Source organism: Nitrospinaceae bacterium, from assembly GCA_018669005.1.
Lineage (GTDB): Bacteria > UBA8248 > UBA8248 > UBA8248 > UBA8248 > UBA8248.
On record JABJAL010000086.1, the window covers coordinates 57,672 to 115,342 of the forward strand.

Consider the following 57,671-nt stretch of genomic DNA (forward strand, 5'->3'; position numbering starts at 1 on the left):
AAGTTATCGTTCGCGATCCGCTTACACTGGAACCTGTCCCCGACGGAGAATATGGACTTCTTGAATTCATCACCCCCCTCCCGAACAGTTATCCGGGGGCGGCGCTGTTGCTCGACGACATTGGCCGTATCGTAACTCGGGAGCCAGGGCCCGACGGGAAACACGGAACATCCTTTGAGATTATCGGACGGGCTCCAGAATCAGAGGTTCGGGGCTGCGGCGATACGCTGCCCGATCACATCTACGAAATATCCTCAGACACAAACTAATTTTCGAGAAAATTACATCGTGAAAATCCATAACCTCTTCGAAGATGGGAAGAGTTTCATCCCGGTTACGGGAGATCCCCTCCAGGCACCGGCAACCGAAACGCTTCAGCCTACTGCCGAAAATATCCGGAGGGGCCAGCAGGAGCTAAAAAAACTCTCTATCGACGCGATCATCGGTATTATGGATGCTTTCGCCAGGGATTTAATGCGTGTGGATCATCCCCTGGCAAACGTAACCCGGGAAATGGGCACCGGCTATATTCCACTATGGATGCGCCGGGCCAACCTGGAGAAATTATGTGACCTTTCCGTCAACGGAAACCGCAAAAGCCTCGACCAATTTGAAATTCTGGGCAACATCGAATCCCGGAAATTTCGAGCCCAGCCCCGGGGCACCGTTGTCCACTGGATAGCGGGAAATGTTCCAGTACTGGGAATGCTATCCCTTTTGCAGGGTTTGTTGACCAAAAATGCCAATATCATCAAAGCGCCAAGTGAAAACGCCGGATTGTTACCGGCCATGCTGGAGTCATTGTCCCGGTTCGAGTGGAAAACTTCCGCTGGCGTTGGCGTGTCGGGAAAAATACTGACCGACGCTGTGGCCGTTATCTATGTGGACCGCGAAGACATCGAAGCAGAGCGGGCCCTCTCAGCCATCGCGGATGTGCGCATAGCGTGGGGCAACCGGACCGCCGTAGAAGCCATCATGAATCTACCTCGCCGATTCGGCACCGAAGATATTATTTTTGGACCGAAGATATCTTTTGCCGTCGTTGGTACCGAACATCTATCGAGCGAAGACGATGCCTCCAAAGTTGCCCACAACCTTGCGCGCGATGTTATCGCTTTCGACCAGCAAGGATGCAATTCGCCGCACAACGTTTTTGTGGAACGAGGCAGTTCGGTAACACCCGTAGGCTTTGCGAGAATTTTTGGAGATGCGTTGGGAGCAGCGGCTAACAGGCGTCCCCTGCGGGAGGTCACTCCTGCGGACACTATCCGAATCCTTTCGGTACGCGCTGAATATGATATCCGTGGAGAAGCCTATTACGGAAAAGATATCGGATGGACTGTAGCCTACAATGAGGATGAATCAAATCTCGCCGACCCGTGCTATCTTCGTACAGTTTTCGTCCGGCCGGTGGACGATATTTTCGACATACCTCCATTGTGCTCGGTCAACACCCAAACTGCCGGCCTGAGCGTGGGGGAACGGGGCATGAAGCTTGCCGAAGCCCTGACCGCACAAGGGGTAGAGCGATGCCCCGCTATCGGGAACATGAGCCTTTACGATGCGCCCTGGGACGGCATGTTTCCAATAGAACGCCTGGTACGGTGGACTTCCCTGGGCTAACCAGCAGAACAATCCTGTCCGAGGAACAAACTGACCGCATCTTTATCGATACATTGAGAGAAGAATGAAAATATTAATGGTGGGCCCTCTTAACGTATATCCCTGGAGTACGACAGATACCCGCTACAGGGCTTTTAACGCTCAGGGCCACGATGTGCATACACTCAATTCCTCGGAATCAACCCGCCTTGCCTCTCGTTTTATGTCGAGGGTCCAATCAAATTTTTTAATCGGGCCCGGATTAAGGAAATTCAATGCCGAGTTAATCCGCCGGACCGAGGAGACAAATCCGGATCTCATCTGGATTGAACAAGGCTTTTACGTATACCCTGAAGCTTTAGAAAAAGTTCGAAAGTCTACTAAATCGCTCATCGCTCACTACACAACGGATGATTTCCAAAGTAGCATCCGGAGAAACCAGACTCGCCATTATCGCAACTCGATCGATATGTACGATGTCCACATCACGACCAACGCCCTGAATATCCCGCCCCTGTACGAAATGGGTGCCAAGAAGGTCATCCGGGATGAATTCGGCTATGACCCCGAACTCCACAGCCCGCCGCAAATCTCCCGAGATGCCCCCAGCCGATTCAAGACCGATATCGTTTTTATCGGCCACTGGGAGGCCTCCACTGAAAAATCAATCCTCCGCCTGAAGCACGAAGGATTCGAGGTAAAGGTTTGGGGCGGCTCATGGGAGAGGGCAAAAGACAAATCCCTCACTTCGGATAAATCACAATTCCATTCGATATACAAGGAAGACTATATAAACGAATTGGCGAGCGCGAAAATATGCCTGGCCATCAATTCCAAATTCAATCGAAATCAATCATCCGGACGAACCTTCGAAATTCCGGCAGTTGGAAGATTCATGCTCGCAGAGCGGACGGAAGAAACACTCGGGTATTTCGAAGAAGGAAACGAGGCGGAATATTTTTTCTCCGACGATGAACTGGTGGAAAAATGTCGGTACTATCTATTAAACGAGATGGAAAGAGAGACGATTGCAACGTCGGGCCACGAGAGGTGCATGAACTCCTCCTACTCTTATCCGGATCGGGTTCGCAATGTTCTCCATGAACTTGGCAAGCTCATGTCAAAAACCGATACTTTGCCAACAGGGTCCCGGGCGAAAGCCTGAGCATACAAAGAATCTTTCGACCGAACACCGAAAAAGGGTAGAAGTTGAATACCTCCCCCCAAAAACCTATTCGCCTTGCTGTTCTTCACACGCATCCCATTCAATATCATGGACCCGTTTACAAGCAGATCGCCAAGCATGAAAAAATACAATTCAAAGCCTTTTTCTGTTGCTCAAAAGGGATAGACGAATATGTCGATCCCGGTTTCGGAACTACGGTCAAATGGGACATTCCCTTGCTGGAGGGCTACGAACATCAATTTCTAAAATACCCCGCGCTCGATATCATGAAGGAATTATATAAATACCGGCCCGATATATTGTGGATCAACAATTACAACTCTCTGCCCAGCTGGACGGCATACTTTGCTGCCCTCGCCCTTCGCATCCCGGTATTACTCAGGGGCGATTCCTACCTTCTCGATAACGCCGGGAAATCATGGGCCAGAAAATTGTTCAAAAATACAATTTTGCGGGGCTTTTTAAAAGGAATTTCAGGGATTCTGTACGTTGGTGCCTGCAATCGGGATTTTTTTAAAACATACGGGGCAGAGGATGACAAGTTATTTTTTGCCCCCCACTGCGTGAACAATGAATATTTCAGGAAGGAAAATGAACTCCGACTCCCCGAGCGAGCAGATATTCGCTCCAGGTTTGGTATTTCCGACAATCGGCCCATCATTCTATTTTGCGGGAAACTGGTTCCGAAAAAACAACCGCTCCTCCTTCTGGAAGCATACCGAAAAGTTCGAAGCTCCACTTCCTGCGCCCTACTTTTCGCTGGTGACGGACCTCTTCGAGGCGACATTCAAAAGGAGGTGGAAAAATCCGCCATCACCGATGTCCATATCACCGGATTCCTCAACCAGACCGAAATCCCCAATGTATACATCGCAGCAGATGTCATGGTATTGACCTCAGCCTGGGACGAGGTGTGGGGCCTGGCCCTCAATGAAGGCATGAATTTCGAGCTTCCCATCATTGCGACCGACATGGTGGGTGGCGCATTCGATCTGGTCAAAAACGGTGAGAATGGTTATATTGTGCCCACTGGAAACGTGGATATTTTAGCCTCCAAAATTCTCGAGGTTTTCCAAAGCAAGGACAAACTGGACTCATTCGGAAGGCGGTCCGCCGAAATTATTGACAGCTACAGTTACACCGAAATGGTGAACAATTTAATTAAAACTTGTGAACTTCTCGTAAATCAAAAAACATAAAACCCGTCACGACAATAAAAAGTTTTGGGAATACTATTACCTTTTCATTACGAACCCAGAACAGAGCAAACAGCCCTGAGTGACCAATTTATTCCACCTTCTACAGTTGATCCTGTCTCTTAGCTGGATGGCGTAGCGAGAATTGCTGGGGTTTTCCACCGAATTTCCAGCCTAAATCATTCGAAACTAGACCTTGTTTTTGGCGGCATAGAATAGGGCGCTTTGGGGCCGATTTTAGAGCTGAAGGATTCTCTGGAGAAAGCTTTTTCCCCACTAAAAACCCCCGGATACGCCCACAACCCAGGACCTTTTGAGGTTCCCGGGCTGCGGAAAATACTTGGTGAGACTCTTTGGTGGTGTGAGGAATCCTTCGGAACCATTCTCTCCCGAATTCCCGGTTTATCAGGAAATATACAGGGATTTTTTCTAGTTTTGAGGGAATATTTTCCTCCAACTTGCCCGGATACGCTTACCAACAAGAGATTTCGAGGGATCCAACCTCGAATTTGGAACAGGGAATTTCAAATATTTAACAGAGAACTTTATAGAATTTTCAGGGAATTAGAATTTATTTTCCCCCATCTCATTACATGAAAAAATTGTCATACAATTACGCAATTGCAGATAAGGAATCATTGTCCTATATTTCGTCAATAGGCGAAGTAACGAACCAACCAGAGGAGAGACATGAAAAATTTCCTGGCCATCACGAAGGCACTAAGCGACGTATCTCGCGTCCGGGCTTTGATGGCCCTTAAAGATGGCGAGCTTTGCTTGTGCCAGCTCATTGAACTTTTGGAGCTGTCCCCTTCCACGGTGTCAAAACACATGTCGCTACTGCTTCAGGCGGACCTGCTTGAGAAACGCAAGGAAGGCCGATGGCACTTTTATCGACTCGCAAGCAAAGACGCACCCATTGAAGTGAAAAACGCTTTAAAATGGATGATTCAATCTTTGGCCGAGACGGCAGTGCTTCAAGATGACTCCAAGAAGCTAGCAACTTTAAAGAAATTGGACTTAGAAGAGCTTTGTGCATGCTACCGAAACTAATTTTTTTCCCATTCGAAATATCGGTAACTTTTTGTGAAGACATTTTTTTATGCTCAGACAAGTCCACAAAAAAAGGCGAATAGATATGAATGAAAAAATCAACCGCACGCACCGGCCTGATGACAAAACAATGAGGGCCAGGAACAAACTTTCGTTTCTTGACCGCAATCTGACCTTGTGGATTTTTTTAGCCATGGGAGCCGGTGTAAGCATCGGCTACTCCATATCTGGCGTAGAAGGGTTCATAAACCGTTTTCAGGTGAGCACGACAAACATCCCAATCGCCATCGGGCTCATTCTCATGATGTATCCGCCGCTGGCTAAAGTTAAATACGAAGAACTGGGCGACGTGTTTCTCAACTGGAAGATCCTGGGTCTTTCTCTGGTCCAAAACTGGATAATCGGTCCGATCCTCATGTTCTTTTTGGCAATACTTTTCCTGTCGGATTATCCCGAGTACATGGTAGGCCTTATCATGATTGGTCTGGCTCGCTGCATCGCCATGGTGATCGTATGGAACGAGTTGGCCAAGGGCGATACGGAATACGCGGCGGGCCTGGTCGCTTTCAACAGTATCTTCCAAGTCCTATTTTATAGCGTTTACGCCTATTTTTTTATCACCGTTTTGCCCCCGTTATTTGGATTAACGGGAAGTGTCGTCTCTGTCAGCATGGGGCAAATTGCCGAAAGCGTCTTCATCTATCTCGGAATACCTTTCTTGATGGGGTTATCCACCCGGTTTATCCTCATCCGAGCCAAGGGGAAGACATGGTATGAACTGAAATTCATTCCCAGAATCAGCCCCATAACGCTAACAGCACTTCTATTTACAATCTTGGTCATGTTCAGTCTTAAGGGAAATCTGATCGTACAAATTCCGCTAGATGTCCTACGGATAGCGGCGCCCCTCCTCATTTACTTTGTAGTCATGTTCCTGGTCAGTTTCTACTTGGGGCGAAAAATTGGCGCTGACTACTCCAAGACAGCCACTTTATCGTTTACCGCTGCGAGTAATAATTTCGAATTGGCCATAGCTGTGGCGATTGCTGTGTTCGGAATCGACTCTGGCGCTGCATTTGCCGCCGTGATAGGTCCCCTGGTGGAAGTTCCCGTCTTAATTGGGTTGGTTAATGTTGCTCTTCGATTCCAGAAGATCTATTTCACCTCCCATGAGAATGAATAGGATTTCACCATGAACAATTGCTTTGAGAGACGTACGCATTCCGGCGAACAAAAAAATGCAAAGTAGCGATTAGCTACATAATCTCATCTATAGCTATTTACGGCCCTTGGAACTAAATTGAAGTTATCGGCCATTTCTTTTTGCGTAATTTAAATGGAGATCGGTTGATGGAAGATCGCGATTATCATAGTCGCTGGACGGTCGTCGCGGGTGGCCTGATCGTCCAAATCATACTGGGAACAGTTTACGCCTTCAGTGTATTTGTTAAGCCTCTTGAGATCGAGTTTGGCTGGGGCCGCACCACGACCCAATGGGCATTTTCATTTGCGCTTCTCTCATTCGCCATTGTGATGATCCCGGCGGGACGGCTTCAAGACCGTATTGGTCCCCGAAAGGTGGCCAGCATTGGCGGAATACTTCTCGGTCTTTCCTTTATTCTAAGCGCTTTCACCGTTCATCCCGGACATCCTTGGACCCTATACCTTACCTACGGTGTCCTCGGAGGGGCCGGAATCGGCTTCGCCTATGTCTGTCCAATTGCCGCAGCAACCAAATGGTATCCAGAGAAAAAAGGACTCATCGCGGGCCTATCAGTCGCGGGTTTTGGCGCAGGAGCGCTATTTTTCGCTGGCCCGGCCTCGTCACTGCTATTGCCTCCCACTTCCGACGGGGAGGCCTTCGGACTCTCGCAAATTCTCCTGATCGGGCTCGGCATCGCTAAGGGCGGCGGGTTCGGAATTGGCTGGAAGGCGTTTTTCATTCTTCATGGCGTTGTCTGCGCGGGAGCGGTTGTCGCAGGGGCAGCCCTATTGCGGAATCCGCCCGAGGGCTGGAGCCCGCCAGGCTGGCAAGCCCCAGAGCCTGCCAAGGAGTCGGCCAAGGAAACAGAGTGGCGCGACATGCTGAACACACCTCTGGCCTGCATGCTTTGGCTCACTTTCATCTTCGGCGCCACTTCGGGTCTCATGGCCATCGGCCAGTGGAAGCCAATGATGACCTCTATTCTAGAAGGAAGAACCTTCGCGCCCGAATGGATGGGTGGCTTCGGACGTTTTGTCGAACCCGTGGGAATCCTCGCAATATTCAACGCGTTGGGTCGTATTTTCTGGGGCAAAGTGAGTGACATCATCGACCGCCCCCGCGCCATGATGATGATGTTTCTAGCTCAAGGGATGGCGTTCATGCTCCTGGTGAGCGTCAATTCAGTATCGGCTATTTTCCTGGCCTCAGCCTGGGTGGGACTGAACTTCGGTGGTAATTTCGCGCTGTTCCCCTCGGCAACATCGGATTATTTTGGCGCGAAGAACTTCGGGAGCAATTATGGTTGGATTTTCACCGCCTACGGCGTGGCTGGAATCCTAGGCCCTGTAGTCGGCGGCGTATTGTTCGACTCGACCAAGGGATATCTAACAGCCTTTGTCTTCGCGGGAATTCTTTGCTTTGTTGCCGCAGGCACATCGGTCACGGTTTGGATGATGGGCAAGCAAAGGGAAAAAGAATTGGGGTTTTAGTGCGGGCTGGTGAGACTATTTCACCAATTCGTGGGTTCCACTTTTCCTTCTATGTGTTTGTTCATTCTTCTCAAGAACTCGTTTTTTTATCACCCGAGGACAACCCTTATCCCTTTTGGACTCGCGTCCAAGGGTTGTCCCTTCCTTGGAGTCGCAGCATAGGCTGTCAACCTTAGATAATTCCCTTTTTTTTCATCCCCAAGACGCACATGTCGGCAATCGATTCCACCGAATTTCGCATGTTGTTGATAACAATATCGTAATTTAACGGATCGGTGACATCAGTTCCCAAAAACTCCCGAACGAATGCTTCTCGTCTCTTTTCCTCATTAATTGTGATGGACTTGGCTTCGATGGTGGCGATTTCTCCTTCGCTGCCAATCTTTTCCGCACGCCACCGAAGGGGAGCCACCAGTCGAATATGAAACCCGCTATCGACCTCGCCACAGACACACGCGCCACCACGCCCCAGAAGAATGACGCGTCCAGCGCTGGCAAGCGATATGAGCGTTTCCGCCAGGGACTCATAAGCTCGAAGTTCCGTGGGGTGGCCGCTGATCAGCACCTCGACCGTTTGGCGAATAATTCCTCTTCTGCCACTGCTAAGCGCCTCGGCAAATTCTGCGGCCTTTCCTTCTTTCTTGTTAATGTTCTCAATCACCTCTTTTCCCATGACGACCCAAGGGGTTGGCTCAGAAGAGATTGCATTCAGCCGCTCCTCAAGTGCTCTAGCTAGGGGGTAGCCCTGACACCCATACTCGCGCGAAATGGTGACGAACGGCTCCGGCTTTTTAATTTTCTCCTCCGGCTGTAAATTTTTCCTTGCCTGCCATGTGAGAAAGTTCTGAATTTGTCTTGGGTATATATCGTTGTTCATCTCAAACCTCCTTTAGGCATCTAGGTAGGCTTATGCCCATGGATATAATTTTAGATGACAGTTCTATTAACAACACGAACACAGAAGTTTCTTCGGCTGCATTTTCGAGGCTAAGCTCATGGCGGTTAGCCTCACGATTGCTCTTTGCGCGAGAATGAGATTTAAGTATTCGAGAAGAAAAGCGAATACTGATGTCTTGAGGCACTCCAGGTCGTAGCGAGGAGAACTCTCGGCATCTATGACCAACAAAAACAAGTGGGTGTCCAGAATGCGGCTAAATATCTGTCCATCAAAACAATGAAGCCGAACCGGATACATGCACCCCTCCCTCCAACAAACAGGGTAGGCCGACCCCAGCCGCCATATAATCCTCACTATTAAATATAGGTTTATGCAACAATTTTTTCGATCTTTTTGGCGCTATTCATGGGAGACACCCCATTTAAAGTGGACACAGCCTCCTTAATTTCCTCTTTAAATCGCACCTTGCCCATAGGCATCTCCAGCCATTCATTCGTCGGCCTGTCTCTTTGGCCCACGCCAAAAGTGATCGCATCCGTCGGACAAATATCCATGCATGCTCCGCAGGTGTAGCAATCCGGAATTACCTTGTCGCGATACAGAATAGCGTCCATCGCGTTTGATGGGCAAACTTTTACACAGGCATTGCACTTCGGGCAGTTACCGTAATCAATCTTTATTTTGAAAACACTGATTTTCTCTCCGAGCCAACCCACTAGGCCAAAGGGGCAAAAAAAACTGCACCAGGGCCGATAAACAACCAGGCTCGCAGCCAGAACGAGGAGGACCGCAGCTCCTCCGATGATGCTTAGATGAGTGGGCTTGAAGACGCGGAAAGGATCTATGGGCTCAAGTAGATCAAAGGCCCAGAGGAAGGCACCTCCAGTCATCGCTGCGAAGGTGGCAATGCGAATTCCGTTTGAGAGCCAAAAGGGTGGCTTTATTTGAGGAATGATTCCCCGACGATCACGCTTTCCCCGATTGAGGCGATGGAGAAGATCCTGAAACACCCCGAGGTGACATCCCCATGAGCAAATGAACTTGTTGGCAAGAATTACAGACAGCAAGAAGACTGAAAGTGCAATGGCCCGGGGAGGAAAAATAACTCCCGATATTCCCAGAAGCGTGATGGTGTCTTTAATTGTCCCCATTGGATTGGGTTCTGAGCCGAGCAAAACGCCAAAGATGAGCAAAGAGCTGGCGAGCATACCTTTTCGGAGCTTAGGGGTCACTTTCTTTCGAAGAACCAAATAAAAAACAACGAGAAGAAAAACCAACCAAAGAGCGAACTTCGAGAAAATCTTTATCCAGTTCTTCGAACCATGCTGTTCGCTAAGAGCTTGTGCCTTTCGAAGGCTTACCTCCGCATTCGCTATATTAATTCCAAGGTCACCTAAGGTTTTGCCATGAACCTCGTCGGACCCAAGAGAAAAGGCTTTTTGAACAACTTTCCGGGATAAGCCATTCACCGCAGCCACCTCGCTAAGAGGCATTTCCATTCGAAGGGTCAATTCAGCAGGAAGTTCTATTTTTTCTGGTTTTCCGCCCCACATACGATTCGACACAACAGAGATGAAGAGAACCACCGCAACTAGGCTAATGGCTTGAAAAATCACCACCCCAATTTTTTTTAATTTTTCCACAACTTTATCCTCTCTATTCATTCTGTTTTCCCCTACAACTGCATCATTTCAGGGGCTTCCAAAATGATTTCTGGCTCCAATGAAATTTTTGTACTAATCGTATGTGCAATGAGGCAATCCTTTTCGGCAAACTCAAGACACCAGCGGGCCAAATCTTCATCACCATCAGATGGAAGGACAACCCTCGGCCTAAGGGTGGCGTGGGTAAAGAGAAATTCCTTATCCGGGCGAGCAAGCGTTCCCTCGACATCACACTCGAAAGAGAGAAACTCGAGCCCCTTCCATTCCGCCGTCCCGAGAAATGTCGTCATGAAGCAACTGCTAAGCGCTGCCACAAACAGGTCCTCGGGCGACCAGATGCCAGCGTGGCCTTTAAACTCGGGTGGCGTCGCAACTTTTATATCGGGCTTTCCGTTACATGAAAGTGTCCCTATTCTTGCTATGTCCCAATTGACCTGTGTGCGGTATTTGAAGGTCTTGCTTTGGACTGCCATGTTGAATTCCTCCATACGGTGCGAACTAAGTTTGCCCAGCGCTCACCATTGAACCCGTATTAAATCCTACCGATCATTTTCGACTTTTCTTTATATCCCTCACCACGATTCGAAAGACCTCCACTTCTTTGCCCATCGGCTGCACAATTTCCCTCAATTGTTTTTTCTCGGATACATCAAGAGAAAAACCGATTCTTTTCGCGAAAACTTCTTTCGAAACTGCACTTTTGAGAATCAGTTCATGAAGCGTCCAGTAGCCACGAATCTGCTCGGCCTTGAGGCCAGGCATTTTGGGGATATGTATCCCCTGCCGAACAACTTCTCGGAAGTGCTCGACGTGCTTCCCGAGTATTTGGGCTATGTCGCGAATTTTTTTCTCGCCCGATGTTTTCGTAGAAAAACCGACGGCCTCGGCAAATCGTTTCTTTGGAATGCCAGTTTTCGTGACGAGTTCATCGAGCGTCCAGGTACCGCGAATCTTGTCAGGGTCGAGAGGCTTTGCCGCAGCGACCTGAACCGGCGTCTGGGCACTCGTCTTTATTTGCCCGGACCCGACCGCGGAGACACCTTTTTCCTTGAGAAGAGCGGCCACGATATCGCGAAAAATGTGGGGGTCGAACTCAATGTCGTATTTTCCGGCGATCTGTTTGATGGACACCTTGGGGTCTACCCGATCCGAAAGACCGGCTTTTTTCTTGAGCAACGCGACTGGAAAGCCGTAGGCGCTGGAGATTTCCTCGACATTCATGAAGCCGCGAATACCGGCAGGATCGAGATTGCCGTACAAATCCGTCGCCCTCGCCTGCCCCACTGTGACCCAGAGGCCCGTCACCCGGCCCGCGCCTAACACACCGAAGAAAATAGCAATCAGAGCGACAGCGAACACCGCCGGGCGAACCGCTTTGCCGAACATACTGAACTTGAGCGTGTCAGGCTCGGGGCAAACGCTCACGCACTCAAGACACTGCAAGCATTCAGCCGAGGTGACCTTGTCCTGCATCATGGGCTCGGCTTTCACCGGACACACCTTGTCGCAAGCGTCGCAGAGTGTGCAGGTTGCGTCAGTACGAACGACTCCCATGCCGCCAGCCTTGCCGACGATGCCGATCACCGCGCCAAGAGGGCACAAGTATCGGCACCAGAAACGCTCGATCACCAGTGAACCAAGAAGAACGGCCAACAGGATCGTGTTGCCAATCCAGTGCTCGGCCGGGTCGATGCCGAAATGGAAAAAGGCCAGGAACGGATCGTATTCCCTGAACACCATCGTCCCGGTCGTCCAGGTGACAGCAACGATAAGGGCAAGCACGACGTATTTAAGATAACGAAGTCCGCGGTCCCAGCTTCCGGTCGGGTTATAGCGCTTGCCAAGAATCTTTTTGCCTGCCTTTCCGATCCACTCTTGAATCGTTCCGAACGGGCAAATCCAACTGCAAAACGCCTTGCGTGTGAAAATCGTCACACCAATTAACGCAGCGAGAACGACAAACGCGCTCGGGTGCACCCGCTGCATGAATGTCCCAGTAACAATCCATTGATAGAGACCCTCGACAGCCCCGAACGGACAATAGGCCTCTACCGAGGGGACACCTTTCGCGCCGCCTCCCACCCACTGATGGGCGATGGCGATCCAGGTGATGAAGAAAAGGACCAGTGCTTGGATTCCAAAGCGCCAGAGGCGGGCTTCTTTCGCCCAGGCCCTTCTAACCGGTGCCCATGCTCTTCTTTCCGATGTCTTAACCGATGTCTTAAGAGGAAGAGTTTCATTAGACATGACAGGCAGCTCCTATATTTCCAGAGGGAGGGCCATGTAAGTAATATAGGCATTCGCTTTCAAACGACCATTAATATTCGGGTGCCCGCCGGGAGGCGGCATTCGAATACCGCCTCCCGGAAATGCATCCATCCTAGGGGTTACTCACTCTGAGGGAGGATATTGGCAGGCCCGTATCCGCCGGGGCCCATCATTCCGCGCCCTCTGCCGGGGCCGCCGCGCATACCACCGCGCCCCCTGCCGCCGAAACTCGCCCCTGCGCCGCGCCAGGTCGGAAAACCAGCTTCATCACGAAGCGCCGTCGTTGTTCCGCCAACCGTGACGCTCTTGGCGATGTGCGTGACATCCCCCCGGTTAACGGTCTTAGAAGCGAGCACCACAGCCTCATCGCCCGCCTTCGGCGAGAATTTTTGGGCGGTAAGATAAAAATCTGGGCCCAGTAAAATACTCGTGGTTTTTCCCCCGGTCTCGATCTTGAGGGTATTCATCGGCCATCGTCCGTAACCACCAACAGTCTCAAGCGAAACCACCTTGCCCTTCAGCGTTTCGAGCGATGAGGAATCAAAATGCACGGGGCCTGTTCGTCCACAAGGAGCCCCGCCCCAACCGCGACCGCCACCGCGCCCCCAGCCGCCACCGGGCTGTGCCGACGATACCAGGGACATCGTCAACACGGCCACCGAAACCACTCCAGCCAAAACCAATAACTTTTTCATGGTTCTTCCCTCCAGGAAAAAATCATTCATTGTGGGAGGACCGAGGGTGCGTTTATCCAAGAGAATATTAGCCATCCTCAATCTGCCCGATTAGACGATTTTCTGGACCGAAAGTTCCAGTTCATGGCAAAAATTAACTTGCTGCGCCATGGAAAAATTCGCAGACGTGAATTAATACCGCGATTAGCAAATGTAACCAGAGGTTTATAAAACGATAAATAATCAATACTTCGGCTTGTTGGTTGAGCCATACAATTTTGAGACTTAATCTTTTTTTTGCATCGTCACCCGAAACAACTTTCGAGGCAGAGCTCCTTCTTCAAATTCATCTATTTCCAGAACTTCATATCCCCCGGCAAGATCCTGAACCTTCTTCCGACTGAAGAAATGAACAATAAATTTACCCATCTCATATATGTCCTCGCCATGATGAACACCCGCCTTATAATGCGCATCTCCCGTGTGCCGTACTGTATAGACGTGTATCCCGCCCGGACGGAGCACCCGACAAACCTCAGCGGCGATTCGCTCAATCTCCTCGTCTCTAAGCGCCATACAAAACAACATGTGGGAAAAACACGCATCGAACGAAGCATCGTCAAAAGGCATAGGCTGCCGAACATCGCGGCAAATCGCCCGGACCGCATGCGCGACCCCGAGCGCACCGGCCCTAGACCTAATCGCCTTGCTGGCGGTTTCCGAATAATCCATTGCTGTCACATTGAAGCCAGAATGAGCAAAATTAAAAGTATCGCGTCCTTGGCCACTTCCCAATTCAAGAATTTTTCGACAATTATTTCTCCTGAAAATTTTTACGGCCTCAATTGCCGCCCTACTAGGAGCCGCGCCGAACATTTCACGATTTTTCGAAAACATCAGTTCCCAGTGGAACTGTTGCGCATCCAGAGCGGCTTTTTCCTCAACAACATTCATGGTTGCCATGAAATACCTCAAATAAAAACAGAATCGTCTTGTTTCAACTCTTTCGCCGATCCCATTTTGGGGTCTTTTCCCCACGTTTGGCAGCAAAAAAAGTTTTTAAATTTTCGGGAACATCCGTTTCCGCAGGCGTCTTTTCGGTCGCTTGAGCAGAGCCCGCATAAATTTCCCGAAGAATGTGATCAACGAGCATCCCCTTGGGAGGGGTGATGTATTCGGTTCCTTTAAAATTCCAGACGCGACAATTCACAAACTCACCACTTATCTCAGAGCAAGATTCACACACCTTTTCCTTCAGATCCGGCTGAATATCGCGTCCGTTTAAACGAATGGTGGGAGAGCTTTTCAATCCGACTTTTCGGGCCTCCGCCTCAGTTTGAATATGTTTTTTTCGAACGCTGATATCGATTCCAGTTTCAAGCAACAAATTGCGCAGGCTCGAAACTACTTCCTCAAGTCTATTTCGCAGTTCCTGGCAGCGCTTACACTGCGTTATGTCGATATAGAGAAATTCGATCAAAATCGACCGTATCTCTTTCTCCGAGGATAATTCTTCAGCTACGTCGCTTTTTGATTCCCCGCAAAGTGGACAAACACATGGATCTTTTCCTGAGGTTTCGAATTCGCAACAAGCCCATTGCTCACTCTTAGTCATCACCCCATCCTCCAAAACCTCTGACCTCACACTCGATAATCGCAGGTGCACTCCCCCCTCAAGCACTAAAGAGGCAAAATTTGTGCCATTCCAAAATTGGAAATGCTTTGCTGTTCCTAAAATGGTGTTCCATCTGACTTTAAAAAAGATGTCACGCACGAATCACTCAAGGCCGGGCCGGGATGATGGCGCATTGATGTGACGGCATGCCCCCTCAAATGAGTCAAAAAGTCCCTAAACATAATTCCAAATACTCTTCGGCAAAGAAGGTGCCTTAAATGTTTCTGTATACAATGTTCATTTATTGGGACTTACTGTATTCGCAACCTTCAAATCAATACATTCCTACTTTAGGCATGTTTTTTGCTTTTTCAATGTACGTGGGGCGCAAAAGTTCGTCCTAACTTCAAGGTCGCTGCCTAAAGGAGAAACAAATGAAAAAACTACTGGTAACCGGGCTGGCAGTGATTTTCGCCCTAGCACTGACAGCTCCTACAGCAACTGCGGTCGAGAAATCTCCAGCCAGGGCCAAGCTCATAAAAATGATTAAGGACGCAAGAACCACGCACCCACAAATTAGCGTCACCGAGGCACAGATGCTCATGACCACCGATCCGGAACTGCTAGTCATTGATGTGCGTGAACCGGCCGAATTTAAGGCAGGCAATGTAGCGGGCGCCATCCATATCCCGCGTGGGCTTCTTGAGTTCAAGCTCATAAAGCGGGAGAAAAATCTAAATCGCCCAATTTTGATTTATTGCCGCTCGGGCGCGCGAGCTTCGTTCGCAGGAGAGAAGCTCACAGAACTTGGCTACACGAATGTGAAAAACATGACGGGCGGTTATCTGGCATATGCCAAGGCAATGAAAACAAACTAAATAAGCTGGCGGCCTGCGGCTCAAATCACCGAGCCACGGGCCGCCTGGGAAAATATAATCATGTCGGCCAAATTAAGTCGTCGTAAATTTTTAAAAATCGCAGCCGGGGGCACCGGTGTCGTCGCCGTAGCTGCTACGGGTAGCCCTGCGAGAGCATTTTCCCTTTCGGGAAAAAAACCCACACCGCGATTAGAGAGCGACAAAATTGTTCCCAGCACATGTGCCATGTGCTACTGGCAGTGCGGAATTCATGCGCATGTAAAAAATGGCCGGGTAAATCGCATCGAGGGCAACCCGGACGACCCCCTCAGCCGGGGAAAACTCTGCCCGCGCGGGGTTGCAGGAATCGGCCAGCTCTACGATCCGGACCGGCTCCGCACACCTCTGATTCGAGAGCGCTCCGGGGGAAAACAATTCTGGCGAGAGGCGAGTTGGGACGAAGCGCTCGATTTTGCAGCCGAGCGCCTGGACGCTGTTCGAAAAAAATACGGCCCTGAGGCAATAGCACTTTTCACCCATGGCCCCGGAAGCAGTCATTTTCGGCGTCTGCTCAAAGCCATTGGTTCGCCCAATGTTGCGGCGAGCTCGTTCGGACAATGCCGTGGGCCGCGCGACGTCGGATTCGAGTTGACCTTTGGCATGAGCCCCGGATCGCCTGAGAATATCGATGTCGCAAACGCGGAATGTCTCGTGCTCCTGGGCTCGCATCTGGGCGAGAACATGCACAACACCGCCGTGCAGGAATTCTCGGAATTTCTCGGCAACGGTGGGAACCTCATAGTCGTCGATCCGAGGTTTTCCGTCGCGGCCAGCAAGGCAAAACACTGGCTTCCGATACGCCCGGGAACAGATATGGCCCTGCTCCTTGCTTGGATTAATGTGATCCTGAACGAGAAGCTTTACGACAAGGATTATGTGAATAACTACTGCTCGGGCCTTAAAGATCTGTGGCGGGCCGTCTGGCAATACACGCCCGATTGGGCCTACGCGGAAACGGGCATAGAGGCGAGCGTGATCCATCAAACGGCAAGAGAACTCGCCAAGGCCTTGCCCCGGACTATCGTACACCCCGGTCGACATGTGACCTGGTACGGGGACGACACACAGCGCTCGCGAGCAATAGCGATTTTAAATGCGCTCTTAGGTAGCTGGGGCAGAAAAGGCGGATTTTATATGCGCGGCAGATGGCCGGTGCCGCCCTACCCCATTCCGAAATTTCCCAAACCTCAAAGACCCCGCGCCGACGGCGTGGGTCAGGATGTCCCGTTCGGCCACGAAGGACTCGTCAATCGCATGCGGGACGCTACCCGGACGGGCAAGCCCTATCCAATCAAGGCTTGGATGGTCTACGCGACGAATCTCATCCACAACACGCCCGGTGTTAAAGAAACTCGGGAGGCCATCGATAAGCTCGACTTCATGATGGCCGTGGACATCATGCCAAGCGACATCACCGGGTACGCAGATTTGATTCTGCCCGAGAGCACCTACCTTGAGCGCTATGACGACCTCCGCGCCGGGGCGACGGATGTAGATTTCATCCAGCTTCGCCAGCCCGTCATCCCTCCGCTCAAGGGAACGCGGCCCGGCTGGCAAATCGCCAAGGATATTGCCATGCGCCTAAGCCTTAAAAAGTATTTCCCATGGAAGGATTTTCCGGAATATCTGGACAAACGCCTCCAGCTCGCAAATCTCTCGTTGCGCGACGCCCGGGAAAAAGGCGTTTTCACCCGCGAACGCTCGCCACGCTTTTTCGAGGACGGGGCGCCTGTGCGCTTTAGGACCGAATCGGGAAAAATCGAGTTATTCTCGCTGGCGCTGCTACAAAAGGGGTTCGAGCCTGTGCCCCGCTTCACGCGGCATCCACAACCTCCCGTCGACCACTACCGCCTTATCTACGGGCGCTCGGCGAACCACACCTTCGCCTGGACACAGAATAATCGCTTGTTGCTCGACCACTACCCCGAGAACACTGTCTGGATGAATACCAATGAAGCCCGAGCGAAGGGACTAGGGGACGGAGAATATGTCCGCCTCTATAACGAGGATGGCGTGACGTCATTTCCAGTGAAACTGAAAGTTACCGAAGGCATCCGGCCCGACTGCGTATATATCGTTCACGGATTTGGACAAACCAACCAGAAGCTTAGCCTGGCATACGGGCGAGGGGCGAGCGACACGGCCCTGATGAACCGCTATGCCATCGATCCACTCTGTGGCGCGACGGGAATGCGTGTGACATTCGTTGGTGTCAAGAATGCCGCCGGCACCGGGCAGGAGGTCTGAGGCGATGGCTAGATACGCGATGATAATCGATTCCGAGCGCTGCACCGGTTGCATGGCTTGTGCCATCGCTTGCAAGACCGGCTATGAAACAATCGGCGGCGAGTCGCGAAACTGGGTCCGCTCAGAGGGAATCGAGGGCAAGTTTCCCAACCTTCGCCAACGCTTCGTGCCAGGCAACTGCATGCAGTGCGACACGCCATATTGTGTTTACAACTGCCCGACGGGCGCGAGCTTCAAGAGCGCTGGTGGCATTGTCCAAATTGACGCCGAGGCCTGCATCGGCTGTGGCTACTGCGTCGATGCCTGCCCCTATGGCGCTAGATTCATTGACCCCGATCGCGGGATCGCCGAGAAATGCAATTTCTGCAATGAGCGGCTTGTGGCAGGTAGGGAGCCCCTGTGCGTGGAGGTGTGCCCCTCTGGGGTACGGACTCTTGGTAACTTGCACGAGCCGAAATTCGCGAAACTCGTGAAAAATTCGGGCGCACGCCCACTCGTTGGCGGCGGCGTGAACCCCTTACCTGCAGTATTTTACAAGGGTCTAAGCGAAAATGATGAGATCGCCAACGCACCTCGCCCGCCCCGCGAGGCGACGGCCAGTATGTGGCTCCGGGCCTTGGTGAACCCCGCCGTTAAGTGGATGGTCGGGCTCGCCTTCATGGGCCAGGCGGTGGCTTATCTTCACCAACTCTGGCACGGGGAAAAACAATTCGAGGATGAAAAATGAGCCAGGCGACTCTTTCAAAAAAAATGACAACACCTGAACACCAGCTCTCCGTCGAGCAAATCAAGGAAATGCGAGAAAAACGGATTAAGAAGCATGATTCTGCCAGTGTGCTACTCCATTGGTTCAATGCAGCTTGTTGGCTGTTTCTAGTAGCAACCGGATTGGCGACAATCAGCAATCCGGCCTACGCCATCGTTCCCATCGAATGGACCAGACTCATGCGCACTGTATTCGGAGGCTCAAGCGGTGTGATTTTCTGGCATGTAGCAATCGGGCTCTTATGGGTGGGTGTCCTCTCTGTTCATATCCTCGCCGGGTGGAGGTCTTTGACCCTACCGTTTCTGAAAAATAATTTTCTGATGGACCGGGACGATGTAATGTGGCTCATCAACCGAGCCAAACGGATTCTCGGAAAGGATGTGAAGCTACCACCGCAGGGCCCTTATAACGCCGGACAGAAAATTTTTGGCATCGTGGTAACCGGCGGAAGCATAGTTATTCTCCTGAGCGGGTTGGCGCTGACCTTCCGTTCCTACTTGCCCGAAACTGCATGGGTGGCTTGGGCGCTACCGGTTCACCTTTTTGCCGTGGGAGCAGTCTGTGCTGGTCTATGCGTACATATATATATGGGCGGGGTTTTTCCTGAGGAAAAACAGGCTTTCTTCTCCATGTTTACAGGCGAGGTGAATGAATTGTATGCCTACCGACACCACAAAAAATGGTACGACGAAATCAAGGAGGAGGAAGCCGCCTGGGAGGAGCGCTTGAGAATTAGGCTGGGAGAAACTACCCCTCAAGCGCATTTGAATACGGGGGATGAGAAAATGGAAAATTCAGCCTTGGGTGAATCTGACCTCTCGGAAAAAGATCCTGTCAACGGCGAAGCCGCTCCGAGAGGAGAGTAAAGCTAAAATTTAGTTCCGGCGGCATGAATTTGAACGTCCCCGGATTTCATCCTTGACTAGCTCAGCACCCAACAGCCGTGACAACAAAGGAGGCAATAATCATGATAAGAAAAATTCCTCTCACAGCGGCAATATTGTGGATTTTCAGTTTCGCAGGAAACGCTCTGGCGGCTGATTACGAGCGTTCCGAGTTCATCGTTTCAACGGCAGAGCTTTCCACTCTCCTAGATAAGGACACCGTGAAAATCGTTGACGCCCGCAAACTGGATAAATACCAAGTGGGCCATATTCCTGGTGCGATATCGCTGCCAAGGAAAAAGACACAGTTTAAGTGGCGGGGAACATCCGGATTTATGGTCCCCCTCAAAGCGATGGAGAAAATTTTCAGCGACAGAGGGATCAAGCCGACCGACACCTTGATATTCTACGACGACCAGATGAAGCCGACCGTCACCCGGCTATTTTGGACGGCTCATGTATTGGGCCATCAAAAGGCTCGGGTCTTGAACGGCGGAATGGCCTTGTGGGTCAAGGAGGCTCGTCCCGTAAGCAAGGAAATTCCTTCAGTCATTACGAGTGACTATAAAGCCAAGCCCGATTGGTCCGTTCTGGCAGACTCGGCTTACGTTTTCTCGAAATTGAACAAGCCGGAAATAACCTTGATCGATACGCGCTCCCCGAAAGAGTGGTCGGGTCTTAAAGCCAGCCGAAAAGTGAAAAGAGCAGGCCGAATACCGGGCGCAAAACTTGTCGACTGGTCTTGGCACGTGACGAAGAAAGACGGCGTGACAACATTGAAAACCGCCGCCGAGCTGAAAAGGATGTTCGCTCGAACTGGCGCCACCAAGGAAAAGGAGATCATTTCTTACTGCCGGACGGGAATGAGATCTTCGCATTCCTACTGGGTATTGAAGCTGCTCGGATACCCGAATGTTAGGAACTTCGACGGCTCGATGATCGAATGGGGAAATCGCATGGAGCTTCCCCTTGAGAATTAGAGGCGAAGTTGGCTGAAAAAGAGCACATTGTGCGTATAAGGGCCGATGGCTCTGGAGAGTAACATCCTCTAGCCATCGGCCCGAATAATAAGAATCTCTATTCTTTCGGCCATACAATCCTTTCATAGGAGACTGATATGAATTTTTCGTTGTTCGGGCGTGTGGCAGTTGCCATCGCAATCTGCATTTCGTTTGCGGTATCTCCTACATGGGCAGAGCGCAAACTACAATTCTCACCGGACAAATATATCTCAGCCTCTCAGGTGGCCGACTCTTTGATCAAAGGCGAGGAGCGTGTTTTCCTTCTTGATGTCAGAAACGACTGGGAATACAGCGACTTCCACATTCCTGGCGCTAGCAACATCGCTGTTCAGGTATTAAAGGATCCGAACAATCTCGCGAAGATTCCCAAGGGCCGAAAGATTGTCCTTTACTGCAGAACAGGGGTTCGCTCAGAACGCGCGCTCGGCATATTACTAGCCAAGGGGTATGACGCATATTCCATGGAGGGCGGCGTGGCTTCGTGGTGGAGAAACATAATCGAGCCGCCGAGTATTACCATGGCTCCATTTGGAAAACAGGGTGCTCCATTTCGAAAACGGCAAGGAATTCGAAATTATTTCATGAAAATTCCCGGCGCTGGGCCTGCCTTGGCCACACCCCCTGGACCCGACATAAAGAAAAGCGCGAAGTCAGCACCCCAGGTCACGGATGCCCCGAAAGTGGCGAAACCTAAAATGGCCCCGCTGCAACCGTGCGCGGTTGGTGGTACGCCCGATATGGGCAACCCGTGCGGGTAAGTTTTAGTTGCGCACCTAATTCATAAGCCTGTGAATGAGATATTATGGTTTCTGCGCCCAAGGCGTAGGAGCCCTAAATCCAAAAAACGGCGGGAGCAAATCCGACCACGTGCTTATCAAGGCAGTAGCCCAGGCTTTTGAATGGAGAGAAGCACTGGAGAATGGAGAGGTTGAATCCGTTTCGGATTTGGCCCGAAAATCAGGCTGCACCTACCATTACGTGAAGCGGATATTAAAGCTCAGTTTCCTCTCGCCGGGGATTGTGGAAAAAACCCTCCAGGGAAGGCAGCCCAATGGGCTCAATCTCTCCCATATTCTTCGACTTGATCTGCCCCTTTCATGGAAATCTCAGCGGGAAGTCCTCGGTTTTACCCCCGAAAAATCAGGATAATCCTTCCAAACTGGACCTTGTTTTTGAGCCTCAGAGAATCCGGCTCTTTGGGGCCAAATTTAAGGCTGAAGGATTCATGAATTTCACACTCAAAAACGTAACAGGGTATTTCAGGGAAATAACAGGGAACTACAAAGAATTATCAGGGAATTCGAATTGTTCAGATCCTATAAATTCACAATTAGAAATTCGCCATGCATACCAAGATATTCCTACCGAACCCGCAGACGGGGGTCGAGTACATTACGCAGCCAGTCGCCCACCAAATTCGCCCCCAATGCCGTCAGCGTAATTGCAAGACACGGAAATGCCGCGATCCACCACGAAACGTACAAATATGAACGGCCCTCGGCCATCAATCCCCCCCATGTCGGAGTAGGAGGGGGGACTCCCAGGCCCAGAAAACTCAATCCCGCCTCGATGATGATCATCCGCCCTAGGTAGAGCGAGCCAATTATTATCACCGGAGCCAACACGTTTGGAAGGATGTGGCGGAACAACACCCGCATATGGCTGCCCCCGATCCCCACCGCTGCCACCACGAACTCCATCTCGCGCAGCGAAAGAACCGCCCCGCGTACCACACGCGCGTACACCGTCCAGAGCCGCAGTGAGATCATCACGATGATCAATTCAAGACTCGGCCCCAGGATTGCAATAGTAGAAAGCGCCAACAAGATAAACGGGAACGAAAGGACAAAGTCCACCAGGCGCATGAGCAGATAGTCGACCTTACCCCCGAAATAGCCCGCCATAAGACCCACAAACAAACCGATCGCACCCGAGAATACAACTGAAAAAAATCCTACGATCAGCGAGACTTGAGTTCCATAGATTATCCGGCTCAAGAGATCGCGCCCCAAATGGTCCGTCCCCAAGATGAAAACGTGACCCTCGCCCTCCCACATTGGCGGCTTCAATACCCGCGAGAGCGAATTCGCCGTCGGACTCATCGGCGATATTATCGGCGCCGTTATTGCTGTCAGCGTCACGACTACTAAGATCGCCAAACCTACTATGGCTGATTTTTGCCTACGCAACGAACGCGCCAACCCCGTCAAGAGATTTTGCTCAGGAAGCTCTCCATCTAATTCCTGTGCACGTCTCTCCGTGGCAAGCCCTTCATGACTCATTGATATTTAATCCTCGGGTCAAGGTATGTGTAGATAATGTCCACCAACATGTTGATTATCACGAACGTTGACGCCATCAAGAACACCGCAGACTGCACAACGGGAAAGTCGCGGTTGTGAATCGCCTGAACCGTTAGACGCCCCACCCCCGGCCAGGCAAAAACAGTCTCGATGATTACCGTGCCACCCAACGTCAATGCCAAATCAATCCCTAGAACAGTCACAATAGGAATCGAGGCGTTCTTAAGCGCATGGCGGAAGATTACGGATTTATTAGCCACACCCTTCGAGTGCGCCGTCGTGATGTAATCCTGGCGAATAACCTCGAGCATCTCCGAGCGCATCAAACGTGCCAGTCGTGCAGTGTGATACAGAGAAGCCGCTACTGCTGGCATCACCAAATTGCTCCAATCCCCTCTCCCAAATGGGGGCAACCAGCCCAAAAAGACCGAAAACAGCAATATCATCATCAGGCCCATCCCAAAATCCGGTACCGCCTGGCCTAAAACGGCCCCGAACATCATGCCCTGGTCGTAAGCCGTGTTCTCCCGGAAGGCTGCCAAACAACCCAGCGGAATACCAAGCATTATCGAAATCAAAAATGCCGAGAACGCCAACTCTACTGTTGCTGGAAGATGCTCGATCACTATTTTCATCGCGGATTCGCCATGTTCGAACGAAACCCCGAAGTCGCCCCGAATTGCCCCTCGGAAGAAAATCCCGTACTGGGTCAAAAGGGGCTTGTCCAAACCCATCTCATGACGCATTTGCTCAATATCCTGCTCAGTTGCGCCATCAGGCGCCATCACACGAACCGGATCTCCTGTCAGGTGCAACAACAGAAACACGAACACCAATACGAATTTGATCAGGACAATGGATTGGATCAAGCGTCGGAATATGTAGCCCGTCATCTAAGATCGCTCCGGCGGTGTCGGGGCGGAGCTTCCTCTACCAGATTCCTGGACAGTCGGGAAAGGTTCCAAGGGAAGTCTCACACCGGTACCGGTAATACGCACTTTTTAATTAGATAAGGCTTAACCATTCCGAACATGGGAAAAGAAAAGCCGTATTCTGTACACCACCAAAACGTTTTGAAAAACAAATACCCATCACGATAAAAGAATGAAGTCATCGCTCTGGCGGCCATGCAATCATCATCAACCTATACGCCTGGGGTGGAGCCCCCATCTACGTAAATCACCGTACCGGTGATGAAACTGGCGCGGGCGGAGGCGGCGAATGCAACGACATCGCCAATCTCCTCCGGTCGGGCGGCACGGCCAAGCGGAACATCGACAAGCCGAAGCTTGCGGGCTTCCTCCACCGAAATGCCCAAGGCCTTCGCACGTTTCTCCATAGCCCTGTTTTGTCGTCGAGTTACAACGGGTGCAGGGCTAACGCCCACCACACGAATATTATTAGGTGCCTCATCCTGGCCAAGCGCCACTGTAAAATTCGCAAGTGCGGCGTTGGCTGCACCTACTGTCAAAGAATCGCCGGCCGGATGTTTTCCTCGGTTTCCAATGACATTTACAATGCAGCCGCCCCCCCGAGAGCGCATGAGCGGAACCGCCTCCTTGCAGCAGCGGACCTGGGTCTGAAGCTTCGAGCCCATACTCAGCTGCCAATCCTCCTCAGAGAGATCCATTAGATGGCCTCCCCTCGTCTCCCCGGTGGAATTGATAAGAATGTCGAGGCCGCCAAGAGCGTCAGCGGCTTTTTGAAACATTCGGGTTACTTCCTCAAAGTTAGTGCAATCTGCTTGAAATATCAGAGGTCGATGGCCCGTCTTTTTTTCAATATCAGCAGCACCTTCCTCAAGACCATCCAGGTTCCGCGCTACAATCGCCACCCGTGCGCCATCATCGGCCAGGGAAATGGCCGAGGCACGTCCAATCCCGTGGCTGCCACCTGTCACCAGTGCTGTCTTGTCCTTCAATCCTAAATCCATTTCTTACATTTCCCCTCAAGCGTCAGTTGTACATCTATTTACGCGGCCCAGAGAGTCTTCACTTTCTCCGGTGCCGTTATCGGTAAAACGTCCCCCTCCCCGGCGAAAATCACCGGGGAGGAAGAAGTCTTCTTCATACCTATTACTTGCGGCCAACCTCGTTGAGCAAAACAAGGCCGTTTGTGCGAAGCCTCCAATCGACGTTCTTCTTCTTCGCATGAATCTGATTCACGCGATAAAGGAAAATCAGCGGCACTTTGTCATCATGTAGGATGCGGTTGATATTGTGATACATCTTCACCCGCTTGGCCTCATTCGGCTCACCCCGCGCTTCTCCGAGGAGTTTGTCCACGCCCGCGTCTCGGAATCCGCCCCAGGTAGCCTTGCCGTGTATGAATCCGGCATACATGCCGTCGGCATGCAGTTGAAGATCCATCCGGGCGCTATACCACATGTAAGGTTTCGTGCCGGGCTTCCAGCGGGCCCGTGATTTCCGCACGAAGGCGCCCCACTCCATCGAAAGCATCTTCACCTTGATACCCACGGCATCCAGATAACTGGCAACAGCCTCGGCCGCCTGCTTGCCCATGAGGTAGCGCCCGTGAGGAACGAACATATCGGCCTGGAAACCGTTGGGAAAACCCGCCTCGGCAAGCAGTTTCTTGGCCTTCGCGGGATTGTAGGGATAGGGCTTGAGATTAGGATTCTGCCCGAAGCTGCCTGGCCCCTGGAGAACATTAATCTTCTCTGCATTTCCCTGGAAGATGTTCTTAATGATGCTGTCCTTGTCCACGGCGTAGTTCATCGCCATGCGAACCTTGGGGTTTGCCCAAGGAGAGCCCTTCTTGATCGTCATCATGACGAGATGAGCACGCGGAGAAGGACCCGACATGATCTGCGTTTTAGAATTATTCTTGACCAGGCTGGCCAGCTGCGGCGGAACGTTGTCGATGATGTCCACCGTTCCCGACACCAACGCTGCCACCCGCGTTGTGGCCTCGGTAACGAGCTTGAGAACCACCGTCTTCGCCTTGGGCACACCCGGTTTCCAATAGTTGGGGTTTGCCTCGTAGACTATTTCCTGGTTCTTCACCCATTTCGCCATCCGGAAAGGACCACTTCCCACCGGCTTGCGAGCAAGAATTTTCGGATCTGTCTTCGAGTAATACTTCGGGGGCACGATCTGTCCGTAGCCTGAAAGGATGTTCGGAAGCATCATGTCCGGCTTTTTGGTGTGAACCCGAGCGGTGTATTTGTCCACCACCTCCACACGGGCAACGCTCCGGAAATAGCTGATCTGACGAGTCTTCATGCCGGGAGCGATAATGCGCTCTATGCTGAATTTCACCGCGTTCGCATCCATCGTCTCACCGTTGGAGAACTTAACCCCCTTGCGCAGTTTAAACTCCCACACCTTCGGCGTCACCAGCTTCCACGACACGGCAAGATGGGGAATAAGTTTTCCATCCGGGCTACGGTAAAGCAGTGTGTCGAAAATGTTCGGATACTGGAACGCGATGGGAAGCCCTGTAATCTTATGTGGATCAAAGGTCGAAGGCTGCCCCGTGAAGGCGGCGGTAATCTTCCCCATCGGCGCCGCAGCTACACCACCAGCTGTCCATATAAAAACCACTGCCACCAACAACGAAAAGAGCCATCTTTTTTCATCTTCTCTCCCCTCTTTATTAAAAGAATATACATCGGAGAAACTACGAGCTTTTCGTACGATGATTCAACAATTCAGAATCCTCTAAAATCTCCAAGCTAGTCTCGCCAATCGAGAATTCACAATAAAGAAATCGGTAACGTAGCTACCTCTATAGCAAGTTTAAATTTCTGTATGAAGTTAGTTTTGATCGGTGCGAAATGGAAAAGGAGACTAACAACGGGTTCACAAACACAGCCGGAACCTTGGATGGCTTTCTATCAGAGCGTCGCAACAACATGGAATATTCGTTGGTCACACCCATTTCTCCTCCATTTAAAAACCAGAAAGAGAGCAAACCACCGATAGCCATTTATTTAAGGAAGACCTATATAAAATACCATAATAGCGAGTCCAGTTAAAGTTGGATCTTTGTCCTGGTCCACCGAACTTGCGGTGACGCCGTCTGGCTATAATTTCTTGGATATCCAGCATTTATGGTAGCCTCCGAGGTCCAATAGCAGTGGTACTTTTCGGAGGCTATTATGCGAGTAAAATAGGTTCGCCCTTGGGTGCTTCCCAGATCCTAACCTGACCCGTCCCATCTCCTGCTCCTACTCTATCTCGGTGCGAAATCCTCACCGCACAACACACCTGCACCGACCGCATACTGCCCCCTCAAACGCGTTTTCAGATCTCACTGGGCAGTGAATTAACAATTCATCACGCACAGCGTTTCTTGCTCATCTACATCCCCCCAAAATTGAGCGGTCTAAAAAGAGCAAAAAATATACGCTAATTTAGCCTGGGCCGACGTGAGGGGGGGGGGCACGTCAACTTGTTCTCGAAGTATCAGTACTCACCATCGAGCATTAAACGCTTGGCCCACATCTGTTAATTGCAAAAGCATCGGCCAAGTAAAGAATTTCACCCGTCGTCATTTTTCCGCTCGCGACATTGAGCAATTCATCGTATACGCGACGGCCGGCATCTTGGATGGGTAAGCCTTCAAAAATATCCGAGACATCCACATCAGTAGTGTCCAGATTCATGCTTGCTGATGCCGGGTTTCCTGTAACACGGATTGTGGACATGAGAGGATGATTAATCGTAAGCCCTCCGCTCGTTGAAAAAAGAAGCACCTGAGCCCCTCCCGCACAAATCCCTGTAAGGGATTCACCGCTATGGCCCGGAGTATCCATGATGTGAACGCCGCTTTTCCGGCCGGCCCGCTCGGCCCAAGGGATTACGTCCACGATAGGTGCCGTTCCAGCTTTTTGAATAGCTCCCAAGGATTTTTCTTCTATGGTGGTGAGTCCACCCGCTATGTTGTCACTTGTTGGTTGACTACCGCGCAAGTCCACACCATATGCAAGAACATTATTTTCAGTCTCCTTCACCATTTTCCAGATGCGATCACCCAGTGAAGAGCGTACACATTTGGCCGCCAGGACATCCTCGGCTCCCATCAACTCGGTAGTTTCGGCGAGGATAGCTCGACCACCGAGCTGAACCACTTGGTCGGTTACCCAACCTAGTGCTTTATTATGAGAGAGGCCCGAGATAGTGTCTGATCGCCCACAATTGAGACCGACCAGAAGCTTACTCACGGGGACCTCTTGGCGCTGCTCTTTCGTTAGCTCCCGCACCATTTCCATCCCGATGCGTGTCGCCTTAGCCGTTGCATCTGCAATACCACTTCCTTTTCTAATGTTCACCAATCCAACACGTTTGCCGCTCTTGGCGATCCGGTGGGCAAGCTCTTCACCTGAGCGTTCATTTTCGTGGTAGTGATCAATAACAAGAACAGCTCCTGCATTTGCGTTTAAACCTTGGCCTACTAGGGTATTTAGAGTGTGTTCTAGATCTGGAGCAATTTGGCATCGGCCGAGAGGATGGGTGAGTGGAATGGAATGACGTAGGGTGTGAGCTACACGCTCGCAGACAGAATTAGCGCTAAAAAGACCGCTCAACACGAGGAGGTAATTTCGTGAGCCAACGTCGCCATTTTCTCTACGATAACCCCACCAGGTGGAACGCAATCGTAGCAAGTTTTTCGCTCGGCGAGATACTCGCGCCTGTTTTATATTAATCTTCGTCATAACCAATATTTTCCTATTATGCTCTAGGTAGGACTATTTTATAGGAAAGAGTCATTTAGCGGAACTCAGGAAAGAGTCTTAAACAGTATTCGAATACCTCTCGGACTTAGTTTACAACCTCCCCTTGAATTCGCCTCAATGAAAACTATTTGTAAATCTCAATGTGTTACATCTGTATTGATTTACAAATATAGATTTAAAATCACAGTTTGGTTTGATTACCCAATGCAAACAATAATAAACATATCCTAGAAATGGAGATATCGGTATTATTAAAAGGAGAAAAGCACTAAATGTTTTTTGAAAAGTAACGCATTGTTACTTGAAAGGGGATTAGGTATGGAAATGAAATCAACATTAGAGGTGGTCAACGAAAAAGAAATTGATTCACATGCTGGCGTGACCGACGATCAAACGATCCAACCTCTTGTTGGACATCCGGAACGACCGACAGATAGGCTCCGAATCGTATTGGCCACTTTCGAGCCTAATACTCTCGAAAAACTTCACTGGCACCCGATCGAGGCTTTCTACTATGTAATTTCAGGGCGGGCCAATGTTCGGGATTTCGAAGGAAAAGAATACGACGTCGGGCCCGGAACGTCGATATATGCTCCTCCTGGAATCGCCAGCGCACATGAATGGGAGGTCAAAGAAACGTTGCAGCTTATTGCCGTCCGCGGGACCAACGACCCAACCAAGAATATGCCGTTCACTGTCGAGAAGGACACCAAACGCTCTTACATCAACCTTGATGAGCTAATGAGGCGTGAGGGAGGACGATTTAAGTCCCATTACTAAAACATACTAATGGAAACCTGAACATGATGAGTTACTAGTTCGCCAGCCTCACCAATTGCCATTTAATTTAAAATTAACCATGCACAGTTTATTCAAAGATTTTTTTGTGAAAAAAAATCGATGGATCTGAATACCAACTTTTTCCACCTAGTCTCCAGTTAATTTCACCCTACATAACTTCATAGAATCGAGTTTCATGGTTCTCTATCATTTTAATTATATGAACATCTATTTAAAATTCTCTCGTATCATTTTTCAATCGCATCGGCGAGAAATTCGACGAGGTGGCGGGCCTGGCGACCTGTACCGTGGTCAATCTGCTGGCGACATGAGACCCCATTGGCAATGACATAAGTATCCTCGTTGCTTTCCTTTATCGCCGGGAAAAGTTTCATCCCCCCGATGGCGAGGGAAATGTCGTAGTGCTCTTTTTGATAGCCGAACGCTCCCGCCATCCCGCAGCAGCCCGAGGGTATTTCCTCGACCTCAAGGCCTGGAATGAGTTTCAGCACCTCGAGCGAAGGGCCTGAGCCCACAAGAGATTTTTGGTGGCAATGGCCGTGAAATAGGGCCCGGCCCGGCAACTTCCGTAGAGGAAGGTCGAGTTTTCCCTTTTCTTTTAAGTGAACAAGAAACTCCTCAAGGAGAAAAACTGAATCAGCAAGGTGGCGGGATTCTTCGCCCACCATGAGATCAGGGTATTCATCTCGTAGCGTGAGCAGACAACTCGGCTCCACCCCTACGATATAAGTCCCCTCGCGAAGTGCGCTAGAGAGGCGGGTTAGATTTTCTCCGGCCAGTTCCCTGGCCTCGCGAAGAAGTCCGTTCGATATCAGGGGGCGCCCGCAACAGCCCATTTCCGCGAGGTGCACCTCAAAACCCGCTGCCTCAAGCACGCAGATAGCCGCTTTTCCTACCTCGGGATGGTGATAGTTCGTGAAGGTGTCATTCATGAAGAGCACTTTGCCCTGACCCGATTTTGAGCCCTTCGGGCGCGAGCGGAACCAATCCTCAAACGTTTCATTCACCAGAGGAGAGAGTTTGCGCCGCCGGTCCACCCCTAAAAAACGCTCCATAAGCGAGCGGATAAAAATGCTCTTGTAGCTCATATTCACCAGGGCGGCGAATGGTTTACTGAGGCGGTTGATTTGCGCGATACGACCGAATAAGCGAGCACGGGCTGGGGTACCGTGACTGTCCCAGTGAGCCTGCATCACCTCAGCCTTTATCTTGGCCATGTCCACGCTTGAGGGACACTCGGCCTTGCAGCCCTTGCAGGCAAGACACAAATCCATCACCTCATATAGGCGTTTTGATGATAAGTCCTCGCCCTCGATGCCGCCCGATATGACCTCCCTCAATGCGTTGGCCCGACCCCGGGTGGAATGCTCCTCCTCGTTGGTGACCTGGAAGGAAGGGCACATTGTCCCGTCCCGTTTTCGGCAGGCCCCCACGCCATTGCACATCTCAATCGCCCGAGCGAAGCCGCCGTCGCTAGAGAAATCCATGATAGTGGGAATGGGCACCGTCTTGTAGGTGGGGCTGATCCTGAAGTTGTCCGTGAATGGATCACCGTCAACTATTTTGCCCGGGTTCATCAACCCCTCAGGGTCGAAGACGCGCTTCACTTCGCGGAAGGCGTTGTTGAGCTTGGGCCCGAAGAACTTGGGTATCAAATGGCTTCTAGCGAGACCGTCACCATGCTCTCCGCTCATGGCGCCGCCGAATTCGAGAACGAGGTCGGCTGTCTGTTCTTGTATAGAAATCATTTTCTCAATCTCGGATTCCATTTTGAGATTGATGCCGGGCCGAATGTGCATGAGTCCGACGCTTGAGTGACCGCAATAGGAACCCTCGGTACCGTGTTCGCGTATAATTTTGTCGAGCCTGTGGTAGTAGTCGAGAAGTTTTTCGGGTGCCACGGCACAATCTTCAATAAATGCACAAGGCTTCTTGTCACCCTTCACTCCGAGCAGTAAGCCGAGCCCGGCTTTTCTGACATTTGAGATGGCTGCTTGCCCGGCGGAGTTGAGCAATGGAATGTGGGAGTAACCAATGTTGTATCTTTCAAGTTCACTCACCAGATCCCCTACTTTGCCGCGCACTTCCTCGGCGTCATCGCCAAAGAAAATCACCTGAAGAGTGGCGGCAGGATCTCCTTGGACAAACGCGGTCATCCAGCGACGCGCCTCGATATTCTGCTGGGCGAGCTCCAAAAGAATGCGATCCATGAATTCAAGCGCAGCAGGTCTGTGGGCCAATATTTGGGCGCTCGCGGCCAGCGCCCGCTCAATTGAGTCGAAATGAATGGCCAGCGAGCCACGCGCCTTCGGACGATGGCAGATGCGAACCTTGGCCTCTGTGATGGTGGCGAGGGTGCCTTCTGAGCCAACGAGAAACTTCGCGAGGTTGAAAGGCTCATCCTTGATCAGTTCATCGAGGTTGTAGCCCGCCACCCGGCGCATGATTTTAGGATAACGATCATCAATTACCTGGCGGTTCTCATTCGAGAGGCGGCGGAGGGTTCGGTGGATATCGCCGACTCGACTTTTTTCCTCGAGCTTGGCTTTCAGCGCCGCACCTTCAAGCGGGCCGAAGGTGAAGGGTTCCCCACCCGCCAGAAAGCCCGATATCTCGTGAACATGATCGACGGTTTTCCCATAGACAAGGGATTCCGAGCCCGAGGAATTGTTTCCCATCATTCCGCCGAGTGTGGCCCGGCTGCTGGTGGAGGTATTCGGGCCAAAAACAAAACCATACGGCTTGAGGTAATCGTTGAAGTGATCTTGAACAAGGCCAGGCTGGACTCGAGCCCATTCGTTGTCTAAGTCATGCTCGACAACACGGTTCATGTACTTTGAAAAATCGATAACGACGGCCTTGCCGACAGTCTGGCCGGCGATGCTGGTTCCGCCACCGCGGGAAAGAACAGCCGCCCGATGGGCCGCCGATATTTCGAGGGTACGCCGAACATCTTCATTTGAGCGGGGGATGACTACGCCCACCGGTTCAATACGATACATGCTGGCGTCGGTGCTATAAAGCTTTTTGTAGTAAGGATCGAAGCGAACCTCACCCTCAACGGTCTCTTTTAGATCGCTTTCGAGTTTTTCCCAGCTCACCATGCATTTACACCACGTTTAAACACCACGCCTAATTAGAAAGTCCCATACAGATTGTGGAGTTATCAGGATTATCACAATACCCACCGGAGATAATACCATTAGGTACGAATTGCCAGTACGGGAAAATTAAGAATTTTACGAAGCGATGACACTGCATGTTACTGTTCCGTGTTCCCATAACTATTTCATTCGGATTCGCCGTGCACAAGTTGAGAACTCATACCCTGACTAGAGTCCCTCCTACACCGGCGGCCAAATACGCTTTGCAACCGTCGGCGATCCCGGTGCGTGATCGAGGGTACCGACCACCTTGATAGACCATTCCCTCTCGGCCCCCTGAAGCAATTTAATACCTGGAAAATGCTCCAGCACTTCTTCAGATATAAGTTCGTAGAAAATACTGTGTTTGGCCCATCCCGATGAGGAGATAAGTTTACGCACTCCAATACAGCCATGCATTCGTTCAAGAGAAGGCAACCGCAATTGGGCATACCAAGTCCCCATCTCCAATTCATCCTCAGCAGATTCAAGGTTAAAGCTCCCTATCTGGATTACCGGCCCCGGCACGCTCCCTGGAGTTCTTTGGGCGCTTTCGGGACCGTCCAACCGGAGCTCCTCGGCGAAGATACAAGTTCGCTCCCCGATTCGGCGTCCAAGCATCTCGCGTGTCTCGGTGCTCTGGTTTTCGACTATATGGGCCAAGCTCGGGTTCATGAAGGTATAGGTTGATTCTCCGCCGAACATAGCCACGAATTCGGTTCCCGATGGGATGGATGTATCGTCCGCGTACTTCACGTGCGGATTTATTTCCTGAGATTTCCCCCTCCCCAACAACTCGTAGTGTGCGCCCCAGAGAAAGCCGGGGCGGGAAGACATCTCGGGGATGTATTTCTCGTGGAACCAGGCGAGATATTCCGCTTCGCCCTCTATCGGAAGGTCATACCATGTCACCCAAAGGCCCATGTCCATATGTCTCATCTCCTTTTTAAATTTCGTTTCCTTGCATTGAGAGGTCTAGGCCGAATTCTATATTTGATTTAATAGACGGCAAATAATCCTTGAATACCTGAATTAAAACCTGTGCGATATCCATGCTGGGAATTTTGCCACGCTTGTGCCCCATAGAGCGAACCTCTTAAGTTGGTCTTGTTGCACAATTCCAGTTGCTAGCGGACCAGGGCCCTCTTGCCTCACGCACTACCGGACCCGGATGGATTTAGGTATCCCAATTCCCGTCATTCGATTCAGCGCAGCACATTTCACCATTACTTCCGCTTATTGACTATCAGGCCCTCGAGTGGCGAGGCGTCCACCAAATACCGCCTTGAATCGTGAGAAGGTATTCTTCGCCAGACTCTGCCGGATGTAACTGTTTAATACTCGCCATTCGTAGTGCCCCTTCCATGGGCAGCTTCGTGGCATGCCCTGGTATCGTAGGCACCCCGTCAGCGGAAACTTGACGCACCCGGCCGGGGATCTGATCGAGCAAAGGCGGCAACATCAGACAGTCGTGGAAACTATTTTTCGTAACTTCCATAGCCACAATTTCCTTTGTTCTCTCGTCAACGCCCAGATACAGTTTACGCCAAGCTCATCGACGACTGGAGGTTGAGAAGAAACACGGACTTCAGCACCAGAGCGCACTGAATCGCGGTGTCCAAGTAAACCTTTGGTGTGCCCGGTCCAATGCGTTACTCCGTGTTTCGCCGCCCCGCGATGGCGTCTTCATCGAACCAGAATATCAGTCGACCTCTCGCGATGAGAGCCCGATTGTAATCGAGCCAATTTCGGACACGATACCGAAATACATAGTCATTTTTTGTCATGGACCTAACGTACCGGCACAGCAATAATTTTGGAATTCTGCAGCAGTTCTCCCCAAACCCACCTTGTTTTTGGCGGCAGAGAATACGGCGCTTTTGGGTCGGTTTGGGGGCTGAAAGTTTCTCTGGATAAGACTTTATTTTCGCCAGAATCCCCCGAATACGCCCACAGCCCGAGACCTTTTAAGGTTCCCGGGCTGCGGAGAATACTTAGTGAGACTCTTTGGTGGAGGCGGCGAAAATTGAACCTTACTTCCAAATCGCCTCTAAACCCTTGCGGGAGGTGGCTTTTCCTCAATTCACAAAATGTTACAGAAATATGTTCATCCCATCTGGTCCCGTTTGCTCCCATATCGTCCCACCGCTACGTACTGGCTTACGGCACTATAGCTGCACTTCAGTTTCATGGATTTTCCTCGGCCTCTTCTCTGCCCCTGATTTTTCTCCAAGCGAGCAAATCCATATCATCACACCCACAATGACCTGTACCGCCTCCACGGACACGTTTTGAGTTCCTTGGGGTGGTGGATTAGTAATTCTCCACGCCAATGGCAATGAATGTTCCCAACAAGAACGAACTTCTCGATGAATATTATTTATTCTCACTCAAAAACTCGAAGTCGATTTCATGTATTGTTGCGGAATTCAAAAAATCGTTCAGTTCCTGTTTGATCAAAGCCCATTTAGCATGATGGGGGCAGACGCTTGCATTGCCACACACACCTAAGCCGACCACACAATTAGAAAATGACTCCCTCCCTTCGATGGCGAGCAATATGCGCGCGAGCGTTATTTGCTCCTGCGGCACCGCAAGAAGAAACCCACCCCCAGGGCCTTTCTTTGAGTCGAGAATCCGTCCCTTCACCAACATCTGAAGAATCTTCGCTGCCGTGGGTTCAGAAATTCCCGTATCTTTTGAAATATTTTGTACCGTGCAGATTTTTCCCTTTTCCAAGTGCACCATATACACAAGCACAAACATGGCGTGCCGAACTGGAGCAGAGAACAAGCCCATAGCTGGCCTCACTCTTTTTCAGCGGGAGATAGTTTCGATTCTGCCTTAAATACTTACGATACTAACTAGAGTCGTTCCGCACCCATCCAAAACTGATAATGGATAAAATGCCCGCCAGGATGCCCCAGAATAGAACTCCGGCGTCACGCGAAGTCTCGGAAAAGAACATATAACTGACAATCACCATCACAATCGAAAAGCCTATTACGTAGCGCATGGCCATCTCCTAGCTGCGCGGGTAGGGAGGCTTTAGAGAATTATTACTCCCCTGTTAGTTTCGCCAGCGAAGAATTCTCCCGTTCCAAATAAAATTCAGAGTGGCAACGACCTCGCCCCTCCGGGACAAGTTTCAGCGTTGACTAAGTATTATCGAGACACGGACTCTCCATACATCAAGTTCGAATATCTTCTCCATTACTCGATTCTAATTTTGTACCAAGTCGTGACGGACTTTTGCCCGTTTCGGTCTCCCCGGCTGCCGTCCCATACAGCAAACGCGATGGGATGAATCGTTCCCGGACGGAGCTTTACGTCTTTTTTCTCACCGTTTTGGATAGACCGGGTAAACACAACACGCCATTTGCCCTTCCACCACCGCTCCGTGCTTTTAAGGTGTTGCCCTCCAGGCGCCTGAGGCCGAAGCGTTCCGAAACCAGCAGCATTGAGTTCCATCGCGGGCAGAGCGAGGAAGGGGCTTGAGTTGGGATTCTTGGCCGCCCACGCTGAAATAAACGGCTTTTTCGTGGCGCGCGCCGAGACGATTTTTGCGTGGCCCATCTTCCTTCGCGGGTAGACACGACCCGCGAACGGATAGTCGTCCACTGCCATGCCCGGATACTTCGCCTCGACGCCGGTCGTTTTCCGGCCCATCGCGGCATTCCAGTACCAGATATTAACCAAGTTATCGGCTGAACCCATGATGAAAAGCGGTGGGTCTTGTTCACGCAATGAAAATTGAATGGCGGAGCCATCCGCGAAAGAATTCGTTGAAACGATTCGCCTGTCTGGCGTCGAATCGTCCCATTCAAGACGAATGGATATTTTCTTTTCGCTGTGAAGCGCCCGAACATCAACTTCCACCGGCGGGCGTCCGTCGTTATGAATCTGCATCATCGGTATCACGGTGGCGGCAACCGACTGCCACCGCTCGTCATTCGTCCGCGTGGGAACCTCACCAGACACTCTTCGTGCCGGAATCATACCTGTTCCGGGCTGCCAGAAATCGCGGCCCTTTGAGAATTGCCGCACATAATGGGCGATGGCAATCAAGTCCGTTTCATTCTCCATTGTTTCGGCGTGTGAGGGCATCGGAGTTCCCTCGATACCCGTTTGAATTCTAGTAATAATGGAGCGTGCATCGCCCCCGCCCTTGAACACGCCGCGCGTGTAATCGTTTGGTGGAATAGGCCTTTTTTTGTAGTCCCTGAGCGTAGGTGCGCTTTCTCCTTTTCCATCTCCTTTATCGCCATGGCATTTATTACATCCATATTTCAGATAGGCCTTTTTGCCTTTTGAAACCCACACACTCGTTGAAGGCGGTATTTTGGCCGGGATATTGGGGAATTCTTCCGCTTCTTCCTCAAAATCAGACAATGAAAGCACATACTCCGCCAGCGCCTTCAAGTCCCTATCGGGAAGAGAGATAAAACTCGGCATGGTCGAACCGGGAAGACCGAGTCTCAGTGTGTGAACGATGTCCGAGCGCCTCGGCGGGTCACCCTGGAAGGTACTCCGAAACTTATATACCTTGCTGGTGAAATCCCGGGGCTTTGGATAAATCAGATAGGCGGCCTCGCCGTCGCCCTTGCCCGAGATGCCGTGGCAGGCAGCGCACTCCCGGTCAAAAATTACCTTACCGTCCGCAGCCAATTTCAAATTTAATTTAAACTTCGCGGCCCCGGCAGTTGCCGCAGGTCCAAAGGTCATTGCAAGCAAGGCCGCCGCTGCAACAATACGTTTAAAGATCATGGTCATGCCCCTCTCAATTAATATCGGAATCGGCGTTGCCGTCAGTTTGCCAGTCAGAATGGTCCCAATCGTCTGAAGCCATGGGAAGCAATTCCCCACGCGAAACATCGGGCACAAATTCCGGTTCCGCCTCAACTAGTTTATTTTCGGCCTCGATGAATTTATCAAGCAGCCGAGCGGCATCTCCGTAAACCCCGCCTTTGCTCTGGCGAACCAATCGCTTTACGAAAATGGGGGCCCACTTGCCAATATGGTCTTCAAAAAAAGCGGTGTGGGCCTGTCGGCAAATTTCCGCTTCTTCGGCCTTTCCTGCCTCAAGCGCATGGGCCTCCTTGAAGGTCACCAGGTAGAGGAACTCAAGCTGAATCGAAATGTGATCGAGCCGCTCCATGCCATCCCGCGGGGCAACGCCAAAAGCGTTGTAGAATCCCCCCAAGTCGGCGAGAACGTTCGACTGTCGAAACAGGTGTATATTTCCGTACTCGGTCTCATACGGTGGACAATGTTTGGAAATCGTGTGACCGAACACTTCTTGATACTCGTCCTCCAGATCCTCGAGGCTAAAGCGCTTGCTCGCGAGGTGACTTTTTTCTAATTTACTAAGAAAGCGATATTCTTTTTGCTCGGCAAGTTGCGTGCAAGCGCATGCAAATGATTTACGCTCCTCATCGCCCGCGATTTCGGTCCACGACTCAGCGTCCGGGTATCGAAAACAAGCCGAGAGATAGGAATAAACGCGGCTCCTTGCAAGGGCGAGCATCGCTTCTTTGGGAATCGTGGCGTTCATCGATGCTCCTCCCTATATGCTGTTGGCCCGCTCGGCGGGGCGTCTTTGAAGGCCTTCCTCGACAGTCATACTCACAAGCTCATTGCCCTTGGCGTCGTATCCGATAACCGTGTCGTTGAAGAGCGCCCAAGGCTTACCATTTATCTTTGTCTCATAGACTTTTGGACCATCCTTAATCTCATAGCGTGCGATGATGGCCTGCTGGGCGCGGAAGAGCTGCATGACAGCCAGAAGCTCTCGCGATGGCGCCGTATAGCGCTCGATAGCTTGATCCACGCCGGGACCAAACATCTGATGCAGATATGCCCGCGGCACCCAGCGCGGAGGAATGTAGTAGCCGTTCGGCTCGGTTCCAAACTGGGGATACAGCGGGAGCGCCACTTTTTCCTTTTTCACGAGAAAGTGAATGGGATTCTGTGGATCATTCGCCCAATCGCCCGTCTTTTTGTCTATCTCGACAAGACCCTGCATACGAATTTTTCCGACGCAGGCTGTCATGCAGCGCGTCTCCCACGGTGTTCCGTTCGCGAGAGTCTCTTTGCCCTCTATGCGCGGATAGCAGCCAATGCATTTCTCGCTCGTGCGCGTTTCCGTGCGGAACATTGATTTCTTGTAGGGGCAGGCCTCGACGCATTTCCGGTAGCCACGGCACCGCTCCTGGTCGATGAGCACAATGCCGTCCTCTGGCCGCTTGTAGATGGCCTTGCGCGGGCATGCCGCCAGGCAGGCCGGATAGGTGCAGTGGTTGCAGATGCGCTGGAGATAGAAAAACCAGTTTTTGTGTTCTGGCAAACTCACGCCTGATTTATCGTAGGTGCCCCGCACACCCTTGGTACCTTTGGGAGTGTCCTCGCCGATGTTGGGAAAACGCCATTCCTCATCACTCGGAAGATAGCCCATAACCCGCTGCGGGCCCTCGGGCCCGACCCGGCGAGAGGCCGCCTCGAAGATGGTCATTCCATCATAGGAGCCATAGGGGCGGCGAGCCCCGTTCTTTGTGGCGTCCCACTCCTGTTTGCCGGGATTCGCTTCCTCGAGCATTTCAAGGGCTTTTACATCCCAGTTCTGGGGATAGCCGCCGTAGGGTTTCGATTCGACATTGTTCCACCACATGTACTCCTGACCCTTGGAGAAAGTCCAGGTGGACTTACAAGCCATCGAGCAGGTTTGGCAGCCGATGCAGCGGTTGATGTTAAATACAAAAGCAAACTGATGGTCGGGATGTTTCTCCTCGTAGGGATACGCCATCTTCCGCCCGAGCTGCCAGTTATATACCTGAGACATCATTCATCCTCCTTAAAAATTTACCGGGATCCAGTTGGCCCGGGCTTTTACGATGGCTTCCTTCACGGCGTCCTCGCCCTGAGAGAGGAAAACGCCGTGGGGTACCGAATAGAACGGATTGCTGAACATGGCCAAAATCTCTTCGTCCGACTCGCCCATTCGCATGAACTCCTCGGCCAGACAGCGGGCCATCTCGGATTCCATCTCGCTATCCTCGGGCATGGGCATGGAGATGAGCTCCATTGGATCTTCGTGTTCAAATTCATCCTTTGGCATTTCTTTATCCCCTCTTCACTTTGACGGTGCCCTGGAGGTAGCGCTGCATGAACTTGTTTTCGTTGCCGACCGAAAAACCGGTCGTGGCGGGCGCCCAGACGCCTCGCCCTCCCAAGCCGCCGTCTTCGGCCTTGGTGAGCTTAACCAAGGTCTCCTTTGGGACGGTGTTAATAGCGTGATTGTCGGCCTCGCCGCCGAACATGAAGCTCATGAAAACCTTCTTTTTATGGAAAAGGCTGTCGAGCTGATGCATGGGCATGAGCCACCCGCGCGTTATCGATTGGTGGGAGCCATATCGATAGCTCGCCTGGTAGCCCGTGTCAGCGGATACGGCACGGCCGTCTTTTCTTGTCTCGTGGCCTTTGACGCTCTTTTCTGTGGCGCCCCAGGCGCCGTGCTTAATCATCACCACGTCGTAGGGGTAGGCCGGGTTGAATTTCAACCGCAGCATCAAACGCGACACCTTGTAGAACGGATCATTCGGCTTCCAGCCAATGTAGGGCCGATCCGCCGGGTTGGCGTCCACGTAGACATAATCGCCTTCGTTGAAGCCCTGGTCCTTGGCGGCCTCAGGATTCATCTGTACCTGGTTCTCGCCAACCCCGGGCTGGCGGCGGTCCATGCGATAGGGGTCGCCGAAGCTGGTCGACCAGATGAAGTTCCAGTCGGTCACCTGCCACGATGAGTGGGTTGTATGACGACTCTTCGGGGTGAGGCAGAAGAACCGGTAACCAGCCTCCCACAACGGGTTCTTCGTATCTTTGGCTTCCTTCCAGGGAAGCTTGATGTTGCGGACCTGACGCTCGTCCCAGCCCATATGACTTTGCGGAATGCCGTAGTCCTCGGGCCGGATGTAGGGGCTAGAGCTGATGATGACGTTTGGCAGATAGGGCGTTCCCTCGGGGCCCTCGCGCTGGACGATGAGGTTCTCCCCGTACTCGATGACCTCGGGCTCATCGTTATAGGCCTGAAGCCTTCCGGTCGGAGAATAGAAGGGAACTGAATCTTCAATCTGCTCAAGGAAGGGAATACGCGGATATGAGCGGAAGAGCATCAGAGCGGTGCCGGATTCTCCGTATTTGCCCGCCATGATGTCGTCGTATTTGTATCCCCGCGTCGGAGTTGAGGAATCCAGCAGACGCTGGATATAAACCTCGGCTTTTTTGTCCAGGGCAAATTTCCAATAATCCTCAAATCGTTTGTCTTTGAGAAGCTCACCCATTTTTTTGGCCATCTCGGCCATGATGAGAACATCGTCCTTGGTATCGTAGATGGGCTTCACGCCCCCCTTCCAAATTTGAAGGAAGGGATTCGAGCACGATGCTGTAATCTCAGGCTGCTCGAACTCCATCCAGGTGTTCGCCGGAAGGAGAATGTCCGAGTATTCAGCCGTGGAAGTTAATTCGATCTCTGAGCAAATGATCATCTCAATTTTGGGGTTCACGTTTTTGATCATCTCGTAGAGCCATTTGGCGTTGTTGAAGATGTTCACGTTCGAAAACCAAAGAGACTTCGTTGGAGAGGGCATATGGGTTTTGCCGGTGAAGACCTTGCGCCCGAATTTCGGAGTATCCACGACAAGCGGCTTATCGCCATAGTTCCAGTAGGCGGGCTCTTCATCCTTAATGGTGCCCCGCACCTTGATATCTTTTCCGTCCACCGTCGGGTCAAGGTTGGGATTGAAGGGGTCCTCCGCAATCCAGCCCTTAAACCCGGGTCCGGTCCATTTTGAACCCTGGAACAGAGCTGCCTTATAGTTTCCTGCCCACGTATGGCAGCCCGCACCCGGCCGGCCAATGTTCCCCGTCAGCGACATGGGAAGATATTGAGCCCGGTTGGTCATGGTCGCGTGGAACCAATGGTTGACGCCTTCGCCTACGTGCAGGGCGGCAGGCTTGATCGTAGACACATCCTTGGCAAACTGCTCAATGAGCTCTTTGGGGGATTGGGTAATTTCATGGACGGTGTCGAGATCGTAGTCCTTGAGATGGTGAGATTTATACATTTCGAAAACCGGCATCACCTCGATTTCCTGGCCGCTTACCAGTTTGACGGTAAACTTCCCTTCGAGAGCCGGGTCGAGATTCTTTTCACCCAGGTGGCGGCCTACGTCATCGCGGGAGATGGGAACGGCCTGATTCTTGCCTTTATCCCAAACCATGAAGTCGCCCACGGCCTTCCGCATTTTCGGAGTGAGGCCATGGATTTGGAATGAGGGTCCACCTGAAATATCAAAATTCTCGTAGCCGGGAATAATATCCTCTGGCCGCAACCGGCGCAGGTTATCCGTGCGGACGAGAAGCGGGAAATCAGTGAATTCTTTGACGAATTTCGCGTCATACCAACCCCGGTCGATGAGAATTTTCGTCACACCAAGGAGAAGGGCTGTATCAGTCTGCGGACGGATGGGAATCCAATAATCCGCCTTGGTGGCCGGCGGGCTGTATTCGGGTGCAACAACGATTATCTTCGCTCCCCGCTCCATTGACTCCATGAAAAAGTGTGAGTCGGGTCGCTTATTCTCGACAAGGTTTTTTCCCATGTGGATATGAAGCTTCGAGTTTCTCAGGTCGTTGAAATCGCAATCCGATGCCTGAAGACCGTGAACGAAAGGGTGCCCCGGCGCCTGGTCGCCATGCCAGGTATAGTTCGACCAAGCGCGCCCGCCACGAGCTTTCTTTGGGCTTACGCCACGGACATGGGTGTCGAGTAGAGACATCGTGTTGGCAAACCGGTACATTCCGTACTTACCGATAACACCAAGAAGCCCCATGCCGCCCCGGAATTTCATGGTGCGCGTGCCAGCCCCGTTCCAGTGGGTCAGCGTCGCGGGATCGTAGCCTTGGTCGAGAAGACGTTTTTTACCCTGCTCTCCGCTGTAGGTTTTCGCAATTTTGATGAATCCTTTTGATGCATATGTATAAGCATCGTCCCATTTCATGCGGACAAACGTATCTGTGCCTCTTGAGTCGAACTTATATTTCTTTTTGTTCTCATCGTTGAGTTCCGGGAAACCGTCGTCGGCCCACTTTTTCCACCCGCGACGAACCATCGGGTAGCGAAGACGATAGGGCCCGTACATGCGCCGCTGGAAGGTAAATCCGTTGGGGCATCCCCGGGGGTTCCAATGATGAGAAGCTTTGACGCCATAGAGGTCGGTGATGCGGTGCTTGTCGTAGTTCTGCTCTGTTCGCAGAACTACGCCGTTGCGGGTGAAAGCCTTGAGGCGGCATTCATGGGTGCAGTTCGGCGAGCAAACCCAGGTAAAGGAGCCATCCACCTTGTACTGGTCGCGATAAACCTTCTCCCATCCGCGATTCGGGTAGTTCGTAAGCGGGTTTCCCATCTCCCCGTTGGGACTCAAGGCCGATAGTGCGAGGCCCTTACCGCTCCAGGCGATAAGCCCGGTACCACTGGCGGCGAGAAACTGGCGTCTGGATAATTTCATATTAAATATCCTCCATGCTAGAGCCAGAAAACGAATTAGAAGTGCGAGCGATTATTTGATTTGGAGTTCCGGATGAATTTGTTGAAAACGCCGCCGTGAACAAATAACGGTTGGCGCATTGTGAGCAGATACCCTGCTTGGGCTCCCAGTCAGGATATTCTTCATTAATGACTTGAGAGAGTTCATCTCCCGTTTCGGCCCATTCGTGTGTCGGAAACTGGCAAAGCGGGCACGAAGAACCGGGCCCATACGTGCGATGGAGTTCAACCTCATCGGAAATATCAGCGGCAATGTTTAAAATGGCGCATAACGAGACAGCACCCGTGACCATCTGACGAAGTTCCCCGCTAGAAAGCCGGTATCCGCCCCACAAGATTTCAATAACCCGATCAGCCGCCTCGGTACCCAGGTTTGAAAAGAGGGATTTGAATTCACCGGCCCGCTGCTCCTTTAGACCTTGAGGAAGATGCCACTTGCTCTCGAGCCTTCCATCTACAGAGAGATCCCACAGCGTGCGGTACCGATCACGGAAAAGGGATTCCTCGGAAGGAGAAACTTCAGAGAGGGGGCGTGTGGTGTCGTATCCAAAGGCAGGGTCTAGAATGTCGAGAATATGGGTCAGTTCATGCCGAAGTAGATACCGGCACCGTTCTACGTCCAGTAGCGAATCGCTTCGGATTTGAATTCCAAGTTGCATCCCGTCTTCACTAAGTTGAGCGCCCTCTTCATCGCGCCGCATTACTCGGGTCAAAATACATACGGATGGAAGACGGGCTTCTTTGTCTACCTCCTCAAATATTTCACTTACCCGCTCCGGATATCCAAGAGTCCAGATAAATTTTCGGTACAAGGACGAAAAAGCCGCCCCACGTTTGCGGAGCGGTGCATTTTCGTAGATATCATCCGCCTTATCTCGGAAAGACTTAACCATACTCAAGTCTCCCGTCTGAACTCTCTGGCGAAATTCTTGTTCAACCACCTCTTCTGAAAGTGCATCGTCAAAAATAAAGTTCATTGAAACACCTCACTCTGAGGGGTAAGAGCACCACCCAAAAACACGAAAAAATTAGGTGCTATGGTTTGGTAGCAAAATTAAAATATTACAAGAGATTATGATGTTATTATCCTAATATTGCCTTGATCCTCCACTTGTGCAACTTTATTTTTTTATCAATAGTTAATATTACGAAATATACGGCTACAACATGTTGATAATAAGTGAGTTAAACTATTACTTTTTTGGATGGGGGGGCAAAAAGATGCTTTTAACCGACAGGAAGAAAAGAAATACCTGTCCATGGCGAATTCCTAAGCAAACTACGTAGGACCGGAGTAAGAGGATATGGACAATCCTCTGCCTTGCAACATACACCCGCACCGACCTCATACGACCCTCTCAGACGCGTTTTTAGATCCCAGGAGCGACTTTCTCATTCGCTCTGATCCCTGGAGTCAGTCGAAGAAAGATCGGATCGCAGGGGATCGGTTTTTCTTGGGGGTTCCGAATTTTTCTTGTGTTTGTACGAGGCGAGCTTACATCTATATAGATGCACCATTTCGCCCGTCATATCCGGGGGGGGCATCCTGAGGCTTTTGTTCCTGAGTACAAGGGATCCGTTAGTTACCTCGTAGAGTCGCATCGACTTGTACCAGCGGGGGATCCGTTTTTTTTACCGAGGCTTTAGCGGCCACGCTGGATACCCATAGATTTGAAATAATTTTTACCCCCGAAAGCAGCGTTTGATTGCCAATAATAAAAGACCAAGTTGGATGGGGAAGAAGATGCGTATGTTAAAACGATAATCCGCGTCCGAATGGCGAGGCGGGGAATACTTCATCAGGACGCTGAAAAGTAACGTCTTGCAATATAAAACCGAGGGGTCATGTAAAAAGGCCCGTGTGGAGAGCTTGCAGGAGGGCAGGGATTAGGCGAACGGGCTGGCACGTGCTCCGTCACACCTTTGCATCGCACTTGGTGATGAGGGGAGCACCTCTAAACGCCGTGCAGGAACTCCTGGGGCACGCGGACATCCAGATGACGATGCGCTATGCGCACCTAAGCCCTGACGCTAGGCGAGACGCAGTCAAACTTCTCGATGGTCACGGCACTATAGTGGCACTTCCCCCAAGAGTGGGGGAAGTCGAACCGCAAGTAGTTGAAAAATAAAGAATTAATGGTGGAGGCGGCGGGAATCGAACCCGCGTCCGAAAGGCTTCAAACTTGAGCGTCTACGCGTGTGTCCGGCGGTTTAAGTTTCGCCCGGGCTCGCGCCCACCGGCGAGGCTCTTCTCCGGGCTAGTCCGATTAAATTTCGCCCACGCCCCCTACGGACCGAAGAGTTCGAGGGCTAGTCCGCTTAATGGCATCTCGACCCCCTCCTGCGAACAAGGAGAGGCGAGACGCTCGCTAGCGTTTAAGCAGCGAGAGCCAGCTCAGTGTCGGCTGGTGTGTTTTGCCACATTGTTAACGGGGCCAAGTGGCGTCCCCGACGCGCAACTCAGTCGTCAGTCCCTCCCGTCGAAACCAGATCGCCCCCAAAAGATGTGCACACCCTCCGGCGAAGCGATCCGGGCCGCCAAGGGGGTGTTAAAATTCATATGCGGATACAGCGATATTCAGTTTCAAATCTTATCGCTGATGTCGTTTAATCTCTATCCCTATTTCGGAGTACGAGTTCGCGCTGTACCTCGCGATTAACGGTGCGCTCTTTTAGCTCCTGACGCCGGTCGCCGTGTTTTTTTCCGCGCCCGAGGCCAAGTTCGAGCTTCGCCCGTCCTCTTTTAAAATACATTTTCATTGGCACGATGGTTAGGCCGCGTTCTTGCGTCTTGCCAAACAGGCGATTTATCTCATACCGATGCATAAGGAGTTTTCGCCGCCGGGTGGGCTCATGATTATTGATATTTCCGTTGGCATAGGGGCTGATGTGACAGCCGACCAGCCAAACCTCCCCACCGATAACATCGCCATAACTCTCCTTGAGATTCGCCCGCCCCTCGCGGAGGGCTTTCACCTCGGTTCCCGTCAGGGCGATTCCGGCCTCAAAGGTCTCCTCGATTAAATAATCGGCCCGCGCGCGGCGGTTATCGGCAATTATCTTGATCCCGTCCGCCATGAGAGCCACCCCTTCGCCTCGAAATTTGATATCTGCTCGACAAGAACCATTATCGGTCCGAAACGCAAATATCTAAAATCAGCCCGCATCCCAGAAACAAACGAGGGAGACCGGCGGACCGGCTCCCTCGTCTCTGTCGAAAAGGAATATAGGGCATCTTCCCAAAAATCGCCACCCTTGAATATTCACCTGGCAGCCTTACTTCCAGGACGACTAATGCCTCCTGTCCCCCTTTTTTCGGAGACTTTTCTTCCGGGGAGATTTGGTTTTCCGCTTGGGACCGCTTCCGGCGCGGATAGTGCTGCCACGGGCATCAGCAACACGCTGGGGCCGTTTTCGACCAGCGGTGCGAGCGCTCCGGCGAGCGCTGGTTGCCCCCTCTGGGACTCCGTGCCCGCCTCCCGCCAGAAGCTGAAACGTCACCTCGCGGCGAGCCAGATCCGAGGCCACAACGCGCACCGTCACCGGATCGCCCAGGCGAAGACGCCTGCCCGTTCGCTCACCGAGGACGGAGTGCTCCTCTGGTAAATGGATATAATAATCGTCGGTCATCGATTCAAGCGGAATCATTCCCTCGACAAAATTCTCATCAAGCTCCACAAACACCCCAAAACCTGTCACTCCCGAAACATGGCCCGTGCAACGCTGGTCAATATAGTCCCGCATGAAAAGCGCTTTTAGAAAACTCTTCATCTCGCGTTCGGCCAATTCGGCCTGCCGCCCGCGCTCGGAGATTTCAGCGCAAATCGAGGCAAGATTTTTATGGTTAGGCTTGCGACGATCACCTCGCATAAGCCGCTTGAGCCGCCTGTGCACAAGCAAATCTGCATAGCGCCGAATCGGCGAGGTGAAGTGGGTATAAGGCTCAAAGCCAAGCCCGAAGTGAATCCCTGGGTCGGGTTCATAACAGGCGAGCCTCATGCTCCGGAGCACCAGCATGTTCACATATCGCTCGATGTCCTTGCCCGCCGCCGCGTCGATGACGGCCTGGAGTCCAGTGCCTTTCATCAACTCCTCAGACGAGAGATCGGGCAGACCCAGACGGGCAAGCGTTCTTCTCAAGAGCTCTATCGACTCCTCATCCGGCGGGGCGTGGACCCTGTAAACGGCGGCGCCTTCGGCATCCTCAAGCATTTTCGCCACGGCACGGTTCGCCGCCAACATGCATTCTTCAACCAGGCGGTGCGCCTCGTTTCGGGGCGAGCGCTCAATCGCGGTGGGATGTCCCTTCTCGTTCAAGTGAACAATGGGCTCGGGCAGATCAAAATCGAGGCTTCCCTCAGTCATGCGGCGAGCTCGAAGCTGGCCAGCGAGGGCCGCAAGCTCTGCCAACGGGCCGCGAAATGACAGCGCCTTTTCATATTCTTCTCGCTCGAGAATCTCTTCTCCTTCAAGCACGGCGCCCGCACCGGCATAGGTAAGCTGGGCGCTTGAGCGAATACGCGCCACCGTTAGCCGAAAGTCCACCTGGCGACCCTTGTCGTCGAAGTCCAGAAAAGCCGACAACACCCTTCGCACCTCTCCCTCCCTTAGGGAGCACACATCACCCGAAAGACATGGGGGTAGCATCGGAATCGCCCGATCAGGGAAGTAGACGCTGTTGCCGCGCAGGGCAGCCTCTTTATCGGTCTCATGGCCCGCTCGAACGTAGTGACTCACATCCGCAATATGAACACCGAGCCGACGACCACCGTCCGCCAGAGCTTCGATGGAAAGCGCATCATCATGATCGCGTGCGGTTCTTGGGTCGATGGTAAATGTTTCAAGTTCGCGTAGATCGGCGACTCCCCTCGGGAAGGGCTCGTCCTCGCCCGGCGGTTTTAGTCCCTCGGCTTCCTTTATCGCAGCAGGTTGAAAATCCTCGCGGATACCCCACTTGGCGATGATCATTTCTTGCTCGACAGCCGGATCGTCCGGGTAGCCAAAAGCCCGGGTGATCACCCCCCGCGCATCCTCCCGAACACCGGGATAGGTTTCGATCTCGACCTCCACCCACTCGCCATTTCGCGCGCCACCACGCTTGGAAGCTGCTACCTGAATGATGTCGCCGATTCGCTTGTCCTGCGGCTCAACCCATGCCCGTCTTCTGTCGGTGACGAGGCGGCCAACGAGGGTTTTGTGCGCATGCTCGATGACATCTACAACGCTGCCGTCGCGGCGGCCATCCGGGTGGGTATGCTCCACACGGGCCGCGACGCGATCACCATCCATCGCGCCTCTCGTGCGCAGCCGCTTGATGAAAACATCAGCCCCAGGCTTTCCGGCCCCCGGCTCATCATCGGCAATGACGAAACCGTAGCCCTCCCTATGACCGCGAAAGACGCCTACCAAGATCGAAAGGCTACTTGGTAGGGCAAATTTCGCATGAACTCGAATAAGGACACCATCGCCCGAAAGCGCTCGCACCCGTTTTCGAAAGGCCGGACGATCATCGGCGGGCACCTCAAGGGATCTGATCATATCGCGAAGCGCCATGGCACGATTCTCGCGGCCCAAAAGGTCGAGAATTTCCTTGTCCGTGATATTCGATGCGGGTTTACGGGTCACAATCAAACAACCATACGGCGGGCAGGAAAAAGAGATGGGGTCATGCCATTACTTCACTCGTGTGCACCTGCCAGGATTCAACGAGCCGGTCGTACTCAAGCTGGACGCAGGTGAGCCATCCACCATAGGCGGCTCCCGTGTCGATTCCCAATTTAAACGGAAGTTCGTCCATCACCCCAGGCATGGGAGTGTGGCCAAAGACTATAGGCTTTCCAAAATCCTCGTCCGAATGAATGAATTCATCTCGAATCCAGATCAGATCCTTATCCACCTGCGCATCGAGCGGAACACCGGGCTGCACCCCTGCGTGAACAAAAAGAAAACCGCCGGACTCATGGCGATAGCCAAGGGACTCGAAAAAATCCATATGAAGCGGCGGCACCTTGGGCGGGCCCACACGCGGGTCGATGCCGTAGCTATGGAGGGTTTCTATCCCCCCATTCATCGTAAAAATTCCCTTTGGATATTTTTTTTCATCCTTGATGTAGTCGAGAAACATGTCTTCATGATTCCCGCGAAGGCATGTCGTGTTCGGATAGTTGAGCTTGAATTCTAGAACGGCATCCACCACCCCGCGCGAATCGGGCCCCCGGTCGATGTAGTCACCGATGAAGACGATCTCATCGTCTTTCTCAAGAGGCACTTTTTCGATCAGCATGTCCAGCATCCCGCGCTGGCCGTGTATGTCGCCGATGGCGTAAAGGTTCGACATGGATTATTTCACTCTTTAATTCAATGTTCATATGAATATAACAACCGCCAGACATCACCGGTTGAATCCGCGGCAATTCTAGGGGGTCACTCAACGGTTGTAAACGAGAGCGACTCAGTGCACCTCGCCCCAGTTGTCTCCTGAGCTCGACTCGACGGCAAGGGGCACTTTGAGCTGGACGGCGCCCTCCATCTCCTCGGCAACAAGTTTTTCAACCGCTTTCATCTCCTTTGGCGGCACCTCGAACAGAAGCTCATCGTGCACCTGCACAAGCATTCGGGTTTTTTTCTTTTCATCTCGAAGACGCCCCGAGATCGCGATCATCGCACGCTTGATGATATCGGCGGCGCTTCCCTGTATGACCGAATTACCCGCCGTTCGCTCGGCGGCGTTTTGTAGGTTTCTGTTTCGGCTATTCAAATCGGGCAGATAGCGCCGACGATCAAACAGCGTGGTGACATAGCCGCGCGCTCGGCCCTCGGCGATGACCTGCTGAACGAAGGCAGGCACATTAGCGAAACGCTCGAAGTAAGTATCGATGAACGATTTGGCCTCGCCCTGCGGTATACCGAGCGTACGAGAAAGCCCAAATGCACCCTGCCCGTAAACGATTCCGAAATTAACGGCCTTCGCGACGCGACGCATTTCGTCGTCCACATCTTTCACCTCGACTCCGTATACAGCAGAAGCCGTGGTCGCGTGGATGTCCTCGCCTTTCTCGAAAGCGGCGACGAGGCTAGGGTCTTCGGTAAAGTGGGCGAGCACGCGAAGCTCTATCTGGCTGTAGTCGGCAGAAAGGAGCTTCCAACCCTTTTCGGGCAAAAACGCGCGGCGAATTTCACGACCGAGCTCGGTGCGTATCGGTATATTCTGGAGATTTGGGTCCGAGCTGCTCAACCGGCCCGTCGCGGCGACTGTCTGGTTGAATTTCGCGTGAATGCGACCGGTCTTTTTATTCACGAGATTAGGCAGCGTATCGATATAGGTGCTCTTGAGTTTTGAGAGCTGACGGTAATTCAGAATCTCTTCAGGCAGCGGATGGCTTCCGGCTAGGCGCTCCATCGTGTCGATGTCGGTGGATGGGCCCGTTTTGGTTTTTTTGAGCACCGGCAGGTTCAGCTTCTCGAACAGAATTACACGAAGCTGCTTGGGCGAGTTGATATTAAACTCCTCTCCCGCCATTTCATGGATATGAGCCCGAATCAATTCAAGCCGTGCTTCGATCTCCTTGCCCATTCCTTGGAGAAATTTACCGTCAAGGCGAATACCATCGTCCTCCATCCCGAACAACACGCGAAGCAACGGTATTTCAAGGTTATCAAACAAATCTTGAAGCCCGTGATCTCTCAGTTCAGGGATCATTTTTTCGGAGAGCCTGAAAGTAAAATCCGCGTCCTGACAGGCATAGACGGTGGCATCATCTACAGGTACCGAGGAGAACAGTATCTGCTTTGCCCCTTTTCCGCATAGATCAGAGAACTTGATCGTCACCAGTTCCAGGTATTCTAGCGCCAAGTTATCCAGACCGTGGCTCATACGTCCCGAATGGATCAAGTAAGAGGCAACCATGGTGTCGAAAATATTCCCACCAATCGACATCCCCGCTCCCGAGAGAACTGTCATGTCGTATTTTATGTTCTGCGCAATTTTGACGCATTTATCTCCCTCGATAAGAGGGCGCACCGCCTCTAAAACACCATCGAGCGGCAACTGCTCTCCAGAATCGAGGGTGTCGTGCCCCACGGGAACATAAAACGCCCGGCCTGCCTTGGCCGAAAAACTTAGGCCCACGATTTTCGCCGCCCTCGCATCGAGCGAGGTGGTCTCAAGGTCGAAGGCAAAGCGACCCGTTTTCGTCAGCTCACGAATCATTTTACCAAGTTCTTTTTCGGTCCTGACGGTGTGGTAGTCGCGAGCATTGGCTTCCTCCATCGGCGTCGCGCCAGAGGGAGCAGAAACTTCTCCGCTATCACCCCCCACATAACCCGGAAGCTGGTCTACAATGCCCTTGATCTCAAGTTCCTCGACAAAAAGTTTTTCCGCCGCAGGAATGTCGGCATCCCCCAAGCGATAGCTTTCGATATCTTCATTCACTTCAAAATCGCATTTAAGGGTAGCCAACTCGAAAGAGAGGCGGGCGAGATCGGCGTTGTCTTCGATGGATTGGCGCTGCTTAGGCCGTTTGATCTTATCCCCTGCGGTGAGCACTTCCTCGAGCCCGCCGAACTCCTTGATTAGAGCGACGGCAGTTTTCTCGCCGATGCCCGGCACACCAGGAATATTGTCCGAAGAATCTCCCATGAGTGCCTGTATTTCTACAAATTTTTCAGGGGGCACCCCCCAGCGTGCCTCGACCTCGGCAGGGCCGATATCCTCGTCCTTCATGGGATCCCATATACGCACTTTCTCGCCTACAAGCTGAGAAAAATCTTTGTCGGCTGTCACGAGTACAACTTCGAAGCCCTTAGCAACTGACCGAGTCGCGAGCGAGCCAATCAAATCGTCCGCCTCGGCCCCCGCCTGGGAGAGAATCGGGATGCGCATAACCTCCACGACGCGCTTCATATAGGGTATCTGGGCAATCATGTCCTCGGGCGGTGCATCTCGGTTGGACTTGTAGGCATCGTACATCTGGTGGCGGAAGGTAGGCTCTGGCCGATCGAAGGCAACGGCGGCGTATTCGGGCGCTTTGTTGCGAAGAACACCGAGCATCATTCGGGAGAAGGCCATGATTCCCCCGGTTGGCAACTTTCGAGAGTTTGAGAGCCGCTGGCGCATCATGGCGTAGTAGGCTCTGAACATATAGCCGGTACCGTCTATGAGATATATCTGTTTCGCTTTCTTGGCCACAGGACTCCAATCTGTCTCGGGACGATTCGAGGAAAGTTCAGGTCTCAAATTCGCACGACTTCACCGAGACCGCAAGATATCCTTGCCTCCCCCCGAGTCATTGGAAAATTCAACCTGCAAATCCTTGATTTTGCTTGTGCTAATAGGGTAAATTCTATCCAGTGCAGTATTTTACATATGACCGGTATGCATCTTAAGGTGTTTGGAAGATTGGCTGGCCTCAGGAGGGCCCGAGGCATTTTCCGTTACAGAAAGGAACCCGGCATTGAACCAGCCTTCCCCGGAATCCTGGGACGAATTACTCGCGCTTCTTAATGAGCAAATTGAAGAGCGAGAGGTGGCCCGGGCAGACATCGAAAAGAGCATTCAAATTCTCAAGGATGCCGAGCGGGAGTTGCGCCAAAAACACTTTTCTCCCCCACGCCAAGACGACGAGCAACAAGATCATCTCCCCTATCGTATTTCAACATCACCCCTTGGCGGAGATATGCCGGAGGGACCTGAAGCGCACAAGGCCCTTGAGCCGATCAACGAACTAGATGAAATATCGCTTCTAAGAAAAAACGACGCCCCTGCGCCGCCTACCGAAAGCGCCATGGATATCGACGAGAAGCCACGGCTTCTCAGTAATCCGCCAACGCCTCCTACCTCGCCTGATGCAGGAGACACTCTACCGGGCAAAGTGGATGAGGCGCTTCAGGATGAGCAAATTTTTCTTTTGGGCGGCAAGCGTATTCCAGGAAGAGCGCCACTCGATTTCCAAAAACAAGCTGCCAAGGACAACCCCAAACCTGAGTTCCTAAAGGCAACTGAGGGCGATTTAGATTTAGATGTTCCTCAACCCGTTTTCACCAAACCCCACTCTAATGGCGAGCACACCAACGGCGGGCACAGCAATGGCGGATCAAAACCATCCGCACCGAATCCCGTGTTGAAGAAACCGACCGTGCCGCTTCTCAGCAAAGAGCTTCCCGCCGCGCTGGACCAGCTGATGCACTTCATCAGAGGCGGCGGCGCTATACGATGTCAGGACCCCTGGGGGCAGAACTGCGCCGCCTTCCTCCTGACTTCGAACAATACGTCAGTGGCCGCAACGGATGTTTTTCTGAATTATCTTCGAAAATCGATACAGCAGATGAAAAGCCTTCACGACGAAAGCTCAATGATGGGAACGGCAACCAGTCGAAACACAGAAAGATATACGGAGCTCGAAACCCGTAAACACTTCCTTGCCACTCTTGTGAAAGAAATGTTGAAGCAAAGCTTATCTTCTCTTGTTGAGGTGTCAGGCCTAAGAATCACTGGCCAGGAAACACCACCCGACAAATTCGACTTTGAAAATTCGACAAAAGACTTTTTGCATCCTGGGTTTTTAAACGCGCTGGTAGGGCTTTTGGGGAATTCAACCGACATGTTTTTTCTCGCGGGAGGGCCCTATTTCGAGATCGCCGACTTCCTGGGCCAATACAAAACCTTTTCACGCGAGACGGGAGAAGAGGCACTAGCCGCAGCCATGCTCGTACAGCTTGGCCAAAGAGCGACAAAAGAACCGGCTCTGGCCCCCGAGCCGCCAGCACCACCCGTGCCCGCTCTTGGGTCTCCGGTACCGCCCTCAGTTCAGCCACCCACGCCTAAGCCGAGTATCCCTACCCCGCCCGAGGAGAGCGAGGCGGTCGAATTAATGCTCGAGGATGAAGTCCTCGAACTCGACGACCCCGAGGAGCCGGAAAAACCTGTCATCGAACTACCCGACCCCGATATCGACACCCAGTCGTTTATGGAAGAATCCGACAACCTTCAGGACCTCAATACTTTTGACTTCGACCCCTCTGACAAAAAATCCATCATGGCGCAAAAAGAAGATGCGCTCTCTATGTCGAAATTCAAGGTAGGCAAAGAGAAGAAAATCAAGCCCCCCGCCAGCACATCTCTCGATGAGGAATCGCTCTCAAGCTCATCCGCCGGATCCGCACCTGAAACCTCTTTCAGCATCGGCGATATTTCGCCCGCCAATGGCCCAGAAGTGCCTCTTGAGCAAGAGTTCAAACTCAACCCTGAAACCGAGGGCAACGACACCGAATCGTTCAGCCTGGACGATCTCGAAAATCTGCTGGACAAGGAAAACTAGCCTGGCTAATTCTATTTTTAACTAACATTTCTTTTTGAAATTTGTATTGAATCTAGACTATTCCAAAACCGATTCGCCCCATAAGCGCGCTTGACTCGCTGATACGGCAAAATTTCGAAAACGTGGGCAAAACATTATTTTTTTGTGGGGGCTGGCTGCTCGGAAACAGACGGAGCAGGGGCTTTTGTCGGCACAGGAAATTGCCGGAGAGAGAACCCTAAGTAGGTAACGTATAAAAATACCCCGACCAGCAGATAGCGAAGAACTTGAAACAAAATCCGCATCTGCAGGCTAGGCTTTTTTTTACCTATGACTTCAAAATTATACTGCTCCACCACAAAACCTCCCAGTACATTCGAAACCGGGAAATACTTCGAATCAGACCAATCGGGGCCCATAGGAGACAAAACAGCATCTGCTTTTCATATTATTACGAATGATCGGAAATAAAACCAGCGGAAAATACATCCACTGGTGAGCACAGGCACTCATTTTGGCCTCTCCTATTGCCGCCACCCTTTCCTAGAGGTAAGCCACATCTGGAAATGACAATACTATTATCGCAGTTTATTGGCAGGCGAAATAGCAAAAGCCCCAACCGCGCCCAACCGCGCCCAACCGCGCCCAACCGCGCCCAACCGCGCCCAACCGCGCCCAACCGCGCACACCATGAATTGACACTTCCGGCTATGCGGTGCTAACTATCGCCTAGACAAAAAAAACCACCAGGGGGCTCACATGCACATAGATGTTCATTGCCATATTTTTCCCGATGATTACGTTGATCTTATGGAGAAAGAGGGACCCAAGTACGGAGTTACGGTTCACACCGACGATGAAGGTGAGAAGCACTGCACCCTGAAAGGCGTTCGCCAACCCCCCCTCACCCCTTTCACAAATACCGACGTGCGCCTTGGGACGATGAAAGAAATGGGGCTCGACATGAATATCCTCTCTTTTTCCTCGCGTCCCGGTGTCTATTGGGCAGACCCACAACTCGCCGAGGAGCTTTCCCAGACCGCTAACGATGGATATGCACAGATCATCAAAGCCATGCCCGAGAAATTCTCCGGCATGGCCACCCTGCCCGCGCAGGATGCCGAGAGATCCGTCAAAGAACTCGAACGCGCAGTAACCAAGCTGGGCCTCAAAGGCGGCTTCATGGGCACGAACGTCAACGGCCGATACATGGACGATGAAAGCTTCTACCCCATCTACGAGGCTGCAGCCGCCCTCAAAGTCCCCATCATCGTCCACCCGGCCAACCCAGCGGCGATGAACGAAATGCGTGACTATCATCTATTTAACTTTATCGGGTTCACCACCGAGAGCGCCAACTCGATCGCCCGGCTGATTTTCTCTGGGGTTTTCGACCGCTTCCCAGATCTCGAGTTCATCTTTCTCCACGGCGGGGGCACAGCACCCTACCTGATTGGTCGCTTTATGCACGGCTGGGAAGTTCGCCCCGAGTGCCAGGACATCAAACGCTCGCCCATAGAATATATGCGCGAGCACTTTTATTTCGACTCCCTGGTATTCCATCCGCCCATTGTAAGATTTTTGGTAGACCTGATGGGAAGCGAACGCATCATGCTAGGAACAGACCTGCCCTACGACATGACGGACACGCAGATTGTGCAAACGCTTGAGTCCGCCGGTCTCAGCGAGGAAGAGTATGCGAACATCACGCACCTCAATGCGCAAAAGCTCTTCAAACTCTAAGGCACTGCCCGCCAATATGTGAGTATGCGCTAAATGTGGCCATCCTGGGAACAAACGCTCATCATATTCGCTGCGGCCCTCCTTGAGGGATCTGTCGGGTTTGATTTCGGCCTGCTCGCCGCCCCGGCGTTAGGGGCCCTGCTCGGTGTGCGCGATTCGGTAATTCTCATCTCGCTTCCCAATCTCGCCATCGCATCGGCAAAAGTCACGAGCCAAAAAATACCACCCGAGCTCTTCAAACGTCTGATGCCCTTCATCGGCGCCGGTGGAGTAGGGGTTGCTGCCGGGGTTTTCATGCTTGTAACGACGCCTCCCATCATCCTCAAATGGGGACTGGGTATATTCGTTCTCATCACCGCAGCCTACAGCTTCTCCAATTTTCGCATCGAATTCGATCAGCGCGACGAAACTTTTTTCGCCTATCTGGCCGGATTAATCGCTGGCTGGCTAAGCGGGCTGGCCTACGCGGGAGGGCCACTCAGTGTAATTTACCTCGACAGCCTTCAGATAAATCGCTCGCGCCTGGCAAGAATGATGTATATTTCGGCGCTGGCTTTTGCGGCCGTTCAAGTGGCTATGCTGAGCGGGACAGGAAATTTTCTCCCGCTCACGGCCGCGCGGTCATTATTAGCGGTAGTTCCCGCCCTGGCCGGATTTTTAATTGGAAGGCGTCTTAGGGGAGCCGTGAGGCCAGAGTTCGGATATGTGGCGGGGCTGGTTCTTGTAGTCGCCTCGGCCCTGTCGCTGCTTATTTTCGCCCCCGGCGGCTGGCGATAATTACAGACATAAAAATGAGTGGATGAAAGAAATTGAAACTAGGAATTATTTTCCGAATCGCCCTTTGAAACAATTTTAGAGGCCAGCAAAACGAACTCGCGCATACCTTCCAAAGAACCACTTCTCTCATCAAGTTGCACGCCGTAAACATTCTCGTTTTGATCGCGCGTCACGTTGCGGACAAAACCCATCGCATTCTCTAGGACCTTGCCGTTGGGCAGTTCACACGAAACGAATATGGGCATATCCACTTCAAACCGAAACGGACAAGAAATACTGCAACCCGTGTTGCTGATATTTTTTATGTTGCCCTTTGAGGCATCTTTTTTATTACTCAGGTCTTTGAAATCATGTTTTCTCGCCGAAAGAAAAACATCGAGACTCACCTGAATTCGCTCGGTCTTGCGAAGCGACATCTGCTCGATCTGTTCGGGATAAGCCAGAAACAATATTCTAAAAGGCTGAACAGTTTGCAGAAGGACATTGGACTTGAATCCCCAAACACGACCTTCGTACATTCCACGGCCAACAAGCGAAAGATCTTTTGTCAGCTGAACAGCCGAGCCCCCTCGGGTGGGCTGCTCAAGCATCAAGCAACCACCCTCATCCCATCCGATGAGCCG

49 protein-coding genes and 1 other RNA gene (2 of these 50 cut by a window edge) are annotated in these 57,671 nt (G+C 51.9%); 19 read left to right on the forward strand and 31 right to left on the reverse strand.

The window, feature by feature from the left end; translation table 11 throughout:
• From HOJ95_13820 to HOJ95_13850, 7 genes are all read left to right on the forward strand, one after another.
• Positions 1-269, forward strand: the 3' end of a protein-coding gene (locus HOJ95_13820; protein MBT6395776.1) for a hypothetical protein. It extends 874 nt beyond the left edge of the window; only the last 269 of its 1,143 coding nucleotides appear in the window; its start codon lies beyond the left edge, outside the window; it ends in the stop codon at positions 267-269.
• Positions 270-288: 19 nt separating this feature from the next.
• Positions 289-1,623: a hypothetical protein gene (locus HOJ95_13825; GenBank protein ID MBT6395777.1), complete on the forward strand. Its 1,335-nt coding sequence runs from the start codon at positions 289-291 to the stop codon at positions 1,621-1,623.
• A gap of 64 nt (positions 1,624-1,687) precedes the next feature.
• Complete coding sequence (locus tag HOJ95_13830; GenBank protein MBT6395778.1) at positions 1,688-2,767, forward strand: glycosyltransferase; 1,080 nt, start codon at positions 1,688-1,690, stop codon at positions 2,765-2,767.
• Between the two features lie 44 nt (positions 2,768-2,811).
• The gene (locus HOJ95_13835; protein MBT6395779.1) at positions 2,812-3,987 is read left to right on the forward strand and encodes a glycosyltransferase family 4 protein; all 1,176 of its coding nucleotides are present in this window, start codon (positions 2,812-2,814) and stop codon (positions 3,985-3,987) included.
• A gap of 687 nt (positions 3,988-4,674) precedes the next feature.
• Positions 4,675-5,037, forward strand: coding sequence for a winged helix-turn-helix transcriptional regulator (locus tag HOJ95_13840; protein ID MBT6395780.1), 363 nt, complete (start codon positions 4,675-4,677; stop codon positions 5,035-5,037).
• 85 nt (positions 5,038-5,122) lie between these two features.
• Positions 5,123-6,220, forward strand: coding sequence for an ACR3 family arsenite efflux transporter (arsB, locus tag HOJ95_13845; protein MBT6395781.1), 1,098 nt, complete (start codon positions 5,123-5,125; stop codon positions 6,218-6,220).
• A 167-nt stretch (positions 6,221-6,387) separates the two neighbouring features.
• Positions 6,388-7,731 carry an OFA family MFS transporter gene (locus HOJ95_13850; protein ID MBT6395782.1) on the forward strand — a complete coding sequence of 448 codons (1,344 nt, stop codon included), beginning with the start codon at positions 6,388-6,390 and terminating at the stop codon, positions 7,729-7,731.
• Positions 7,732-7,903: 172 nt separating this feature from the next.
• Here HOJ95_13850 and HOJ95_13855 read toward each other — a convergent pair whose 3' ends face one another.
• From HOJ95_13855 to HOJ95_13890, 8 genes are all read right to left on the reverse strand, one after another.
• A complete protein-coding gene (locus HOJ95_13855) occupies positions 7,904-8,608 on the reverse strand; it encodes a cytidylate kinase-like family protein (protein ID MBT6395783.1) in 705 nt (234 codons plus the stop codon).
• 66 nt (positions 8,609-8,674) lie between these two features.
• Complete coding sequence (locus HOJ95_13860) at positions 8,675-8,926, reverse strand: hypothetical protein (GenBank protein MBT6395784.1); 252 nt, start codon at positions 8,924-8,926, stop codon at positions 8,675-8,677.
• 71 nt (positions 8,927-8,997) lie between these two features.
• Entirely contained in the window at positions 8,998-10,293 is a 1,296-nt protein-coding gene (locus HOJ95_13865) for a 4Fe-4S binding protein (protein ID MBT6395785.1), read from the reverse strand.
• 11 nt (positions 10,294-10,304) lie between these two features.
• Positions 10,305-10,766, reverse strand: a complete 462-nt coding sequence (locus HOJ95_13870; protein ID MBT6395786.1) for an OsmC family protein — start codon at positions 10,764-10,766, stop codon at positions 10,305-10,307.
• 73 nt (positions 10,767-10,839) lie between these two features.
• Positions 10,840-12,540, reverse strand: coding sequence for a 4Fe-4S binding protein (locus HOJ95_13875; protein MBT6395787.1), 1,701 nt, complete (start codon positions 12,538-12,540; stop codon positions 10,840-10,842).
• Positions 12,541-12,680: 140 nt separating this feature from the next.
• Positions 12,681-13,256, reverse strand: a complete 576-nt coding sequence (locus HOJ95_13880; protein MBT6395788.1) for a hypothetical protein — start codon at positions 13,254-13,256, stop codon at positions 12,681-12,683.
• A gap of 264 nt (positions 13,257-13,520) precedes the next feature.
• Complete coding sequence (locus HOJ95_13885) at positions 13,521-14,189, reverse strand: class I SAM-dependent methyltransferase (GenBank protein MBT6395789.1); 669 nt, start codon at positions 14,187-14,189, stop codon at positions 13,521-13,523.
• Positions 14,190-14,232: 43 nt separating this feature from the next.
• Positions 14,233-14,850, reverse strand: a complete 618-nt coding sequence (locus tag HOJ95_13890) for a DUF2703 domain-containing protein (protein ID MBT6395790.1) — start codon at positions 14,848-14,850, stop codon at positions 14,233-14,235.
• Between the two features lie 542 nt (positions 14,851-15,392).
• Between HOJ95_13890 and HOJ95_13895 the strand changes: the two genes are divergently transcribed.
• The 7 genes from HOJ95_13895 to HOJ95_13925 all read left to right on the forward strand — a co-directional run bounded on the left by HOJ95_13895 (position 15,393) and on the right by HOJ95_13925 (position 21,835).
• Positions 15,393-15,728, forward strand: a complete 336-nt coding sequence (locus HOJ95_13895; GenBank protein MBT6395791.1) for a rhodanese-like domain-containing protein — start codon at positions 15,393-15,395, stop codon at positions 15,726-15,728.
• A gap of 60 nt (positions 15,729-15,788) precedes the next feature.
• Positions 15,789-18,014, forward strand: coding sequence for a molybdopterin-dependent oxidoreductase (locus tag HOJ95_13900; protein MBT6395792.1), 2,226 nt, complete (start codon positions 15,789-15,791; stop codon positions 18,012-18,014).
• Between the two features lie 4 nt (positions 18,015-18,018).
• Positions 18,019-18,741 carry a 4Fe-4S dicluster domain-containing protein gene (locus HOJ95_13905; protein MBT6395793.1) on the forward strand — a complete coding sequence of 241 codons (723 nt, stop codon included), beginning with the start codon at positions 18,019-18,021 and terminating at the stop codon, positions 18,739-18,741.
• Positions 18,738-19,646, forward strand: a complete 909-nt coding sequence (locus HOJ95_13910; GenBank protein MBT6395794.1) for a cytochrome B6 — start codon at positions 18,738-18,740, stop codon at positions 19,644-19,646. The genes HOJ95_13905 and HOJ95_13910 overlap by 4 nt, the downstream gene beginning before the upstream one ends.
• Positions 19,647-19,747: 101 nt before the next feature.
• The gene (locus tag HOJ95_13915) at positions 19,748-20,644 is read left to right on the forward strand and encodes a sulfurtransferase (GenBank protein MBT6395795.1); all 897 of its coding nucleotides are present in this window, start codon (positions 19,748-19,750) and stop codon (positions 20,642-20,644) included.
• Between the two features lie 137 nt (positions 20,645-20,781).
• Complete coding sequence (locus HOJ95_13920) at positions 20,782-21,444, forward strand: rhodanese-like domain-containing protein (protein ID MBT6395796.1); 663 nt, start codon at positions 20,782-20,784, stop codon at positions 21,442-21,444.
• A gap of 109 nt (positions 21,445-21,553) precedes the next feature.
• Complete coding sequence (locus HOJ95_13925) at positions 21,554-21,835, forward strand: hypothetical protein (GenBank protein ID MBT6395797.1); 282 nt, start codon at positions 21,554-21,556, stop codon at positions 21,833-21,835.
• A gap of 212 nt (positions 21,836-22,047) precedes the next feature.
• Here the strand turns inward: HOJ95_13925 and HOJ95_13930 are convergent, their stop codons facing one another.
• From HOJ95_13930 to HOJ95_13950, 5 genes are all read right to left on the reverse strand, one after another.
• Complete coding sequence (locus tag HOJ95_13930; protein MBT6395798.1) at positions 22,048-22,968, reverse strand: ABC transporter permease; 921 nt, start codon at positions 22,966-22,968, stop codon at positions 22,048-22,050.
• Positions 22,965-23,882, reverse strand: coding sequence for an ABC transporter permease (locus HOJ95_13935; GenBank protein MBT6395799.1), 918 nt, complete (start codon positions 23,880-23,882; stop codon positions 22,965-22,967). The genes HOJ95_13930 and HOJ95_13935 overlap by 4 nt, the downstream gene beginning before the upstream one ends.
• A 251-nt stretch (positions 23,883-24,133) precedes the next feature.
• On the reverse strand, positions 24,134-24,922 hold the full coding sequence (locus HOJ95_13940; GenBank protein ID MBT6395800.1) for an SDR family oxidoreductase: 789 nt from the start codon (positions 24,920-24,922) through the stop codon (positions 24,134-24,136).
• Positions 24,923-25,064: 142 nt separating this feature from the next.
• Positions 25,065-26,561 carry a hypothetical protein gene (locus HOJ95_13945; protein MBT6395801.1) on the reverse strand — a complete coding sequence of 499 codons (1,497 nt, stop codon included), beginning with the start codon at positions 26,559-26,561 and terminating at the stop codon, positions 25,065-25,067.
• A gap of 878 nt (positions 26,562-27,439) precedes the next feature.
• Positions 27,440-28,669, reverse strand: a complete 1,230-nt coding sequence (locus tag HOJ95_13950; GenBank protein MBT6395802.1) for a hypothetical protein — start codon at positions 28,667-28,669, stop codon at positions 27,440-27,442.
• A 339-nt stretch (positions 28,670-29,008) separates the two neighbouring features.
• On the opposite strand from HOJ95_13950, the gene HOJ95_13955 reads away from it, so the two are divergent.
• Complete coding sequence (locus HOJ95_13955; GenBank protein ID MBT6395803.1) at positions 29,009-29,470, forward strand: cupin domain-containing protein; 462 nt, start codon at positions 29,009-29,011, stop codon at positions 29,468-29,470.
• Positions 29,471-29,718: 248 nt separating this feature from the next.
• Here the strand turns inward: HOJ95_13955 and HOJ95_13960 are convergent, their stop codons facing one another.
• The 11 genes from HOJ95_13960 to HOJ95_14010 all read right to left on the reverse strand — a co-directional run bounded on the left by HOJ95_13960 (position 29,719) and on the right by HOJ95_14010 (position 44,211).
• Positions 29,719-32,595, reverse strand: coding sequence for an anaerobic glycerol-3-phosphate dehydrogenase subunit C (locus HOJ95_13960; GenBank protein ID MBT6395804.1), 2,877 nt, complete (start codon positions 32,593-32,595; stop codon positions 29,719-29,721).
• Between the two features lie 240 nt (positions 32,596-32,835).
• On the reverse strand, positions 32,836-33,564 hold the full coding sequence (locus HOJ95_13965) for a hypothetical protein (GenBank protein MBT6395805.1): 729 nt from the start codon (positions 33,562-33,564) through the stop codon (positions 32,836-32,838).
• Between the two features lie 316 nt (positions 33,565-33,880).
• On the reverse strand, positions 33,881-34,132 hold the full coding sequence (locus tag HOJ95_13970; protein MBT6395806.1) for a hypothetical protein: 252 nt from the start codon (positions 34,130-34,132) through the stop codon (positions 33,881-33,883).
• Between the two features lie 878 nt (positions 34,133-35,010).
• Complete coding sequence (locus HOJ95_13975) at positions 35,011-35,433, reverse strand: Rrf2 family transcriptional regulator (protein ID MBT6395807.1); 423 nt, start codon at positions 35,431-35,433, stop codon at positions 35,011-35,013.
• A 61-nt stretch (positions 35,434-35,494) separates the two neighbouring features.
• Positions 35,495-35,650, reverse strand: a complete 156-nt coding sequence (locus tag HOJ95_13980; protein MBT6395808.1) for a hypothetical protein — start codon at positions 35,648-35,650, stop codon at positions 35,495-35,497.
• Between the two features lie 197 nt (positions 35,651-35,847).
• On the reverse strand, positions 35,848-37,401 hold the full coding sequence (locus HOJ95_13985; protein MBT6395809.1) for a c-type cytochrome: 1,554 nt from the start codon (positions 37,399-37,401) through the stop codon (positions 35,848-35,850).
• 13 nt (positions 37,402-37,414) lie between these two features.
• Positions 37,415-38,188 carry a hypothetical protein gene (locus tag HOJ95_13990; GenBank protein MBT6395810.1) on the reverse strand — a complete coding sequence of 258 codons (774 nt, stop codon included), beginning with the start codon at positions 38,186-38,188 and terminating at the stop codon, positions 37,415-37,417.
• A 12-nt stretch (positions 38,189-38,200) separates the two neighbouring features.
• Positions 38,201-39,472 (reverse strand): 4Fe-4S dicluster domain-containing protein, encoded by a 1,272-nt coding sequence (locus HOJ95_13995; protein ID MBT6395811.1) that lies wholly within the window; start codon positions 39,470-39,472, stop codon positions 38,201-38,203.
• 12 nt (positions 39,473-39,484) lie between these two features.
• Positions 39,485-39,748, reverse strand: coding sequence for a hypothetical protein (locus HOJ95_14000; GenBank protein MBT6395812.1), 264 nt, complete (start codon positions 39,746-39,748; stop codon positions 39,485-39,487).
• Positions 39,749-39,752: 4 nt separating this feature from the next.
• A complete protein-coding gene (locus HOJ95_14005) occupies positions 39,753-43,196 on the reverse strand; it encodes a molybdopterin-dependent oxidoreductase (protein ID MBT6395813.1) in 3,444 nt (1,147 codons plus the stop codon).
• A 1-nt stretch (position 43,197) separates the two neighbouring features.
• Positions 43,198-44,211, reverse strand: a complete 1,014-nt coding sequence (locus HOJ95_14010; protein MBT6395814.1) for a hypothetical protein — start codon at positions 44,209-44,211, stop codon at positions 43,198-43,200.
• Positions 44,212-45,063: 852 nt separating this feature from the next.
• On the opposite strand from HOJ95_14010, the gene HOJ95_14015 reads away from it, so the two are divergent.
• Positions 45,064-45,363, forward strand: a complete 300-nt coding sequence (locus tag HOJ95_14015; GenBank protein ID MBT6395815.1) for a tyrosine-type recombinase/integrase — start codon at positions 45,064-45,066, stop codon at positions 45,361-45,363.
• A gap of 8 nt (positions 45,364-45,371) precedes the next feature.
• Here the strand turns inward: HOJ95_14015 and ssrA are convergent.
• From ssrA to polA, 5 genes are all read right to left on the reverse strand, one after another.
• Positions 45,372-45,733, reverse strand: a transfer-messenger RNA (tmRNA) gene (ssrA, locus tag HOJ95_14020).
• Positions 45,734-45,841: 108 nt separating this feature from the next.
• On the reverse strand, positions 45,842-46,312 hold the full coding sequence (gene smpB, locus HOJ95_14025) for an SsrA-binding protein SmpB (GenBank protein MBT6395816.1): 471 nt from the start codon (positions 46,310-46,312) through the stop codon (positions 45,842-45,844).
• Positions 46,313-46,525: 213 nt separating this feature from the next.
• Positions 46,526-48,859, reverse strand: a complete 2,334-nt coding sequence (gene rnr, locus HOJ95_14030) for a ribonuclease R (GenBank protein MBT6395817.1) — start codon at positions 48,857-48,859, stop codon at positions 46,526-46,528.
• A 40-nt stretch (positions 48,860-48,899) separates the two neighbouring features.
• The gene (locus tag HOJ95_14035) at positions 48,900-49,571 is read right to left on the reverse strand and encodes a serine/threonine protein phosphatase (protein MBT6395818.1); all 672 of its coding nucleotides are present in this window, start codon (positions 49,569-49,571) and stop codon (positions 48,900-48,902) included.
• A gap of 114 nt (positions 49,572-49,685) precedes the next feature.
• Positions 49,686-52,469 carry a DNA polymerase I gene (gene polA / locus HOJ95_14040; protein MBT6395819.1) on the reverse strand — a complete coding sequence of 928 codons (2,784 nt, stop codon included), beginning with the start codon at positions 52,467-52,469 and terminating at the stop codon, positions 49,686-49,688.
• Positions 52,470-52,686: 217 nt separating this feature from the next.
• Between polA and HOJ95_14045 the strand changes: the two genes are divergently transcribed.
• On the forward strand, positions 52,687-54,549 hold the full coding sequence (locus HOJ95_14045) for a hypothetical protein (protein ID MBT6395820.1): 1,863 nt from the start codon (positions 52,687-52,689) through the stop codon (positions 54,547-54,549).
• A 134-nt stretch (positions 54,550-54,683) separates the two neighbouring features.
• On the opposite strand, the gene HOJ95_14050 is transcribed toward HOJ95_14045, so the two are convergent.
• The gene (locus HOJ95_14050) at positions 54,684-54,884 is read right to left on the reverse strand and encodes a hypothetical protein (protein MBT6395821.1); all 201 of its coding nucleotides are present in this window, start codon (positions 54,882-54,884) and stop codon (positions 54,684-54,686) included.
• A 403-nt stretch (positions 54,885-55,287) separates the two neighbouring features.
• Between HOJ95_14050 and HOJ95_14055 the strand changes: the two genes are divergently transcribed.
• Both HOJ95_14055 and HOJ95_14060 read left to right on the forward strand, forming a co-directional pair.
• Positions 55,288-56,271: an amidohydrolase gene (locus HOJ95_14055; GenBank protein MBT6395822.1), complete on the forward strand. Its 984-nt coding sequence runs from the start codon at positions 55,288-55,290 to the stop codon at positions 56,269-56,271.
• A gap of 33 nt (positions 56,272-56,304) precedes the next feature.
• The gene (locus HOJ95_14060) at positions 56,305-57,048 is read left to right on the forward strand and encodes a TSUP family transporter (GenBank protein MBT6395823.1); all 744 of its coding nucleotides are present in this window, start codon (positions 56,305-56,307) and stop codon (positions 57,046-57,048) included.
• A gap of 38 nt (positions 57,049-57,086) precedes the next feature.
• Here HOJ95_14060 and HOJ95_14065 read toward each other — a convergent pair whose 3' ends face one another.
• Positions 57,087-57,671 carry the 3' portion of a flagellar brake protein gene (locus HOJ95_14065; GenBank protein ID MBT6395824.1) on the reverse strand. It continues 63 nt past the right edge of the window, so the window shows 585 of its 648 coding nt (coding positions 64-648); its start codon lies off the right edge, out of view; it ends in the stop codon at positions 57,087-57,089.

What these genes read in the sequence shown, in the direction of transcription:
- HOJ95_13830 (MBT6395778.1), top strand. Translation starts at nt 1,688, where the DNA reads ATGAAAATATTAATGGTGGGCCCTCTTAACGTATATCCCTGGAGTACG.
- HOJ95_13840 (MBT6395780.1), top strand. Translation starts at nt 4,675, where the DNA reads ATGAAAAATTTCCTGGCCATCACGAAGGCACTAAGCGACGTATCTCGC.
- arsB (MBT6395781.1), top strand. Translation starts at nt 5,123, where the DNA reads ATGAATGAAAAAATCAACCGCACGCACCGGCCTGATGACAAAACAATG.
- HOJ95_13850 (MBT6395782.1), top strand. Translation starts at nt 6,388, where the DNA reads ATGGAAGATCGCGATTATCATAGTCGCTGGACGGTCGTCGCGGGTGGC.
- HOJ95_13855 (MBT6395783.1), bottom strand. Translation starts at nt 8,608, where the DNA reads ATGAACAACGATATATACCCAAGACAAATTCAGAACTTTCTCACATGG.
- HOJ95_13860 (MBT6395784.1), bottom strand. Translation starts at nt 8,926, where the DNA reads ATGTATCCGGTTCGGCTTCATTGTTTTGATGGACAGATATTTAGCCGC.
- HOJ95_13865 (MBT6395785.1), bottom strand. Translation starts at nt 10,293, where the DNA reads ATGAATAGAGAGGATAAAGTTGTGGAAAAATTAAAAAAAATTGGGGTG.
- HOJ95_13870 (MBT6395786.1), bottom strand. Translation starts at nt 10,766, where the DNA reads ATGGCAGTCCAAAGCAAGACCTTCAAATACCGCACACAGGTCAATTGG.
- HOJ95_13875 (MBT6395787.1), bottom strand. Translation starts at nt 12,540, where the DNA reads ATGTCTAATGAAACTCTTCCTCTTAAGACATCGGTTAAGACATCGGAA.
- HOJ95_13880 (MBT6395788.1), bottom strand. Translation starts at nt 13,256, where the DNA reads ATGAAAAAGTTATTGGTTTTGGCTGGAGTGGTTTCGGTGGCCGTGTTG.
- HOJ95_13885 (MBT6395789.1), bottom strand. Translation starts at nt 14,189, where the DNA reads ATGAATGTTGTTGAGGAAAAAGCCGCTCTGGATGCGCAACAGTTCCAC.
- HOJ95_13890 (MBT6395790.1), bottom strand. Translation starts at nt 14,850, where the DNA reads ATGACTAAGAGTGAGCAATGGGCTTGTTGCGAATTCGAAACCTCAGGA.
- HOJ95_13895 (MBT6395791.1), top strand. Translation starts at nt 15,393, where the DNA reads ATGATTAAGGACGCAAGAACCACGCACCCACAAATTAGCGTCACCGAG.
- HOJ95_13900 (MBT6395792.1), top strand. Translation starts at nt 15,789, where the DNA reads ATGTCGGCCAAATTAAGTCGTCGTAAATTTTTAAAAATCGCAGCCGGG.
- HOJ95_13905 (MBT6395793.1), top strand. Translation starts at nt 18,019, where the DNA reads ATGGCTAGATACGCGATGATAATCGATTCCGAGCGCTGCACCGGTTGC.
- HOJ95_13910 (MBT6395794.1), top strand. Translation starts at nt 18,738, where the DNA reads ATGAGCCAGGCGACTCTTTCAAAAAAAATGACAACACCTGAACACCAG.
- HOJ95_13915 (MBT6395795.1), top strand. Translation starts at nt 19,748, where the DNA reads ATGATAAGAAAAATTCCTCTCACAGCGGCAATATTGTGGATTTTCAGT.
- HOJ95_13920 (MBT6395796.1), top strand. Translation starts at nt 20,782, where the DNA reads ATGAATTTTTCGTTGTTCGGGCGTGTGGCAGTTGCCATCGCAATCTGC.
- HOJ95_13930 (MBT6395798.1), bottom strand. Translation starts at nt 22,968, where the DNA reads ATGAGTCATGAAGGGCTTGCCACGGAGAGACGTGCACAGGAATTAGAT.
- HOJ95_13935 (MBT6395799.1), bottom strand. Translation starts at nt 23,882, where the DNA reads ATGACGGGCTACATATTCCGACGCTTGATCCAATCCATTGTCCTGATC.
- HOJ95_13940 (MBT6395800.1), bottom strand. Translation starts at nt 24,922, where the DNA reads ATGGATTTAGGATTGAAGGACAAGACAGCACTGGTGACAGGTGGCAGC.
- HOJ95_13950 (MBT6395802.1), bottom strand. Translation starts at nt 28,669, where the DNA reads ATGACGAAGATTAATATAAAACAGGCGCGAGTATCTCGCCGAGCGAAA.
- HOJ95_13955 (MBT6395803.1), top strand. Translation starts at nt 29,009, where the DNA reads ATGGAAATGAAATCAACATTAGAGGTGGTCAACGAAAAAGAAATTGAT.
- HOJ95_13960 (MBT6395804.1), bottom strand. Translation starts at nt 32,595, where the DNA reads ATGGTGAGCTGGGAAAAACTCGAAAGCGATCTAAAAGAGACCGTTGAG.
- HOJ95_13965 (MBT6395805.1), bottom strand. Translation starts at nt 33,564, where the DNA reads ATGGACATGGGCCTTTGGGTGACATGGTATGACCTTCCGATAGAGGGC.
- HOJ95_13970 (MBT6395806.1), bottom strand. Translation starts at nt 34,132, where the DNA reads ATGGAAGTTACGAAAAATAGTTTCCACGACTGTCTGATGTTGCCGCCT.
- HOJ95_13975 (MBT6395807.1), bottom strand. Translation starts at nt 35,433, where the DNA reads ATGGGCTTGTTCTCTGCTCCAGTTCGGCACGCCATGTTTGTGCTTGTG.
- HOJ95_13980 (MBT6395808.1), bottom strand. Translation starts at nt 35,650, where the DNA reads ATGCGCTACGTAATAGGCTTTTCGATTGTGATGGTGATTGTCAGTTAT.
- HOJ95_13985 (MBT6395809.1), bottom strand. Translation starts at nt 37,401, where the DNA reads ATGATCTTTAAACGTATTGTTGCAGCGGCGGCCTTGCTTGCAATGACC.
- HOJ95_13990 (MBT6395810.1), bottom strand. Translation starts at nt 38,188, where the DNA reads ATGAACGCCACGATTCCCAAAGAAGCGATGCTCGCCCTTGCAAGGAGC.
- HOJ95_13995 (MBT6395811.1), bottom strand. Translation starts at nt 39,472, where the DNA reads ATGTCTCAGGTATATAACTGGCAGCTCGGGCGGAAGATGGCGTATCCC.
- HOJ95_14000 (MBT6395812.1), bottom strand. Translation starts at nt 39,748, where the DNA reads ATGCCAAAGGATGAATTTGAACACGAAGATCCAATGGAGCTCATCTCC.
- HOJ95_14005 (MBT6395813.1), bottom strand. Translation starts at nt 43,196, where the DNA reads ATGAAATTATCCAGACGCCAGTTTCTCGCCGCCAGTGGTACCGGGCTT.
- HOJ95_14010 (MBT6395814.1), bottom strand. Translation starts at nt 44,211, where the DNA reads ATGAACTTTATTTTTGACGATGCACTTTCAGAAGAGGTGGTTGAACAA.
- smpB (MBT6395816.1), bottom strand. Translation starts at nt 46,312, where the DNA reads ATGGCGGACGGGATCAAGATAATTGCCGATAACCGCCGCGCGCGGGCC.
- HOJ95_14035 (MBT6395818.1), bottom strand. Translation starts at nt 49,571, where the DNA reads ATGTCGAACCTTTACGCCATCGGCGACATACACGGCCAGCGCGGGATG.
- HOJ95_14055 (MBT6395822.1), top strand. Translation starts at nt 55,288, where the DNA reads ATGCACATAGATGTTCATTGCCATATTTTTCCCGATGATTACGTTGAT.
- HOJ95_14060 (MBT6395823.1), top strand. Translation starts at nt 56,305, where the DNA reads ATGTGGCCATCCTGGGAACAAACGCTCATCATATTCGCTGCGGCCCTC.